Consider the following 57,671-nt stretch of genomic DNA (forward strand, 5'->3'; position numbering starts at 1 on the left):
AACATTCTCGATGTCATTTTCTCAAAAACCATTCCACAAATTTTTTTATGCCATTTTGGAAGTGGGTGTCTGGTTGGTAGCCGATTAAAGTTCTTGCTTTTGTAATATCGGCATTGGTTTTCTGGACATCTCCGGGTTGCAGGGGCAATATTTTTTTAGTGGTCGTTTTGTCAAGAGTATTTTCAATGGTAGATAGCATTTCAGATAAATTAATCACTTCGCTTTCCCCAAGATTAATAATTTCATACACATCGGAATGATTCTCTAAATAACCGATAGATTTGGTAATTCCGTCAATAATGTCATCAATGTAAGTATAGTCTCGTGCTGTAGTTCCATCCCCATAAAAAGGGATTTCCTTATTTTCAGCGATAAGCTTTGTAAACTTATGTATTGCTAAATCCGGCCTTTGTCTTGGTCCGTAAACGGTAAAAAATCTAAGCTGGATCATATCCACATTATACAACTGATGATAAACATGGCCAAGAATTTCTCCGCATTTTTTTGTTGCGGCATAGGGAGAGATCGGATGATCTACATTATCGGTTTCAGCAAAAGGAATCTTTTCATTGTTTCCATAAACGCTTGAAGATGAAGCGCAAATAAATTTTTTAATACCATGTTCCTTACATAATTCCCAGAGATTCATAGTTCCCCGGATATTCACTTCCTCATATTCCAGAGGCCTTTCAATGGAGGGACGAACGCCTGCAAGAGCTGCCAAATGGATAACCAGATCAATTTTATGGTTTGTAAAAATTTTATCCATTCCTTTTTTATCCCGGATATCCTGATAATAAAGGGTATAATTGCTGGATTTGGAAATAAAAATAAGCTTTTCAATGTCCGTTTCCTTATCTGAGAATTCAAAGTCAGAGGGCCTTCCGACGGATTCTAAAGTATTTTTAATTTTTATCTGGTAACTGTAAAAATCATCAAAATTGTCAATGTTTATGACAGAATGTCCATTTTTCAATAATTGCTCTACTAAGTGGGAACCAATGAAGCCGCTTCCGCCGGTTACAAGATAATTCATTTGTTGATTTTTAATGGACAAATTTATTAAAATACTTGGATGCTGTTTTTATACTTTTGTGATAAATTTAAATTAAAATGATCAATTTCCAAAAACTGGTTGCATTGCCTAGAGAAGAAGAGGAAGAATTTACCTTCCGAGAAATAGAGGAAGGAATCTATTTCAGAGGGCATAATCTGTGGCTTTTGGTAATATCTATGGGTATTGCCTGTATTGGATTAAATATTAACAGTTCCGCAGCTGTCATTGGAGCGATGCTTATTTCACCACTTATGGGACCGGTAGTAGGAATCGCATTTGGACTTTCAACAGGAAACAGAAGATTGATAAGACTCGGTATTTTCAATTGGCTGCTGATGGTTGTGGTAGCTATTTGCTCATCGTTCCTTTATTTTCTTATTTCTCCGTTTCATTCAGAGACTTCATAATTGGAAAGTTTTAAAACGGCTACTATTTTTGATTGTTTTCTGGCTTTGCTTGGTGGTTTAGCCTGGTTTTTAGGAATTGTAAGAAAAGAAGCGATAAAAGTTATTGCCGGAGTTGCCGTTTCTACGGCATGCATTCCACCTCTTTGTACAGCAGGGTTTGGGATCGCAAATGGAAATTGGGAGTATTTTTGGGGCGGTTTTTACTTTTACCTGATCAATTGTTTTTTTATCGGAATAGGGGCCTGGATATTAAGCCTTGCATTGGGTTACCAAAGATATTATATGGAGAAAAACACTGTAGGCAACCGTAAAATGTCAGTGTTAATAAGCTTACTTTCCATTATTATATTACTTCCAAGTGTATGGCTCACTAAAAAGAAATGGGACAAAGAGAAATTAAAAGAACGATCAGAAAACTATATTAACATCATTAAAGAAAGTCATCCTGAACTGGCGATTATCAATTATGAGTCGTTTAAAGAAAAAGGACAGGACTTTTTAAGAATCACACTTTTGAATGACAGTGTTACTATAAGCAAAAAAAGATTAGATGAACATAATGATTTAATAAAGGATATTCATTTGATATGGAAGTATTCACCACAGTCACAAAATGTGAATAATCCTGAATTACAAAAACTTCAGAGCCAGATTACAGCCCTGAAAGAAGAGTTGGATCATCTTAAGTCTGAGAACAAGATCAAATAAATTTAAATTTCTATATTTACTATAAACATAATAATTATGCAGTTTCAAGGGCAAATTTTAAAAATGACCAGCTATGATGCTCAACCGATTCAATATTACCTTAATCTTTCCGGTGATCTGATCCATATGAACGAGCTATTCGGAAAGGAATTAACGATAAAACACACAGGATTTCAATGTGTGAATTGTGGAGAGAGTAAACCTGTTTACCGGATGGGATTCTGCAAAAGCTGTTTTTTCGAAAGCCCTTATGCCAGTGATACCATTATTCGCCCGGAACTTTCCACGGCCCATTTAGGTGTTGCGGAACGCGACCTGGAGATTGAAAAGGAAATACAGCTACAACCTCATACCGTTTATTTAGCTTATACCGGAGAGGTGAAAGTAGGGGTGACCCGTAATACACAGATCCCGACAAGATGGATTGATCAGGGGGCCACTTTTGCTCTCCCCATTGCAAGAACGGAGAACCGGTATGAAGCAGGAATGATAGAAGTTGCACTAAAGCAGCATGTTCCGGATAAAACAAGCTGGAAGAAAATGCTGCAGGATGATCTTGAAGATGAAATAGATTTAGCTGATTTTCAACAAAAAATAAAACAATATTTTCCGGAGGATTTCCAGAAATTCTACAGTGAGGGAGAAAATTTGTGGAAATTCGATTATCCTTTTGAAAAACCTGCAAAAGTAAATTCTTTCACACTGGATAAAAAACCTGAGTTTACGGGTAGATTAACGGGCATAAAGGGACAGTATCTGGGATTTGAAGGCGGAGATTTCATCAATGTGAGAGGACATGAAGGATATGTAGTTAGTTTGGATGTAAAAAATTAATCAATGTGTAGATTTTTGCTTTTATTTATTCTGCTTTCATGTTCTGGAAATTCACAAAAAATAGCTGGAAAAGATATTGATTATTTTGAGGCAGATGAAGAAACAGGATGGATACGCGTACTTAATAAGCAAAAAAAATGGGGATTTATAGATAAAGACAGTATTATACAGATCCCATTCGAGTATGATTTTATTAATCCCTTTGAAGCAGAGTTAGCATATGCTAAAATAGATGGAAAAGAAGTTTTTATTACGAAGAAGAATGTAAGAATAAAAGGAGGTTTTGAAGCAATAAATGTTTTTTCTGAAGGACTTGCAGCTGTTAAAAAAAATGGAAAATGGGGATTTATAGATAATGCAGGTAATATTGTAATACAAGTGCAGTATGATGAGGTTGATTATTTTAGGCCCAATGGATTATGTGCAGTAACCAAAAACAAAAAGTCCGGATTTATTAATAAGTCTGGAATGGAAATTATTCCGGTAGTTTATGATGACGCCTATCAAGAAATGAGAGATCAAAATGTAATTGTTAAAAAAAATAATAAATGGGCTGTTTTTAATAATTCAGGAAAGCAGCTTTCAGATTTTATTTATGATAGCTTCAAAAGGGCATCTATTTCCGATTTTTCTAAAGATATTTTTACTAGAGATGAATCTACACTATTCGAAAATGGAGCAGCCTTAGTTGAAATCAATGGGAGGTATGAATTTATAAACACTCAAGCAAAAGCTGCTTTTCCCAACAATAAATTTGACTCGGCAAGCGTATTTGATACTTTCAAAAATGCCATTGTCAAAAGAAATGGCAAATATGGGATTATAAAACCAGACGGGACCTTTAAAGTTCCTTTAGAATATGATTTCATCGATTATTTTGAATCAAATCATGCTTTTTCAGAATATTACAATGCGAGGAAAGGAAAAATTTATTATCTTTTTAATAAAGATTTGAAAAAAATAGGAGAATCCTATGAACCTATTTATAATGATTTTTCAAATTCTGTTCCGACTCTTATTTATCAGAACTTAAATAGGAAGTACGGTGTTATTGACTGGCAGGGAAAAACACTGGTTCCCTTCGAATATGATAACTTACAAAAAATTGAAAAAACTCCTTTTTTACAGGCAAGAAAAGGTAATTTATATGGACTGATTTCTGAGCAAGGACAAATTAAAATACCAATACAATATAAAGAGATACTTTCCATCTATGATAAATTCGATGGTGCTGAAAACGGTGGCAAGCTTTTGTTTATTGCAGATGGAAAAGTGATTGATATAAATAATAATATAGTTATTAAAGGATACCATTCAATAGAGCCTGTTTTTTATAATCATAATAAGCTGATAGTTTCCAGAAATAAGAAATTTGGAATTATTGATATTAATAAAAAAACTCTTTTACCTTTAGAACATGATGAGATTTCAAATTGGGTAGAGTATGGTCCGGAGAATAGGCACTTTATTGTTAGGAATGGCAAATACGGATTAATAGAATATGAAACATTTAAAATAATTATTCCTCCTGTTTATGACATGTTTTGGCAAAGAGAGAACCTGATCTTTGCAAAAAAAGATGGGAAGGCAGGAATTTTAGATATTAATAATAAAGAAATATGTCCTTTTATTTATGAAGAAGTGAAACCTGACTACTATGGTTTCGGAATGAGAAGTAAGGAGAACAAAGTATATGCTAAAAAAGCAGATAATTTTTTCCAAATCGATTTGAAAGGAAACATTATAAAAAAGATTTCTGAAAAAGAGTACAAATCTGCTACAAAGCCACATTAAAAAAGAAATACCTCGGATTTGAAGGCGGAGATTTCATCAACGTAAGAGGACATGAAGGATATGTAGTTAGTTTGGATGTAAAAAATTAATTATATATTTAAAATGTAAATCACTAAATCACAAATTATGAAGAAATGGGTAAAAAAGTTATTAATAGGATTGGGGGTTTTGTTAATAATTTTCTTATTAGCGAATTTCGGATTAAATATTTGGCTCAAAACCCGGCTGCCCAATTACATCAAAAACAATACGGAGTATAAAGTTTCCTATAAAACACTGGATGTAGATCTCGGAACAGGAAATATTATTTCCACAGGGATCACGGTAAATAGCAAAAACCCTCAGAATATCAATGTGATCGGTCTTCAAGGGACTATTGATACTTTAAAGATCAGCCGTTTCGGAATATATGATGCCATTTTCAATAAGCAAATCAATTCTTCGGATTTATTACTCACAAGTCCTAATCTAAATGTAGTCCTTGCCAAACCCATTGATCATAAAACCGGGAAAAAAAGAAATCCTGTATTATTTGAAAATATTAGGATTAACAACGGAAGCATCCATATTTTCAGGCATACCAAACAAAAATTTCTATCGGTAGAACAACTGGATTTATTTGTTGAAAATCTGCAGATGACAGAAGAGTCGGTAGAAAATAAATTGCCGGTTATTTTCGATAAATACGATATAAAAGGAAAAAGGTTCTTCTTTCGTCCGGATAATGTATATGCATTGAAAATTGATAAAATTACCACGTCTAATGGTCAGATGTCAGTGGAGAATTTTCGCTTGGTGCCTTTGCTGACCTTTGCTCAATTCAAAAGATTTTATCCGCAAAAACCCAAATTATTTCAGTTTGATATCCAAAAAATGGATTTTAAGGATGTGGTGTTGAAGAAAAACAGGGTTTCTTTAGCAAACGCAGACTTCCAGAATCCTGTTCTTTCCGTTTATACCACCAATGCTGTTATTAAAAAGTCGGATAAGCCATTGGCTTATGAAGTGAATCTGGATGATATAAAATTGAATAATGCCACAGTTCAGGTCGTGAAACCGGACGGAAATAAATTATTTTTTGCCAGAAACTTGAATGTAAACGTCAATCAGTTAAAGCTCGATAAAGAAACATTGGACAATGTTATTCCGGTGGGGTATAAAGATTTCAGGTTTTCAGGAAAAGACATTCATTATTCAAATCACCAGAATTTTAATGTGGAAAGAATTGCTTTAAATCCGAGAAGCGGAGAAATGACAAATATTTCAATTGCTCCTAATGGATCAGTTCCGGAGAAGACATCCATGAATCTGACTGCGACACATATTGCTTTTACTATTAATAAATGGGAATTTGTTGATAAAAAACTGAATCTGGATGTTAAAGACGTTTTGGTAAATAATGTAAACGGAACCGTTAAGGCAGGGGAGAGAAAAGTTGCGAAAAAAATAGATTTAAAGGGAATTCAGTTTCCGATCATCATAAGAAAGGTGACATTGAAAAATTCAAATATTGTATATGATAAAGGAGCACAACCTTTGGCATTTAATGATTTGAATGCCACAATAAATACTATTGAACTGCAAGAGAAAGCCAATAAAGAAGGGATTGATCTGAAAATAAAGGATTATTTCCTTACCACCAGGAACTTTGCCTATAAAACGAAGTTTTATCACATGAGTGTGGGGCTTTTAAAGCTGAATAAAAATAAAGTCCAGGTCAATAATTTTGCCATGAAGCCTCTTGTTTCGAGAGCCCAGTTTATCAAAATGATACCGGTAGAAAAAGATTTGTATGATCTGAAAGCCAATCAGGTAACGGCAGACGGAACCTGGGACCTGTTTTCTCAGAATAAATTTATTAAGGCGTCCAATGTCACTGTTCAGGGCGCGGATGCGGTTATTTTCAGGAGTAAAATCCCGAAAGATGATCCAAAAGAAAAGCCGTTATATTCAAGAATGCTTCGTTCCATAAAGTTTCCGGTAACGATCAATACTCTGGATCTGAAGAATTCCCGGTTGGTTTACGAGGAAGATACTCCCGAAAGTGCAGGTCCGGGAAAACTGACGTTCAGCAACTTCAATATGAATGTTAAAAACCTTAATTCGGCCAAAACCAAGGGGAATCCAACCCGGGTAGATATTAAAATCAATTGTTCTTTCATGAATCTGGCTCCGTTATCTGTAAACTGGAATTTCGATGTGGCAGATCAAAGAGATGCCTTTCATATTTCAGGAAGAACGCTTAATCTTCCTGCTCAGGGAATTAATCCTTTTATCCGCCCTTACCTTCACGTGACGGCAACCGGGACTATTCAGGAGATGTTATTTAATTTCAGAGGGAATCCTTCAGGACTGAACGGAAACTTTAATCTTCGACACAAAGATCTGAAGGTAGCCATTCTGGATAAAAACAACCGCGAAAAGAAAGGGGTGCTTACTGCTATTGCCAATCTGGTGGTACGGTCCAATTCGGGAAGGCTTCCTGAAGATGTGAAAGTTGAAAATATTCCCCGTGACCCAACGAAATCTTTCTTTAACTTATTCTGGAAGGGCATAGAAAACGGTCTCAAAAAGACGCTTATAGGAAAGAATGTTGATAAAACGGAGGAATCTGTTAAAAATACGGTTTCCGCTGTGAAGGATATGAAGCAGTCTGTAAAAGAGCTGAAAGAGGAGGTGAAAAGTAAAAAGGAATCTACTCCGCCAGCGCAGGAAGAGAAAAAGAAAAAAGGATTATTTAAAGGGATATTCAATAAAAAAGAAAAACCCGAAACAAAGTAATTTCGGGTTTTAGTATATCTTAAAAGTTGAATTCATCACTCTCCTGAATGGGAATGTCCCGTAAAAAGGCATCAAATTCATGTCCGGGATAATTGCTGTCCGCCCCATAAGAATCTATAATCATTCCTATATTTCCCTCGGTATCTTTAACGATATAAAGGACGGCACTATCATCCGGGTTACTATCTCCCTCAAAACGATATGTTTTAAGAATGTTCAGATCGGAGGGCTGATAATCTTTTCCTGAATTTTCAAACTTCATCTTTCCGGATTCAGTCATTCTAAATTCTCTTGTTATTCCTCTTTGCGATAACTTTTCCATTACTTGACTAAGAGTAGTCATTTTTTCAGAACTTTCCATTGGATTATTTTTAGTCAGATTACTACAATAATTAAACCATTAATAGGCGGATTTTGTGAAAGACGATAAATTGTATTTTCCCTAAAAAAAAGGGTCAATGTTAACAAAATTTATAATTACGAAAGATAGGATAGGTATGCTTTTTGCAATAGCCTTATCAATAAATCGGACAAAATATGAAAAAAGAAGTTGGAGTATTACTGGCAGGAGGAGTTGGTCTTTTGGCAGTACTAAGTTTTTTCGGAATAAAAAAAATGTTACACAGAAAAGATAAAAAATACAGTGATAGCTATTCAGACTATCATAGACACTTTGATGGAAAAAATTATGAAGATGAATATCATGGTGTGGAATTTTATGCGCTGAAGTAGTAAGAAAATATATTTAATTTATGGACATCCAACGCTTTTGAAAGGGTTGGATTTTTTTGTGGAAAACTTTAGTGTTAAAACTCATTATTTTCAAAATATTCCATTCTAATTTTACATCAGAAATGCAGAACGAAAATTTCATAAAAGGACAAGGTGCACAGCGAAATGTGGTCAATCGTTTCGACAGGTATACCTATGAGCCTGAAGATGAAGATTTCGAAACGGTAAAGACGTCTTTTACCGAAGTGTTTCCGAAAACCATTGTCAATCAGGTGAAAAGCGAAGATTTGCCAATGGAGTATTCCATGAATCCTTATCAGGGATGTGAGCATGGCTGTTCCTATTGTTTTGCCAGGCCCACACATGAATATTGGGGATACAGTGCCGGAATTGATTTTGAAAGGAAGATCATGGTAAAGAAAAATGCTCCGGAACTTTTGGAGAAATTTTTTCAGAAAAGAGCATATAAACCTGCCCCCATTTTACTCTCCGGAAATACAGATTGTTATCAGCCGGCAGAAAGGCAATTTGAAATCACAAGGAAAATATTACAGGTATGTCTTGATTACAGGCATCCTGTGAATGTATTGACAAAAAATGCCCTGGTTTTGAGAGATCTTGATATTTTACAGCCGATGGCTGAGCAAAACCTGGTTTCTGTTTCTTTAAGTATTCCTACCATTAATGAAGAGCTGAGGAGGAAAATGGAACCCAGGACAAGCTCTGCGAAAAATAAATTAAAAGCGGTGGAAATTCTCTCTGAACATAAAATCCCTGTGAATGTAATGGTAGCTCCCATTATTCCCGGATTGAACAGCGATGAGCCCTTAGCGATTCTAAAAGCTATTTCTGATGCCGGAGCTCAAAGCTTCGGCTATACATTGGTAAGGCTGAATGATACGGTGGAGCCTGTTTTTGTACAATGGATTGAAACTTTTTTTCCGGACCGTGCTCAAAAAGTTTTGAACCTGATCCGCTCTACGAGAGGAGGGAAGCTGGGAGAGAAAAGGTATTTTGACCGCCAGAAAGGGGAAGGAAATATCGCAGAAATGATCCATAATACATTCAAAATCGGAAGAAAGAAATATTTTGAAGGTAAGGAGTTTCCTAAGCTCTCTACGGGTAATTTTACAGGGACAAAAGATCAACAGCTTAGATTATTTGATTAAAATATTTTTCCCACAGATTACTCAGGTTTTCGCAGGTGATGGTGCAAATTACATAATAGTAAAAATTAAAGTTTTTCGATCTGTAAAAGCCTCTGTGAGGTTTAACACATTAAGGAAAAAAGAAAACCGCTCCTAAAAGGAACGGCTTTTATAATGTTCAGATTAATATCAATCTACATCGTGTCATCCGGACATGTAAAATTATCACTGCAGGTTGCACAAATCACAACCCCATTGCAGTAGTACATACAGAAATCTTCTGGCGGTAATGTAAGCCCTGCACCGGAGATACTTTTTAACTGGCCTTTACTTAGTTTTTTTAAATTTTTCATATTGTTTTAATTTAAAATGTGATACAAAAGTAAAGATATGATTAAAATTTGATAATAATAAATGCTTTGTGATTATTTTTTTATCAATCCCAATTCTATTAATCTTTCATGTAAGAATTCTCCGGCTGTTGTGTCCGGATATAATTTAGGGTGGTTTTCATCTACGCAATTCTCAAGGGCATTGAGTGACATTTCACTCACAGGATGCATAAAGAATGGGATAGAATATCTTGAAGTCCCCCACAATTCTCTTGGCGGATTTACCACCCTGTGAATGGTAGATTTCAATTTGTTGTTGGTGTGCCTTGATAGCATATCCCCTACATTGATCATGAGCTCATCAGGCTCAGCAATGGCATCAATCCACTCCCCTTTATGATTTTGTACCTGAAGGCCTTTCCCCTGTGCACCCATTAAAAGTGTAATAAGGTTGATGTCTCCGTGCGCTGCCGCTCTTACAGCATCATCCGGTTCTTCCGTAATCGGGGGGTAATGGATAGGTCTTAAAATAGAATTTCCTTCTGCGATTTTATCATCAAAGTAAAATTCATCTAAACCAAGATATAAGGCCAAAGCTCTTAAAACATACTGTCCTGTTTTTTCAAGCATCTGGTATGCTTCTTTGCCTACTTCATTGAATTTTGGAAGTTCTTCAACGATTACATTATCAGGATATTCCGACTTGTATTTGGAGTTACCGGACAGGTATTGCCCGAAATGCCAAAATTCTTTTAAGTCTCCTTTTTTGAAGCCTTTTGCGGTTTCTTTGCCAAATCCGACATAGCCCCTTTGCCCTCCTATTCCGGGAATCTCATACTTTTGTTTCGTTTCCACGGGAAGTTCAAAAAAGTTCTTTACCTCTCCATACAATTCGTCTACTAATTGGTTATCAAGAAAATGGCCTTTTAAAGCAACAAAACCAATTTCTTCATAAGCTTTTCCGATTTCATTTACAAATTTCTGTTTGCGTTCCGGGTCACCCGAAAGGAAATCACGCAGGTCTACACTAGGTATTTTATCCATTTTTAGAAATTTAACGTACTGCTAAAATACATTTTTTTTGGATTAAATGATTTTACAATTAAGTATTTATAAACTAAATTTGCTGCATGAAAAAATATTCTTCTAAGAGAAGTATTCAGATACTTGCCCATCTTCTTCAGCAGTACGGAATTTCAGATATTGTTATTTCACCGGGATCCAGAAATGCTCCTTTGGCAATCCATTTTTCCGAGGTTGACAGTTTCAACTGTTACAGTATAGTAGATGAAAGAAGCGCGGCTTTTGTGGGGATGGGAATGGCAAAAAGTGAAAAGAAACCAGTGGCAATTACTTGTACCAGTGGTTCTGCAGCAGCCAATTATTACCCTGCCGTTACCGAAGCTTTTTATCAGAATGTGCCTCTTTTAATATTAACAGCTGACAGACCAACCGATTATGTTGATATTTTTGACGGGCAAACTATCCGGCAGAATAATCTTTTCCATCAGCATTCATATGGGGATTTTCAACTCTTAGAAGATAGTAAGGAGGATGCAGAAGATATTAATTTTGATACCATCAAAAAAGCCATCGAGCTTTGTTTTGAAAAGCAGGGGCCGGTTCATATCAATATTCCTTTAGAAGAACCACTGTATGAATTGGTTTCTGAATTGCCTACTTTCCCGACGGTTGAAAAAACAATTAAGCAGAAAGAATACGAAATTCCATCCAACCTTATTGCGGAATGGAATACTTCCCAAAGGATTATGCTTTTGGTGGGAACCAGAGATTACAGTCCTGAATTGGAAAGCCAGCTTACCCAGCTTGTTAAAAATCATTCCGTTGTAGTTTTGAGTGAAGCCAACTCTAATTTGTATCACGAGAAATTCTTCAAGAATATTGACCGCTATATTTTCAATTTTACGGAAGAAGATTATAAAAAATATGCTCCGGATTTATTGATCACTATCGGACAAAATGTGGTTTCCAAAAAAGTAAAACAGTTTTTAAGAAGTGCCCGTCCGAAACAACATTGGCATCTGGATGAGGTTTGGCAGCCGGATACCTATTTTTCTTTAACCGAAAAGATAGAGTTGAAGCCGGAAGTTTTCTTTTCTAAATTATTGAAGTTTATTAATCTTGAGCCAAGACCTTATTTCAATCTTTGGGATGTATTGAGGGATAAAAAAGATGCCAGGCATCAGCAGTTCCTGAATCTTGTTGAGTTTTCTGATTTTTATTTCTTTAACAAAGCATCGCAGACCATTCCGGAAAACTATAATATCCACTTCAGCAACAGCTCGGCAATCAGATATGCCCAATTGTTTGATTTCGGCAGGAGGAAAATCTACTGTAACAGAGGGACGAGTGGCATTGATGGTTCTACTTCAACTGCGATGGGATTTGCTATTAAAAATGCCAATCCGACCCTGTTGATCACGGGAGACCTGAGCTTCTTTTATGATATCAACGGTCTGTGGAACCAATATATTCCTCCTTTTGTAAGAATCATCATTTTTAATAACGGAGAGGGAAATATTTTCAAAATCATTCCGGGGCCAGGAAATGCCAATCCTAATACACTGGACGAGTTTATTGCTACAAAGCATCATAAAAATGCAGAGCATCTGGCCAAACACTTCGGGTTCTCCTATACCAAAGTTGAAGATGAACCCACTTTGGACCGGGTTCTGGATAACTTCTTTAAACCGGATGCCCAACCCAAGATCCTTGAAGTAAATACTTATGGTAAGAATAGTGCAGATGTGCTGAAGGCTTATTTTAATTTTATGAAGGAAAATTAGAGATCCAGATATTCTTCATTTCCTGGTAAATTAATAATTCTGTCGATAGGATAAATAAACATATCGTCAAAATCATTTAACGCGTTAATGATTTGAAAATGTGAGAATTCTTTAATGTTTTGTAAAGTGATTTCTGCTTCTTTTATCTTTTTATGTTTTAAAAGGTTTTGTCGCTGAACACCATTCAGAAGATAGGTTTTAGGAGTAAACCAATCTTTTCCTTTTAAGAATAAAAGATTGGAAAAGGAAGTATCTGTAATATGATTATTCTTCACAATGATGATCTCTTCAGCCTTGGACCTTGTTTTCATTTTATCCAACTCCTTACGGTCTTCAAACTTAAAGGAATAATCGAAGCTATTGTTTTCAACCAGCTGAAAGTCCTGTATTTCGGGAATGGCATAAGGAAGCATTTGCGTTCTGATTCTTTTATCCAGATCATACACAATTCTTAGTTTGAAAAGCCCATCTTCATCGTGTTCAAGGCTTTTGAAAACTTTGGACAAGTCAATGGTTGTTTCTTTCCCAAAGTGGGCGAAAGTCTGGTCTACCCGTTTTTGATGAAAATCCAGCAGGAAAATTTCCTGATCTTCTACTTTAATGCTTTCAATGAATTGGTACATAAATTTTATTTTTCATTTCCTGATATTCGTCTTCCAGTTTACTCATGTGGGTAATCCCGCCACCGCTTTTGAAATACAGCGTATTATTTTCTTTTTCAATAAAACGGATCATTACGCAGCTGTCAAGGTTTTTGCCATCAAACCAGCCACATACACCGGTATAATATCCCCTGTCATATCCTTCTGCATCGAGAATGATTTCCAAAGTCTTTGGTTTTGGCGCTCCTAAAATAGAACCCGCAGGAAGAAGCTTCTTCATAAGGCTTCCGATTTTACCTTCAAACTCAGGTTTTATATTTCCTGAGATTTCAGAGCTCATGGCAAATAGGTCTTTTTGTTGTGTTTTGATGAAATCAATATGTTGAAATTGATCCACCTTCACCTCATTTGCTACCATGCTGAGATCATTCCTGAGCAAATCTACCACCGTATAATGTTCGGCTTTTTCTTTTTTGTCGTTTTTTAAAATTTCCGCTGCATTTTCTAAAGAGGCATCAATAGTGCCTTTCATGGGATAAGTAAAAATTTTACCATCAATAATTTTTACAAATGTTTCAGGAGAAAAAAATACAAAAAAATCTTTATAAAAAACTTTATACTTTGCCTGAGAGTGATAAAAAATTTCTTCAAGCGTTAAATTGGTCTCAATTCTGGTTTTTCTGGTATAATTGACCAGATATGAATTTCCTAACCGAATATTTTTCTGAACCTTGTCAAATCCGGACTTAAATCTTTCCAGTGTTTCCGGATATGATTTCCATGCAACTTCTTTGTTTAATGCTTGTTGGTTTTTTGATGTTGAAAATTCCTGAAAATCAATTAATAAACCTGATTTTTCAATTTCATTTTCCTTATATATTTCTATATTCTCCGCAAGAAAGTCAATGATGAAAAAATAGGGCACTTTCTGAAGGGAAAGTTCATCCATTTCTATAAATTTTGTATGATTCACTAAAAACATTCGACAAAAATAGATATTGATGTTTACTTTTGCACAAAGTTTTTTTGATGCAGAATAAATATCCTCAGAAACCCGGAATAGATTTTATATTGAAGCAGGCCTTTTTCTATTGGAATAAAACATTGGTTTTCCAGCTGATATTTTCCATTATGTATTTCGGAATCCTTCTTACCGTATTTTTTTTCTTTGCAGAAAAATATGGAATCTGGGAACAGAACCAGGAATTAGTGGAAGCCATGAAGCAGGGAAGTACAACCTATATGGAAAAGCTCGTGGAAATTTCTGCCAATGAAAATACCCAGAAAATGTCATTGGCCATGATGCTGACAACGACTTTTCTGTATCCGCTGAATTTAGGGTTTTTCCAGATTTTCAGAAAAATAGACCTGAATGAGAAATTAGAATTAGGAGATCTTTTAGTGGGATATAACGGGTTAAATTTCTTTAGATATATCGGATATTATGTTTTTTGGTTCTTCATTTTCAGATTTACTGTTCCAACGATATTCTTAGCGGTTATCTGGGTAGGTGTGACGTTATTTGTAGCTCCATTGATGTTTTTTATGGATAAGAGGATATTTGAAGCGATATCTCTCAACTTCAAAGCACTGAAAGTATATTATATAGAAATATTGGTTTGTGTACTTGTTGCATTTTTCTTTAAATATCTTGGTTTTGCTTTATTTCTTATAGGGGGATTGTTTACGTTTCCTTTTTGGAATGCTATGATTTATTCTCTTTACAAGACTGTTTTTTCAGAGAAAAATTAAATTTAGACTTTGTTTAATGCTTTTTTTGCCAAAAAAAATTAAATTTGGTAATACATTAAAAAAATAAACACCATGTCTGAATTTAACGAATTTGATCAACAGGGTTCTGTCCCCGAGAAAAATACCGGATCAATCATCTCACATGCCTTTGAAATGTATAAGGGGGTATTTCTCTATGCCATTGTTGCTATGATCATCTATATGATAGGAGACTTCTTTCTTCAGTCCGTTACGGGGTTTAGTTCCTGGAACAGCTTTAAGGAAATGAAAGATTATGACGGAGATTATTCCGGTTTCAGATATTGGAACTCTCCGGGACTGGGATTGTATTATTCTTTATCCAATGTACTGATAATCCTTCTTTCCCCTCTGTTTGTAGGATTGATCTATATGGTTAATAAATACAATACGAAAAATGCAATCGAGTTTTCAGACCTGTTTATAGGGTATCGACAGAATTTTGTAAATATTCTAATCTATAGTATAATTTCCAGTATTATTTTAGGGATTTCACTTATGTTGTGCGTATTGCCTTTCATTTTTGTATTTCCTTTCTTTCTTATTGGTTATCCTATTCTTCTTTTTGAAAATGCTTCGGCAATCGATGCTCTCACAAAGTCTTTTAATGTGGCAAAAGAAAATTACGGAACCTTTTTGGGAGCTTCCTTTTTAGGAGGTTTGCTTAGTGTCTGTGGCTTTTTAGCCTGTTGTATAGGAATTATCATTACGGCACCTTTCATCATGGCCGTGATGTACTCTGCCTATTGTGCATTTTTAGGAAAACCAAGACAAATAACGTTCACAAATGATAAATAAAGACAAACAAATAAGCAGTATTGCTATAAAACAGGTATTTCTCCTTGCTATTATTCTGATATTGGCAGGATTGATCTGTTTTAACCTAGCTCTTTTTATTCCATCGGTTCTGGGCGCAATCACCATTTATGTGGTTTGCCGGAAGTATAATTTTTACCTGCAGGAAGAAAAAAAATGGAAACCCTGGCTTTCCTCTCTTTTGCTTATGCTAGCCAGTTTGATAATTCTTATTCTGCCGATCTATTTTATAGGCGATCTATTGATTGAAAAATTGGGAAATGCACAGGCTTATATGACTAAATTCAATGTATTTCTTGAGAAGATACATTCGTATATTTATTCAAAAACAAGCTTTGATATATTGAGCAAAGAGAATATGGCCAAGCTTAAAGATTCTGTAGGCAAATTTTCGACAACAGCACTTAGCAGTACATTCAATACACTTACGGTAGTGATGTCTATGTACTTTATCTTATATTTCATGCTTGAAAAACCGAGACTTTTTGAAAGAATTCTTACTTCATCCGCTCCTTTGAAAAGAGCCAATGTTTCTCTGATAGGAGAAAAGATGCGAAAACTGATCATGGCCAATGCGATCGGAATTCCGGTTGTGGCGATAGGACAAGGTATTGTTGCTTTGATTGGATATTTCATTTTTGGAGCTCCGAGCCCGGTATTGCTCTTTGCTTTAACGGCAGCTGCGTCTATGATCCCGGTTGTTGGTGCGGCTATAGTATATATTCCGGTATGTATTTTTATGATTGCGGAAGGAAATACCGGAAGCGGAATAGGTTTGGGGATATATTGTATCGTTGTGGTTGGATTGACAGATAATCTGTTACGTTTTACATTGCTGAAAAAATTAGAAGATATTCATCCTTTAAATACGGTTTTCGGGATTATTATGGGGATGAATTTATTTGGATTTATGGGACTGATCTTCGGTCCGATCCTTATTTCTCTTACCCTTCTTCTTATTCAGGTATACGGAAATGAATTTTCTGATGACGATACTCCTGATCTTCAACTTCCGGGTAGCAATGATGAGCCGGAACAAAAAATTGATTTAATAGTATAAAATGATAGAAGGAATAAACCCTGAAATATTAAAAGAAATTTGTGTCGTTACAATGCCTTTCGGTAAATACGAAGGGACTGTTCTTGCGGATTTACCTGTAAGCTACCTTGAATGGTTTTATCGTAAAGGAATGCCCAAAGGAAAATTGGGAATGCAGCTTTCTACCATTTACGAAATCAAGCTCAACGGGTTGATGGATCTTTTGATACCGATTCGGGGGGCCGTAAGCTATGAGAAAACTAAGAATAAAACATATAAATTTTAAAGTTTCGGCGGCATCGAAGATGCCGCCGAAACTACTTTATCAAGATTAAATGGATCAAATACTTAGAGGAGGGATATTTTATACATTATTTTGTGCCTTTATTTCTGATAAAAGCTCTCTTTTAACTTTTCAACATCTCTATTTCATCTCTCAGTTTTGCCGCTTTAATAAAATCAAGGTTTTTGGCCGCTGCTTCCATTTCCTTTTGTTTTTGTTCGATCATTTTGTCAATATCTTCTCCGCTGTAGCTTGCTTTGGCTTCTGCAACTTTTTGAAGGATTTCCTTTTGGGTGTATTTTTCATCCGGGAAGTCTTTGCTTCTGCCTACTAGACTCTCTGAAATCTTCTTATTTAAAGCTTGTGGAACCAAACCATGATCCTCATTATATTTTATTTGTTTCGCACGGCGGTATTCCGTCTCGTCTAATGTAGCCTGCATGGATTTTGTGATCTTGTCGGCGTACATGATCGCTTTCCCATTGATGTTCCTTGCTGCACGCCCAACCGTTTGAATCATTGATCTTCTGCTTCTTAGCATCCCTTCTTTATCGGCATCTAAGATAGCAACTAACGATACTTCAGGTAAATCAAGCCCTTCCCTTAATAAATTGACTCCAATTAAAACATCAAAAAGGCCTAAACGCAGATCCTGCATGATCTGAATACGCTCCAGGGTTTCCACATCAGAATGGATATATCGTGTTCTGATTCCGAATTTTGTGAAATATTTCGTTAACTCTTCTGCCATTTTCTTTGTCAGTGTAGTCACCAGAACCCTTTCATCAACATCCGATCTTTTCTGAATTTCCTCCATTAAATCGTCTATCTGATTAAGCGTAGGCCTTATTTCAATAACCGGGTCTAAAAGACCTGTAGGACGGATGATCTGTTCAATATAAGCTCCTCCTGTTTTCTCAAGCTCATAATCGGCCGGAGTAGCAGAAACATAAATAACCTGGTTCTGCATCGCTTCAAACTCGTCGAATTTCAATGGCCTGTTGTCCATGGCGGCAGGAAGCCTGAATCCATATTCAACGAGAGCTTCTTTTCTGCTTCGGTCACCACCGTACATAGCATGAACCTGAGGTACCGTTACGTGGCTTTCGTCAATAACCATTAAAAAGTCCTTCGGGAAATAATCGATCAGGCAGAAAGGTCTTGATCCCGGCAATCTTCCGTCCAGGTATCTTGAATAATTTTCAATTCCTGAACAGTACCCGAGCTCTTTAATCATTTCAAGATCAAGCTCTGTTCTTTCCTGCAATCTCTTGGCTTCCAGTGGTTTTTCAATAGAATTGAAAAAGTCGACCTGCTTTACCAAATCATCCTGAATGCTTCTGATGGCACCATTTAACGTTTCCTTTGAAGTTACAAAAAGATTGGCAGGATAGATCTGAATCTGTTCAAAATTGGAGGTCACATTTCCCGAAACGGGATCAAAGCTTTGGATTTTTTCGATTTCATCACCGAAAAATTGAATTCGGACTGCGTTATCAGCATAAGCCGGAAATACATCAATAACATCTCCCTTCACTCTGAATGTACCTCTTTGAAACTCGTTTAAAGTTCTGGAATATAGGGCGTTAACCAAAGAGTGCAATAAGGCGGTTCTTGTGATTTTCTCACCTATTCCTACGGAAATTAATGACTTATGGAACTCCGTAGGGTTTCCTATACCGTAAATACAGGATACGGAGGCAACGATCAGTACATCTCTTCTCCCTGAAAGTAAACTTGCTGTTGCGGAAAGACGTAGCTTTTCAACTTCTTCATTAATACTCAGGTCTTTTTCAATATACGTTCCTGTAGTGGCAATGTAAGCTTCAGGCTGGTAATAGTCATAATAACTTACAAAATATTCAACTGCATTTTCAGGGAAGAATTCTTTGAATTCCATGAAAAGCTGTGCCGCCAATGTTTTATTATGAGCCAGAACCAAAGTCGGTTTTTGAACATTTTGAACAACATTCGCAACGGTAAAAGTTTTCCCGGATCCGGTAACTCCCAATAAAGTCTGGTATTTTTCACCGATCTCTATACCTTCTGTAAGCTTTTTAATAGCTTGAGGCTGATCTCCGGTAGGTTTATATTCTGATTGAAGGTTGAAATTCATATCTCAAATTTACAAAATAAAAAAGAGTCCTGAAGAGAACTCTTGCTATAAAATATTCTTAAAATCTTATCGAAAATTTCAATTTTTGATGCTATCCATTAAAAATATTCTCCCAATCTTAAAATTCTGAAAACTTAAGAGTCGGATTGTAATTCATTGAACCGGAAATCATCATTTTTGTAAATCCTGAATATAAAGTTCCGTTTCAAATCTTTTTAAGGTCTTGTTATTGGCAATAAAACTTTGGCTACGGTTAAAGTTTACCTGAGGAACCGAAGTTTTGAATACATGTCCTGTGATGAGATAAAGCGCTTTCGAAAGAGCAGGATCTGTGGGATTCCCAAACTCTTTGATATTGCCGAAGTTATCATAATTATTAATTGGATAATCAGGAATAAAGCCTTTGGCAGGATGAGGATCATTATTTGAATTGAAATAGGCAAACGTTATAGGCTGCATGGCCCAATTATGTCCTTTATTTCTTGCACTATAGGATATAAAATCCTGGTTAGGGGAATCAAATAGGGTAATAGATCCAACAAATTTCCCGTAGGTTTCCGCACCTACCGTAACAACGTTAATATAAGGTGACAGCGAATCAATGGTTAATTCACTTGCGGAAGCCGTTCCTCCGGAGGTAAGGATATATACGTTGTTGAAATTAAGACTGTTAATGCTTTGTTCTCCTGCTTGTTGTGTACTTCCGTTAACGGATGAATATAATTTAACTTTATTTGAAAAACTTTCTGTCTTGTCAAATTGATTATGCTTATCGTTGAAGTCCGTCCTTACATAGGGACTTCCGATAAATTGTCCGGTAATCATCTGCCCTAATGCGATAGCGGTTTCCACAGATCCTCCTCCGTTATACCTTAAATCTAATATCAGGTCTGTAATTTGATCCTGCTTCATTAGTGCGAAAGCAGCGTTTAATTCATCATTGTAATTTGATTTAAAGCCATTGTATACCAGATAACCTATCGTTTTGCCATTGTGGGAGAAGGTTTTATAGAAAGCTACCGGATTTTCTTCAATAACAGCTGTTGTGATAGAAGCAGTTTTGGATATTCCTGATGTAGTCACTCCATTTCCGGATACTGAAACATTCTGTGCAATGGATAATGAAAACTGATCACTGAGCAATTGACGGTAATTATTAATATTCAGATCTGCGCCATTTACGGCGACAATTACATCTCCTCTGGATAATCCTGCCTGGGAAGCCGGGGAATTAGGAACAATATAATTAATGATCCCTGCCACATTGTAATTACCATTGTCTTTGTAGTATAATGTAAAATCAATCCCTGAGCTTTTTGAAATTCCGTTAAAACTTTGTAACAGTGCATCTACATCATCTACAATCCAGGAATATCGGTCTTTATTAGGATAATCATATAATAGACTGTAAAAAAGATTGTCAGGGGATTTATCCCTCAGAAAGCTTTTATAATCAGAAGCTGAAGAAAAAGCATTATCTGCCAACAAAGGAACATTGGGTTTCCAATAATACCAGGAATTAAGTCCTTTCCAAACGAAATCATTGATATCTGCAGTAGTGGCTTCATCATCATCTCTATGGCATGAAAATATCAAAAAAACACTTAAAACCATAAGGGATATTTTGCATAAAAATTTCATAGTTCCATATATTTGTTTAATAAATCAAAAATATGAAAGTCAGGAATATATACAATATTATTGTGTTATTTTTTTTATGGAGTGTCATCACTATATCTTGTCAGCATAATGTGCCTAAAGATTTTCCTGAAATTAATAATGCAGAATATTCAATTTACCATAATAAAGATGAAAAAGGGTATGATGTTTCATTTGTTTTATCAAACGAAAAATATCAGCCGGTAGCAGTTGTGATTAATAAAATAGAACAAAAGATTCTGCCTGAGGATAAAAAAGGAGTTCATTATCGCATAGATGTCAAGGCTGAATCCAGGATATTACACCATTTTACTCCCAAAGCCTCGGAAAATCCTAACGGAATATTATTTAGAACAAATTCAGGGGATTATTTTCAAAAAGTGAATTTTAAATTAAAATAAACTTTCACAAAAAACATTATGTGGGCGTAAAAATTAAATTGTAAACGACAAATATTATGGCATTATTTTTCCATTCATTGTAGATAACCAATAATCACAAGACTATGAGATTCAGCAATTTTTATATACCGACCCTAAGTATTTTTTTAATTCTGTCATCCTGTCAGAAAAATAATGCCCGTGCACAGCAAGTCATTAAAAATGGAAGCGTGGAGACTCAGAAACCTAATTCCGATTACCAACCGGTTTTTGAAGGGCAAACCAGAATTAAAGCCGTAAAAACAACAATACCCTATCAGGTAGAGGTATTGAATACAGATTTGGGAAGACCATGGGGAATTATCAATTTGCCCGATGGAAGATTTTTGATTACCGATAAAAGAGGACACATGAATGTTGTTTCCAATGATGGAAAACAGGTTTTTAAAATTTCCGGATTCCCAAAAGTTGATTCTAAAGGACAAGGCGGAATGTTGGATGTAGCTCTTGATCCGGATTTTAAAGCTAATAATATTATTTATTTTAGTTTTTCGGAGCCCTTTGGAGAGGGGAACTTAACGTCTGTAGCGAAAGGAAAACTTTCGGCTGACATGAAGAATATTACAGATGTAAAAGTTATTTTCCGGGCAGAGCCATCTTATGATGGGGATAAACATTACGGAAGCAGGCTGGCTTTTGATAAAGACGGATATTTGTTTGTAAGTACCGGAGAAAGGTCAGATAAGGTAACCAGGGCATACGCTCAAAAAACAGATAATTATTTAGGGAAAATACTTAAAATAACCAAAGACGGCAAGCCTGCTCCGGGAAATCCATTCATTGGTAAATCCGGCTATAAGCCTGAAATCTATGCTTATGGAGTAAGAAATCCGCAAGGAATGGCAATAGATGCTAACGGCAATCTTTGGGATGTTGAAATGGGCCCAAGAGGAGGTGATGAAATTAATCTCATTCAACCGGGGAAAAATTACGGATGGGGAGATGTCACCTACGGAATTGAATATTCAGGAGAAAAAGTAGGACAAGGAATTACACAGAAAGAAGGAACAGAACAGCCTGTTTATTATTGGGATCCGGTAATTTCTCCAAGCGGGGTTACATTTTATACCGGGAATATAGATGAATGGAAAGGAAACCTGTTTATCGGCTGTCTAAGTGGTGAGCATATTGCGAGGATTGTAATGAAAGACAATAAGGTGGTAGGCGAGGAACGTCTGCTTGCAGATCAGAAAGAAAGATTCAGGGATGTACTGGATGGAGTGGATGGCAATCTTTATGCGGTTACCGATAGTGGTAAACTCTACAAGATTTCAAAAAAATAAAATAAAAAGCTCCTGAAAAATTCAGGAGCTTTTTTAAAAATAATATTAAAATTTGAAATTGAGTCTTGCAAATGCCTGCCTTCCTGAGAAACCCATCTGTACAGGATCGAAGATCCCTCCTGATTCGGTATTTCCATCAGAGACATGGTTGACTTGTAATGTAGGATATCTATTGAATACATTTTTGCTTCCGATCGTCAGATTAAGGCTTTTCGAAAACTCATATCCGAAGGAAATATCTGTTGTTACTTTTGGGTTATAGATCTGGTAATCATCAGCTCCGCCATAGCCGATAAGAGTAACCTTATCAAACCTTACTAACTGAAGGTTCGCATTGAACTTATTGATTTTATAATTTAAGTTGAGATTGATTTTTGTTTTGGGAGCTGAAGCCAAAATGAAAGCACGCTCTCTCGGACTTAAATAAATTTCTTCTTTTCCGGCTAGTCTTTCGGAAGTGTGTACATCCGTAATTTCCATTTCATTATAGTTTCCGGCTAAAGTAGCTGTTAATTTCCCGCTTCCTAAATTGTCGCTGTAGCTTAGAATAACGTCTACACCTTTAGTTCGGGTGTCTATGGCATTGGAAAAGAATTGTGCCTGATCTATATAAGGATAAGCATCCTGAACGTTTTGAGGCAAATCTGATCTTGAGAAATTACCCGTTAACACAATTCTGTCTTTAACTTTAATATAATATCCGTCAACAGTTGCTGTAAATTTCCCGGTGTTAAATGTGAATCCGGCACTTCCGTTCAAAGAGGTTTCTTGTTTTAATTCTGGAATCCCCGTATCCTTTGCAAGATTACTATCGTTGGATGCCAATTGAATGGTTACCAAATCGCCGCCCTGGAAATTGGTAAATTGAAGACTGTAATATTTCTGCGCAAGCGAAGGTGCTCTGAATCCGGTAGAAACGGATCCTCTGAATGCAAACTGAGGCGTGATGGCATATCGTGTTGCAAACTTACCATTGATAGTACTTCCGAAATCATTGTAATTTTCAAATCTTCCGGCAATGCTGATCATCCATTGCTTGGTAATATCCAATTCGGTGTCAATATAGGCGGCAAAATTGTTCCTGCTTTTATTAACTTCCTGGGAATATCCGGGAAACCCTTGTGATCCTCCTGGTCTTACATCTCCGCTTAGAGGATTAAGAACCAAAAGACTCTGATCTGTGTCTGCTGTTACAACATTTCCGTTAACATCATACATGGCATAAGAGGCTTCTTCCCCTTTGATGATATTGAATTTTTCATATCTGAACTCGGAACCGAAAGCAATATTCAGTCCTTCCAGTACACTGAATTCTTTTGAGGCGTTAAAACCTGTCGTATTTTGTAATAATGAATGCCCGCCTGCATCAAAACTTCTTGGAGAATTTACTCCTAAAGTTGCATTAATTGTATTTTCAATCTGATAAGTAAATCGGTTACTTCCGAAAGCATTGTAAAAATCAACATCCCAATCGGCCACTTTAAATTTCAATCCATTGTCAAAAGTAAAATCCGTTATACTGGTATCCTGAATGGGATTAAAGCCATTAGGATAAACTTCAGGAACGTTTCCGTCTGCATCCGCACTTCTTGTCCATGCATAAGCATCCGTATTTCTTTGTGAAAACCCGGGATGGGAATAAAACTTTAAATTATCTGATAAAGGAACTTCAATATTTCCAAAGAAATAAAAATTCTGGGATTTTGCATCACCAAAGCGTTGTCTTGGAGCATCATACTTTTCCGGATTGGCATTTCTTATGGCAAAATCTTTATTGACGAATTCTGCAGTGAAATTTCCGAATCCTCCATTAGATCCTATCTTTGTTCCATAATTTCCGCTGAAATCAAAAGTAATTCCGTCTACTTTCTTATCTGAAACAATGTCATTGTCTCCCGGACTTTTGAAAAGATTCATTCCATAGAAAGCGTTTCCTTCAAAACCACTGTTCCGGTCATTTAAAACGACATTGATTACTCCTGCTATCGCGTCAGAACCATATTGTGCAGAAGCTCCGTCACGAAGAACTTCAATTCTTTTTATGGCACCGATAGGAATGGTATTCATATCAGAACCTGTATTTCCTCTTCCTTTGGTTCCGAAAAGATTGATTAGGGAAGATTGATGGTATCTTTTACCATTCAGTAAAAGCAATGTCTGATCCGGGCCCAATCCTCTTAATGTTGCCGGATCCACTGCATCCGCTCCGTCTGAACCCGATTGTTTATTAGAATTGAATGAGGGGGCTGAAAACTGAAGAAGCTGATTAACCTCTACCTGTCCGGTGGACTGACTGACCTGCTTAATATCAATCACATCAATAGGAACCGGAGTATTGACCACTGTTCTCTTTTTATTTCGGCTTCCGGTAATGGATACTTCGTCCAATTGAGATACTTTTGAAACCGTATCTTTCACTTCCTGTGAATATAGCATAGAAGCTGTACCCAGAAAAAAGGCGGCAATACATCTGTTTTTCATACCCGTTTGTATGTTTTCGGATTATTAATTATATCAAATGTATTAAATTTTGTTTTTAAATCAGTAAAAAAAATCACACTTCTTTGATAAAAAGTGTGAAATTTATATGTTTTGAATACGAATTGGAAAAATTTTAATATTTAATTCCGTTGTTTAGAATTTTTTAAACAGGAAATATTAAAAACTATTAATGATTCTGTTCAAGCCTTCTTTTAAGAGCTCCTGAGACGTCGAGAAGCATATTCTGACATGTCCTTCAGCTCCTTTTCCAAACCATCTTTCCGAACCGGGTACGATCGCTACTTTTCCTTCTTTCAATACATGCTGTGCAAAAGCATCGCTGGATAATCCATTCTGTATTTTCGGAAAAATGACAAAAGTAGCTTCAGGAAGGTTGGGTGCTAAAATCCCCGAATTAGCAAGCATGCTGTAAGCAAGATCGCGGTTATGCTGCAAATGAGTCAGAAAATCTTTAAACCAGGGCTTTGCCCTGTCAATGGCTACACTTGCCGCAATCTGGGATAAGGTGGAAACTCCTTCTATTGTTGAATTAAAATTGGATTTTTCCGTAAAATCATCCAATAGTTCCTGGTCATTGCATAAAACAGCCCCGATTCTTAATCCTGCAATTCCGAAAGATTTGGAAAAGCCGAAAACGGTGAAGCTTTTTCTTTTTGCTTCTTCAGAAACGGAAGAATAAGTATGGAGTTCAATATTATCATATACGATATCGCTCCATATTTCATCGCTCATCACCCACAAATCATGTGCTGCTGCAATTTCAGAGATCTTTGTTAAAATTTCTTTGGAATATACTCTTCCTACCGGATTGTGCGGATTGCAGATGCTGATAAGCTTGGTTTTAGGGGAAATGAGCGATACTAACATTTCGAAATCAATATCTCCAGTTTTAGAATCTACGGGGCAAAGTTTAATAGTTCCGCCAACTGCATCAACGGTCTTTTTGAAAAGAAAGTCAACAGGATCGAAAATAATGGCTTCATCTCCCGGCTGCAAAACGTATTTGGCAATTAAGAACATGCCTTGGGCAGCACTGTTTACGGCCAGTACATTATCTTGTGTAAATGTACCTTTCTTTTCAGAATTAAAATGCTCCGCAACACTTTTCTTAAACTCTGGAATCCCTGAAAAGGGGCCATAACTTAAATATCCGTCTTTGATGTATTCTATAATTCCCTTTTCTATTTCTTCAGACATTCTGAAGTCCGGATCTGCGGCTGTAAGAGGAATAATTCCATCTTCCAATGTTGCCCATCTTCCGTTATATGCTTTTCTTTTAAGGGCTTCGAAATTAATATCAGTATTTGTAAACATTTTTATTTATAAGAAATTGGTAAAGTATTTTTGGGCTGCTGGTCCAGGGGTAATAGGAATTGATCTAGTAAAGTTCTTCCATTTTTAATATGGGTTTCAATTTCAGGTTTTCTTTCGTTTTCATATTTGATGAAGGCATTCCGGATATTTTCTTCTTCCATCAAAAGATTCGTTAAAATATAGGAGTCTTTTAATGCGGAAGTAACACCCTGGCTGGTAAAAGGAATTAAAGGGTGTGCAGAATCGCCGATAAAAACCACATTGTTATGATGAAAAGGATTGAGCTTTTCAAGCTCATAAACTCTCCAAATATGAGCATTCTCGTAGCTTGATCCTTCTATGATGGAAGATACCAGCGGGTTCCAGTTTCCAAAGTGATCCAGCATGAATTGTCTGATGCAATCCGGTGTATAATCTTCATTGATGAAGAAACGGGTAATATCAAACTGGCAGTACCATAATATTTTTGTGGGGGATAATTTTAGAACCCCAAAGGTTAGTCCGCCGTCTTCGTGATGAAACTTCAAAAAATTACTTTCGATCTGGCCGGCAAGTTCTTCGTTTTCAATAATGTTAACTACTTCGTTTTCAAGCACCGCCTTCATAATTTCATCTTCGAATATGTTTCTTCTGATCCTGCTTCGCGAACCGTCAGAAGCTACAATAACATCGGCATCCAAAACAGAACGGTCATCAAATTCAATTTCTGCTTTGCCTTGCGAAAATCCCTGAAGATTAAGTGTTTTCTCGTATGTAATCTTATCTGCGGGAATATTCTTAGCTAAAATCTCTATCAAAGAACTTCTCGAAACCACAAAAACATCTTCAAGCTCTTTTTCTGAAATAATTTCTCCGGTATGATTGTAGTGGATATATTTTTTAAGAAAGCTCCCTCTTTCATAAAGCTCATTGATATCGATAATTTGAGAAAGATATTCAATACCCTCTTTAGGAAGAATAAAGCCGTGTCCTTTCAGATCATCTTTTTTTCTTCTTTCATAGAGATGGTAATCAATATTGTTCTTTTCCAGATAATTCGCCATGCTGAGTCCTGAAACTCCTGCACCGATTATTGCAACTTTATTCATCTTTAGTATGGAGGTTCTTATTTATTATGGTTATTCGAGATCCAAAGATCTCCGTTTTTTACTTTTTTACGAGCTATTTTATCATCATTCGTGAGATTTTGTAAAACTTCGAGTGCCTTTTCAAAAGAAATGTTAGAAAGTACAGCAAACTCCTGGGTAGTAAGAGTCGGATAAACGTCAAATAGCTTTTCCCATTCTGTAGAGTAGGTCTTTTTCTTTACTTCAGGATTAATTTTTTTAACTCTGTGCTCAAAATCTGCATAAGGCTTTGAACCATACAGAACATCAAGCATTTCATCATCCTTCACAAAGATCAGAGTAGGGAATCCTCTTACGCCTATTTGCCTCCCCAGGTCAAGGTCTTTTTTGAACTCAAGCTGAGCTGTAGATTCATAATCCTGTTTCCATTGATCTACATCTAATTTTGCCAAAGAAGCTGCTTTTTCAAGATGTTCGCTTTTGGTAATATTCAATTTGTCAAGGAAAACCATTTCACGGATAATTCTCAGAAATGTAACCGCTTTTTCTTTATCCTGCATTTGTGCAGCTTTAAAAGCAATAGAAGGAGGATAAGACGAATTAAGAGGATCTTCCATCCAGACACCGCCATCAATAGGCATTTTGTAATATGGGCTCACTTCTTCCCAATGATGAGCAACATCACTGGGTTTGCTGATTCCTCCGGAATTGTAAATATCCCAGGAAGGAAGCAATCCGCCCATACGGTAGTCAATATCTATATAGTCGCCATATTCAAGCTTTAGTTTTCTTAGCTGAGGTTCTATTCCCCAGCAAGAGGAACAAATAGGATCTGTGAAATATATGATGTGAATTTTATCAGCACTTAGGTCTTTTAATTGATCAGAAGACGTTTCCTGGGCAGGAGTTTCAAGAATTTCGCACACGCCTTTTTCATAATCGCAATTTAAAAGAGGATTCTTGTTCATTTTATTAGAATTATTGGGGTTGATTAAATTAAAAAATAAAGATAAGAATGTAATTAAGGTAATATCCAAAGTATAATGATTTTAAGTTAACATAATATTTTGAAAATATTAGATATACCGAATATTATAACGGCATGCATACAACTATTTATTCAGGAGCTTTGAATATATTATCATCCGAGTGGAATCCTGCTACGCCGCCGCTTACTGCAAATTTCATGGCGGAGGCGGCCGTCATCCCGACCACTGGTTTGATATTCTTTTCTTCGGTAATAATCACCCATCCGGAAATAGCATAGGAATGAGGCAGGTAAACCGCTACATAATTGTGTTTTTCAACGTCAGCCATTTCTTTTTGAGTCAAAAACCCAATCCTCCATATTTCGGGGTTTTCATTGGTTTTAACCCAGACAGGATCATTAAATTTCTTCTTATCTCCTACAAATGATGACATCACATCTTTGGTAGGAGTATAGATGTGTTTTACTCCCGGAGTTTTTTCCAGAAGACTGTCCATTGTATCGAAAAAGAACCGCCCGACCACAAATTTATTTCCTAAATATCCTAAAAGGGCGGTTATTAAGATAAGGGAAATAAAAACAAGTCCCGGAAGTTCTTTGGCAACAGAAGGAATAATATTATCAATAGAAGTAACAACATACCAAATGACAAAAACCGTAAGACCTATAGGGCCAATAATGACCAGCCCCTGAAAAAAATTTTTCAGGAAAAAATTGGCGATATTTTCAAAGGTCAGTTTCTTCAAGTTTTATCCGTGTATTGTTTGTTTATTTCCGTATGACTGGATGATTTGGGCTTCATATTCAAGCCATTCTTCCCAACGCTTATTTACCCTTTCAGGATCTCCCAACTGTCTTGCAAATCCGATAAAGGCAGTATAATGGTTGGCTTCTGAGATCATAAGTTCACGGTAGAAAGTTTTTAGCTCTTCGTCTTTGATATTCTCTGTAAGAACCTTAAACCTTTCGCAGCTTCTCGCTTCAATCATCGCGGCAAAAAGCATTTTGTCAACGATCAGATCTTCTCTGCTTCCCTGGATAACAAATTTGGCAAGCTCATTTACATAATCATCCTTTCTTGCTCTTCCAAAAGTATATCCCCTCTTTTTTATAATTTCATGCACCTGGTTGAAATGGTCCAGCTCTTCCTGCGCAATAGCAAGAAGTTCGGTGACGATTTCAGAATATTCAGGAAGCATTGTAATGAGAGTAATCGCATTAGTAGCTGCCTTCTGTTCGCACCAGGCGTGATCCGTCAAAATTTCTTCAATGTTTCCTTCAGCAATATTTGCCCACCTTGGATCGGTAGGAAGTTTCAACTTAAACATGTTGTAAATTTTCTGTAAATTTAAAATAAATTGTCATAAGTAAGAAGCAATATTAAGATTTGTGATCTGTAATGCTTTTTGAAATTTAATTGAATCCTTTAATAAGCTGGTATTTTTTTTGATATTAATATATTATATTAAAAAATTAAACAATGGAAACAATTGCACTTTTAAAAACTAAGGGTAATAAACTAATGGTTTATTTATTGACAGTATTCTTTTCTGCAATGGCATTTGCCCAGGAAAAAGTCGGAGAAGCACAAACCAGTGAAAATACGACATCTACAAAAACTACTACCACTACGGAATGGTATGCCAATCCTCTCTATCTTATTATAGGTGCGGCTGTACTTATTATTATTGTAGCTTTTTTAACAAGAGGAAGAAATAAAGAATAAAAAAACGGCTTTATAAAGCCGTTTTTTTTCGTAAATATTCCAAAACATTCCAGCCTAAGCTATCAACTTTCTTTAAGCCTTCTGCAATAATAAAGGCAAGGAGAACATTGGTGATATATATGAATATCATTAAAACCCACCATGGCATTTTTTCCTGAAGCGGGACAACTATAAAGTAAACCAGGGAAGAACTTATTCCTTGTGCAAAATAAAAAAATATGGCATTTTTTCCGATATGGGTGATCAGATTCTCCTTTGAAACTTTGAGCCTGTTGTATAAAACAAATAAAGTTACCAAAGAAAACAAGGTCCATATGATATAAGGGATCTTTGGTGGAAATTTATTTCTGTTGATCTTATAAAAAATGTCATTTCCATAGTACCAGAACATCCATATTATTGCTGCTGCAACTAATCCGTAAAGCAGAGGGATCACTTTGTCCGGAATTTTTTTACCACGCATTCGGTTGGCAATTAAAAATATGCCTAAATAAAAAGCTACATAGCCCACCTGCCCTGTGGGATAAAACCAAGGAAAAACATTGAAAATTAAAGTGAGGAGTAGACAAATGGCTATGAACCAATTGATATGCTTTGGGAAGAACTTCAAAATTAAAACTCCAAACACAGTCAGGATAAAATATACTTTTAAATACCAGAAACTGCCCATTACAACTGGGAAAGTATCTGCATTAGTGTATTGATGGAGATACCAATTACCCAGGTTTTGCCATTGGGGCTCTGTAGAAATATCTGTTGTGGTGTATTTAGAACCGAACGTTGAATAAAAATTCTGAAATGATTCCAAAGAGAAAAAGCTTAGCCCAAATACCTTGAAAAAATAATCCGCAAAAAACAAAAACGTTACAAAGATCATATAAGTGATCTGTAATTTCAATAATCTGTAAAATGTCTTTTCAATATCAGATCCTGATGTAATTCCGCTCAATGCATAAAATAAAGCGACGTCAAAAACCAAAGAGAAAACCCTTACCTCTGCCGGAATGTAGAATTGTCCCGACCAGAAAGCAGTATGGATGAATATAATGGATAATGTTGCTAATCCTTTAGCAAAGTCTATGTAGAGATCTCTGTTCATTATTTATATAAGATAATCAAAAGTAAATAAAGTTTATGAATAATATGAAAAAAGAGGTAAGCATATTGCTTACCTCTTTTTTGAAAATATGTTAATAATGAATGTTTATAGATTTTTAAACTCCTCTGCGGAGATTTCTCCGGTCTGGATTTTTCTCAGTTCTTCCATATATTGGCTCATGTATGTATCAATTTCAGGATTTCTTGTGTTTTTCCCCATTTTGTAAGTTCCATTAAGAACGCCTTGATAATAATAAAAGAAGTTGTAATCAAAATCAGAAGCGGAAAGGCTGTACTGGCCTAAAAGGAAACCTAAACGAACAGCTGATCTTCTTTGGGCAGGAGTTCCGTGATGTCCAGGGTCCGTTGTATAATAATCTCCGATACTTTGTGCAAACTCATATGCAGCTGCAATTTCGGAGAAATTGGTTTTGTTGTATCCGGCAGGTCTTCTCAGATAATAGCCGGCAAAACCATCTGCTTCAAGTTCATTAGGTCTTGCAGTAGATTCACTTACAGATGGGAGGTTGAAAATGTATTGCAACTGATGACCATACTCGTGAGCTAAAATCATTGCATTCACGATATCTCCGCCTTTGGATTTTGCATCATAATAGATAGCGTATCCATAATAAATTTTCCCGGTGGAATAAGAAATGGCATTGTAAGTAGAACCCGGATTGTTAGGATCGTCAACAAAACGTAAAGTGGGATTGCTTCTTCCCCAAAGACTGGCGATTTTTGTCATTTGCCCGGTCATGAAATTGGTGTCTGTTGTAGTTTTCAATGAAGTTTTTAAAACAGATGATGAGGTCCAATACTGATCTACATAGGCACAAATCTTTTCAAGATCTCCCGGTTGTTCAATTTTAGAGGTTTCCGTTTGGGATTCTGGCGAGACAGTGTCTTCCACCTGGTCGTCGTTACATGCTGTAAGTGAGAATACAGCCATAGCCCCTGCCAATAAGCAGAATTTAAAGTTGTTTTTCATATAATATTGGTTTGGTGAAAACGAAGTTATAAAATTATCTACTATGTATGAGCACTTTAGAATAAAAAATTATTCAAAACATAGTGAATTTTTTATTTATGAAAAAATATGGAATTGATTGTTAGTTAATTAGAAAATTATTATTATATTTGCACCTCGAAATAACTAAAAATTTATAAACAATGTTTGCAATTGTAGAAATAGCAGGGCTTCAATACAAAGTTGAGCAAGACCAGAAGTTGTTTGTAAACCGTTTAAAAGGAGAAAAAGGAGATTCAGTTTCTTTTGATAAAGTTCTTCTTACTGTAAACGGTACAATCACGGTAGGCGCCCCGGCTGTAAATGGTATTACTGTTAATGCTGAAATCTTAGATCACGTAAAAGCTGATAAAGTAATCGTTTTCAAAAAGAAAAGAAGAAAAGGTTACAAAGTGAAAAATGGTCACAGACAATCTTTAACTCAAATTCAAATCACTGGTATTACAGGTTTTGAAGGAGCTCCAAAGAAAGCTGCTAAAAAGGAAACAGCAAAAGCAGAAGCTAAAACTGAAGTTCTTTCAGACAGCGCAACAGTTAACTTCGGTGAAGATCACGAATTGAACTATCACTTGAAGAAGCACGGATTGTCTCAGTCTAAAGAAAACAGAGAAACTTTAATTACTTTAGGTAAAGCAGTTAAAGTTGAATTAGAAAAGACTGTTCTTACACACGAAGAAGTAGATGCTGCTATCGTAAAGAACATCGATACTTTTAAAGCACTTAATAAATAAAAATAATCCACTAATAAGATGGCACACAAGAAAGGAGTTGGTAGTTCCAAAAACGGTAGAGAATCTCACTCTAAAAGATTAGGTGTGAAGATTTTCGGAGGTCAAGAAGCTATTGCTGGAAATATTATTGTTAGACAAAGAGGTACTCAGCACCACCCAGGTTTAAACGTTGGGATCGGTAAAGACCACACTTTGTTTGCGTTAGTAGACGGTAAAGTAGTTTTCAGAAAAAAAGCAAACAACAGATCTTTCGTATCTGTAGAACCAAACGCATAATCAGCGTTTCATAAAATAAAAAGCTCCAACATTTGTTGGAGCTTTTTTTATTGAAAAAAATCATAAATATTCATTACGAAGTGAAATATTTTTTATATTTGTTTACCATCAAATAAATTGCGGGAGCCCAAAAGCATATAGAGTAGGCACAAATTAAAACAAAGTATTATGAAAAATCTAAAGAAACTTAACAAGAAAGAATTGAAGTCAATTGGCGGATCAGGTTCTTGCCCTCCATTGGCAAGCTGGTGTGCAGAATGGTGTACCTGGACTGAATGGCAAAAACAACATTGCTTAAATGCAGTTATAGATACTCCGTGTAACTGTTAATTATAAATAACTATTCATTGATAAACAAACAGTAGAATTTGTTTCATATCGGGCCTCAACAATTTGTTGGGGCTCGATTGTTTTATGCATGAAATACTATTTCTGATCATTAGCCGTTTAAATAATATAACATGATTGTAAATACTGTAGAAGCTTTCTAGGAAGCTCTTAGAACAATAAAAGGAGGGGTTAAATGTAAGAATATATCTTGCGACTGGTATTGTGGTTTGACGGCGGAAATTGCCGGTTGTCTTTTTCCACAAAACAGGAGTACCCAATTGCGGAGGATGTAGCAATATTTAAATGGTAAATAAAGAGAGCTCCCTGATAAGGAGCTCTTTTTCTTAAAATCCAAACTGGAAACCTGCTTTGATGCCGAATTTGGAAATATCCGGTCTGTCGAGATAATTTCCACGCCAGTTAAAGTCTACCCTGAAAATCCTTAGATTTCCAAAGCCTATATTTTCAATTCCGAAACCATATTCATAATAGATGTGCTCACTAGGGGCAGAATATTTGAATCCTTCTACGTTGATTTTCTTTGATTCATCGCTTAATGTTCCGTAAGCACCTCTGATGAAGGCAACCTCTCTTAATTTCAGTTTTTTAATCAAAGGAATAAAAGAAAGAATCTTACCGTTAAAATGATGCTCCAGGTGAAGGGTGGTATAAGTGTCTGCTACAAATTCATAATAATTCAGTTGAGCAAAAGTATTTGTGGCCAAGCTGTACGACTGGTTTCCGGGAATTACATTTTGTAATGCCAAAGGAACGGTGTTGAAGTTTTTACCGGCTTCAAAATTAATTAAAGTTTTACCCCAGCTTCCAATCAATACAGGCTTGTAGAACATAAACTGCAATTTATTATAATTAAAGTCAGCATTAAATAATCCTTCAATACCTCTTGTATACTTTAAAACAATGGTAGGAGCCAGCGTGCCGTGTTCGTATCTGTCAATTCCGGTTTGAGAGAATTTCGCTCCAGGTCTTGCGATTAAGCTGATGGTCACGTGGGAATCATTCACTGTTTTTCTTAAATCGTTATTTTTATAGTACATTAAATTAAAACCTGCAGGATTAGCCGATTTTATACTTTGCATCGTTCCGTCTACTCTGATCTGGAAGTTTTTCCAAGGCTCTATAGCAGCAAAAACATTAGTTTGATTCACAGAGCTCAATGAAGCGTTTTCCCCTCTGGCAAACACCGTAGACGAAGCAAATGAACGGGCCATGATGCCATCATCATTGGTAAGCTGCACTCCTAACTGCATAACGTCTCTTCTTGTTCCTGCGCCAATCATGAATCTGTTCACTCTGTTGAACATATACCTTGCTTCAACTCCATATTTAAACTGCTGATCTTTAAAACCGTACGCCGTGTAAAACTGAACTCTCCATGGATCGTTACGGGTGAAATACGTTCTGGCTCCTAATCTTATCCTGTCTCCTTCTACTTCATTTACACCATATATGGAAAAAATAGGGCCGAGGTCTATACCTTTTGTGATATTGTAATATCCTGAGCCAAGCGTTTCATACAGCTTTACTATTCTGTTGAATTTCGGGGTTTGCTGAAGTTTGTCCAGCATATCATAAACTCCCTGCTCGGTTTTAGAGAGGGAATCAGGTCTTGCCTTTAACCAGTAAGCGTCATCTTTTTCCACAAATTTGTCATCATATTCTTCCTCTTTCCTGATGAATACAGAAGCTTCAATAGGTTTGTTGAACTCGTATTCCGAATAGTCCACAGTTCTTTTGGCAACAATGCTTTTTGAGGTTTTCTTTTTGGAGAAAGGAGTCATTTCGATCTCGGTAATGAACTTTTTCGGTAAGAACGTATTCTCATCAGGATTATCATATTCGAGCTCTGTAGAAATAGCGTTAATAAAATTGACGTTGATTTTCTGTGTGGATTTCAAGGTAGCGCCTAAAACGGCATAATTATCTGTATCTATGTATAAATATCCCTGAAAGGCCAGAACTTCCGTCCTTCTGGGTTGATATTTTATTTTATAGGCGTTTTCCCCACGAACTGATATGGTGTCGATCAGATTATAGTCATAGGTGCTGAATCCATCGGTTCCAACCGGGCTTGGAAATCCAATATCAAAATAATTTAAAATATTGTCGTAAATATTAATATCCCGATACAGGTTTTTAGCGGTTAATGTAACCACCTGGTTGTCTTGGAATCCGGAAGTTTTTTGTGCTACTAAAAGCTTTTTTGTCTTTTTTCCCGGCTTATTTTCACCATAATTTTCGTAGACGGCTTCATTCAGGAAAATAGGGAGTGCCATTTTACCTCTTGCTGTTGAGTCTGCATAATCAAAAATAAAGTCTAGCTTATTAAAGATCTTTTTCTTCATAAATGCACTGTCCAGATTATTGGCATCAAACTGGATTTTTTCATATTCCTTATAAGTATAGGTGTCGAATTTGTCTAAGCCGTTATTTCTTTTTCTTTTCCATACTTCCTGCATGATCGCATAGGCAGGATTTTCCTTCTTATTCTTGTATTTGGGCCTTTCGTTGTGAATTACAACTTCATCAATGTTGCTTACTTTTGCCTGTGAAAGCTGTACGACCAGATTATTGGCGTTTTCGGGAGTAATATCCACGCTTTCCAGCGCATAGTTCTTTCTTATAAATTTCAATTTATAAATAATGGTATCGGACTGTACATTAAAGCTTCCGGCTGTAGTCGTTACATAAGGTTTATTGCTGTCATTGATAAAAATATCTACACCGCTGATTTCCTTATTGGTCATTTCATCCACAATTTTACCGGTTGCTGTATTTTGGGCACGGATAAGACCAGAGAGAACTATTAAAAAAAGTAAATAGTAGTATTTAGAATTATTATTTAACATCATTCGTTTCTTCAAGCATTTAGCATAAACAAAAAGTGTGCACTTATTTAAAATTATTAATAAAAATTTAATGACTTTATCATTTGAGTATAAAACTGCAAATGTAATGATTTAACGCGATGTATTTTATTATATTATAAATCAAATAATTAATAAGGGATAACGAAATAAAGCAGGATGAATATTTAACAAAAAAGAGTTACAAATTTTGTAACTCTTTTTCTGCTCCTCCTGCTGGGCTCGAACCAGCGACCCTCTGATTAACAGTCAGATGCTCTAACCAACTGAGCTAAGGAGGAATTTTCCCTTGTTTTAGTGCTGCAAATATAGAACGAAAAATATATATCAAGCAAATTTTATTGTCAAATTATAACAAAAAATGATCTCGAAATGGATTAAATAAAAAAAAGACTTACAGAAATGTAAGTCTTTTTTTTGCTCCTCCTGCTGGGCTCGAACCAGCGACCCTCTGATTAACAGTCAGATGCTCTAACCAACTGAGCTAAGGAGGAATGTCCTTTGTTTTAAGTGGTGCAAATATAGGACGAATATTTATATCGGGCAAATTTTTTAAATAAATTTTTTTGAAAAAATTATAAATTTCCCGTGATGGATTTTACAATGTCATTTCCGAAAATCAGTAACATCAAGCCTAGCAGGAAGATAACCCCAATCATCTGAGCATTTTCCAACACCTTCTGTGGTACAGGTTTTCCTGTAATCATCTCCCATAAAGTGAATAATACGTGTCCACCGTCTAATCCCGGGATAGGAATCAGGTTTAAAAAAGCCAACCAAACTGAGAACATTGCGGTAAAACTCCAGAATGCAGTCCAGTTAATGGAAATACTACCATCTTTTGCTTTATCTACAGGCATATTCTTCACAATAGCAATCGGTCCGCCTACTTTTTTATATCCCTGAACTTTTTTATTGAATATAAGTTTGAATTGTTTAACCTGATACGTTAAGCTTTCGATACTTCTTGTAAGACCTCTTCCGATAGACTGTCCTAATGTGAAGTGCTGTGTTTTGGCATATTTCTCCAATTGTTTATAAGAAGCAATACCAATCGCTCCTTCCTTTGAAACAGGAATGGTTAATGGCACTACAGCTCCGTTTCTTGAAACTTCTATGGCAAGATTCTTTCCTCCGTTTTTCTCAACAAGGCTTCGGAACTCATCATAATAATTGATTTTCTGACCGTTTACAGAAACAACCTGATCCCCCACTTTTAAACCCGCTGCAATTGTTGTCGGATTAAAAATAGAGTCGATTACAGGGGCGTATCTTGGAGTAAGGAATGCTTTAGGGTTTTCATCCTTGAAAGCAAGTGCTTTTCCGTCATCGTTCGTATTAAAAGTGACTTCCTGGCCATTTCTCAATACCGTAATCTGATCGCTCAAAAGAATATCTAATGATAATTTATCTAAGCTGTTTTGAACTTTCCCGTCTACTTTCAGGATCTTATCTCCATCCTGGAATCCCATCGCCTTTGCAATGTTGGTATAATGCATAGGGGCATCAACCTTTGTTGTGTCAAATGAAGTTTCTCCATTGAAATAAGAAAGGCATCCATAAATAAACCATGCTAAAAAGAAGTTAACCGTAACTCCACCAAGCATGATGATCAGTCTTTGCCAAGCCGGCTTAGATCTGAATTCCCAAGACTGAGCCGGTTTTTTCAATTGCTCGGTATCCATGCTTTCGTCTACCATCCCGGCAATTTTCACATAACCGCCCAAAGGAAGCCAGCCGATACCATATTTTGTCTGTTCAGGATGTTTTCTCCAGTCGTTATCAGGTAATTTGGATATATCTATAGCAACTTCTTTCTTTTCTCCGTTCACTTCAATGGTTTCTGTATCCGGAAGGTTTTTTGAGAAGAGTTTGTACTCCCATTTCCCATTGATTTTTTTCATGGAAAATAATGAGAACCAAGGATCAAAAAACAGGAAGAATTTTTCTGCTCTGGTTTTAAACCATTTGGCGGGTAAAAAATGCCCAAGTTCATGAAGAACTACTAAGATGGAGATGCTTAATATAAATTGAAAGATCTTAATTGCTAATTCCATTAATAAATTTAGATTTTAATTTGCAAAGGTAACAATTATAAAACTATGCCAAATGAAAAAGCTTCCCGAAAAGAGAAGCTTTGTCATATTATAGAATATTTTTATAAATTAAATGAAACTCCAAGACTGCCATTGTTTCCAACTTCCGCAAAAACTCCTATTTTATCATTGAAGAAATAACGGGCGCCAATATGGGCTCCTATTCCAAAATCTTTTCCAAGGACACCTAAGTCAACACCAGGATAAATGTCCCATTTTTCCGGAAGTTGTAAGGCTTCCTGAAGATGGAAGTTTAATCTTCCGAATACAAAAACCCTGTTGTCCTTATCATTATCCTTATAGCCGTCAAAATAAGCATTCAAGCCGGCTCCGATTGATAAAAGTTTGTTCAATCCATAATCATATGTTCCCGTAACACCTGTTCCGTATCCCCATGCATTGAGACCTAACTGAATTTTCTGATCCCCTTTTCCCGTCCATGCCTGTGCACTGGCAGTAGTTCCTAGAAAAACCACCATCAACATAAAAACTAATTTCTTCATAAATTTTAAATTTTTATTGTTACTATCCGAAAATAATGAGAAGCAAAAATGAAACCGAAATCAATTAAAAATCTTATTTTTATAGAGAATTTGAATGCGATTTATGAAAATTACAGGACTTAATCTGGACATTGTCTGGAAAAATAAAACGGAGAACTTTCAACAGATTGAAAAGGAGCTTGAAAATCAGGAAGCGGATATTTTTCTCCTTCCTGAAATGTTTTCAACGGGTTTTTGTATGGATGCTTCCGAAGTTTCAGATAGAAATCATGAGTCTCTGGAGTTTCTGAAAAAAATCTCAAAGGATAAAAATGCCGCTTTCTGTGGAAGTGTTCCTGTGGAACAGACTGGAAAATTTTACAACAGAATGTATTTTGTTCAGCCGGATGGTGAAGTTGCATATTATGATAAAAGACATTTATTCTCTTTTTCCGGGGAAGATCAGGTATATACTCCGGGGAAGGAAAAGGTAATAGTAGATTATAAAGGGATCAGATTTCTGCTGCAGGTTTGCTATGATTTACGTTTTCCGGTATTTGCCAGAAATAACGATGATTATGATGCTATTTTATATGTTGCCAATTGGCCTCAGAAAAGAGTCGGAGCCTGGGAACATCTTTTGAAAGCCCGGGCTATTGAAAATCTATCGTTTGTTTTTGGACTTAATAGAATAGGAACAGATGGTAATGATATTTTCTACCAGGAAAGCTCTCACTGCTTTTTTGCAGACGGAACAGAAATATCCCAAAAGAACGGAAATATTGTTTCAGCAGAGTTCAATATGGAAGAATTAAAAGATTTCAGAAATCACTTCCGGTTTTTAAATGACAGAGATCATTTTTCCATAAAATTATAAATAAAAAGACCTGCGAATTCACAGGTCTTTATTTTATGCATATTGTTTTAAAAGCTGGGTCAAGGTATTCACATCATGTACGCCGCTTTCTTTCCAAAGCAATTCTCCATTTTTGAAAATCGCTAATGTGGGGACTCCACGGACCCCGTATTGTGAGGCCAGGGTGGGATATTGATCAACATCCACCTTAATAATTCTTGCTCCTTCTCCAACATTTTCTTTTACTGTATTTAGAACAGAAGACTGAACTTTGCATGGTTGACACCAGGTTGCAAAAAAGTCTATTAAGACAGGTCTGTCGGAATTAATGATCTCTTGAAATTTTTGTGACATCGCTTTAATTTTTGCTTTAAAACTTTATTTTTGATCAGCAGATTTTTCTTCCTGGATAGCTTTTACATTTTTCCAGGTCGTGCCGTCGTAAACTTCCACTCCGTTTTTCTTTAAAATCTCTAAAGCCTGATCTGCCTGCATCCCTTTATTACAGAAAACAACCACTTTTTTACCCTTTAGAGTTTCAATATGATTTTGAATCTCAGCGAGAGGAATATTGATGGCATTTTTTGCTGTTCCTTCAGCATATTGCTCGGGAATTCTTACGTCTACCAGTGTCACATCGGAACTGTTGACAGCCTCTTTAATATTCCCTTTAGAAACTTCCGTAGTTTTTACTGTCTTACAGGCAGTCAGTACGAAGACCGATGCGAGAACAATTCCGGAGATTTTATTTTTCATTCTACAATGTTTTAGACTGGCAAACGAAATCTGTTGTCGGAAATTTTTCTGTCTTTTTTATCCCGTTGAAGCCACCTTCAATTTCAGTGAAATTTCTGATGCCGTGTGAATTAAGGATGCTTGCGGCGATCATACTTCTGTATCCTCCTGCACAATGTAAAAAGAAATGCTCGGAATCATCAATGGAGCTTACCCAATCACTGATGGTATCCAAAGGTTTGTTATAAGCGTTATCAATATGTTCCGCAGAGTATTCCGTGAGTTTTCTCACGTCTACGACTTTAGCGGTTTCAGTAAATTGTTCGGCAAATTCAGCCGGTGAAATTCTTTTAATTTCATCAATTTCTTTATTCGAATTTTTCCAAGCTTCAAAGCCACCTTGTAAATATCCTAACACATGATCAAATCCTACACGGCTTAATCTTGTGATGACTTCTTCCTCAGTGCCTTCATCGGCTACCAATAATATAGGGTGTTTTACATCTACGATTAAAGTTCCCACCCAGGGTGCGAAATCTCCTTTCAATCCTATATTAATAGAGTTTGGGATAAATCCTTTATGGAATTCAGCTGCACTTCTCGTATCCAGGATCAAAGCTCCCGTTTCTTCGGCATAGGCTTCAAAATCTTCTACCGGAATAGGGGTAAGACCTTTATCCATAACGACATCAAGGCTTTCATATCCTCCTTTATTCATGGCTACGTTCATTCCGAAATACTTGGGCGGAGCAGTAAGCCCGTCAAGTACTTCTCTGATGAAAGACTCTTTGTCCGGCTGATTTAATGCGTAGTTGGTTCTTTTCTGGTTTCCTAAAGTATCTACGGTTTCTTTTTGCATGTTTTTTCCACATGCAGAGCCCGCTCCGTGGGCCGGATAAACAATAATACTGTCATCCAACGGGATAATTTTACTCTGAAGACTGTCATATAAAATACCGGCTAAATCTTCTTGTGTTAAATTAGTTGCTTTTTGAGCAAGATCAGGTCTTCCCACATCGCCCAGGAATAAAGTGTCGCCTGTGAAAATTGCTTTTTCAATACCATTTTCATCAATCAAAAGATAAGTTGTGCTCTCCATGGTATGACCAGGCGTATGCAGTACTTTTATTTTTATCTTTCCGATATTGAAGATTTGATTGTCTTCAGCAATAATGGCTTCAAATTGAGGCTGGGCAGTGGGCCCATACACAATAGGTGCTCCTGTTTTTTGACTTAAATCCAAATGCCCCGAAACAAAATCGGCGTGAAAATGAGTTTCAAAAATATATTTTAAAGTTACATTGTCTTTTTCCAGACGGTCCAGATAGGGCTTTACCTCTCTTAGCGGATCTATAATTGCAGCTTCATTTTCTGATACAATATAATAGGCACCCTGAGCCAGGCAGCCTGTATATATTTGTTCAACTTTCATTGGCTCTATTTTAAAAATTTTAGATAAAGATACAAAGTATTACATGAAATGTAAATTAAATGTTAAATATCACTAATAGTTTCTGTCAATATCGCTATGTTTCATCTTGTGAAATTGACTTATAGACAGGTTGTTATCAAGATAAAAGGAGGTCTTTAAGAAGACTGAATGGATAGACTGTTTTTTATCATGTGTAATATGGTAAATAAATTTTGAACTGATCAGGCTTTTCGCAACTTGTTGGCAGAACTTTCAGATTGGTAGATTTTAGGTAGATTGTTCTAAGCATATTATGTAATATTAATAATTGAACTTACTCAAGATTATTACTTTGATGGCTAAATATTTTGCAAAAAATTTTATATTTATAGGTTAAAAATATCAAATGGCAGATAAAGCACAATTTATTGAAGAACTTAATGCAAGATATACTCCCAAAGGAGAGCATATTATTTTAGGAAAAGGAATGTTGGATGGAGAGGTTGTTTCCGAAGTAAATGTAACGATTCCGTTAAAAACAATCAACCGTCATGGCCTTATTGCCGGAGCTACCGGAACAGGAAAGACAAAAACACTGCAGGTTTTTGCCGAACAACTTTCTCATGCCGGAGTCCCTTCATTGGTTTTAGATATTAAAGGAGATTTTTCCGGGATTGCAGAAGCGGGAGAAATGAATTCCATTATTGAAGAAAGGTATTCAAAAACACAATTGCCTTACAATCCGCAGGCTTTTCCGGTAGAACTGATGAGTATTTCCGGTGGAAAAGGAGTTAAATTAAGGGCAACGGTTACTGAATTCGGGCCTGTTTTATTAAGTAAAATTTTAGAGCTGAATGATACCCAGCAGAGTATCATGTCTATTGTTTTCAAATATTGTGATGATAAAGGACTGCCGTTGATTGATCTTAATGATTTGAAGAAAGTTCTGCAATATGTTACGGACAACCCACAAGGAAAAGCTGAGCTAGCCGCCAATTATGGGTCAATTGCACCTGCTTCCCTGGGAGCTATTTTAAGGTCCATCGTAGCCTTGGAACAACAGGGAGCTGCCGGATTCTTTGGGGAATTAAGCTTTGATGTTCAGGATCTGCTTCAGGCCAGAGATGGCAAAGGGGTTGTAAATATTTTAAGGGTTGCAGACATTCAGAATAAGCCGCAGCTTTTTTCCACATTCATGCTGTCACTTTTTGCCGAGATTTATATGACTTTCCCTGAAGAAGGAGATAGCGGGAAACCAAAACTGGTATTGTTTATCGATGAGGCTCACCTGATCTTTAATGAATCTTCTAAGGCGCTACTTTCACAGATTGAAACAATGGTAAAGCTGATCCGTTCCAAAGGAGTGGGAATTTATTTTATTACTCAAATTCCCGGTGATGTTCCTGAAAATGTACTTTCTCAGCTGGGCTTGAAAATACAGCATGCCTTGAGGGGCTTTACCGCAAAAGATAAAAAAGAAATATCCAAAGCGGTAGAAAATTACCCGACTACAGAATTTTATGATGCTTCCGCTTTAATTCAAAATCTGGGAATCGGAGAAGCTTTTGTAACAGCTTTAGATGAAAAAGGGATTCCAACACCATTGGTTCATACTTATCTGATTTCTCCGGAATCCCGAATGGATGTCCTCAATGATGCCGAAGTTTCAGAATTAACAAGCCAATCTGCTATGGTTGCTAAATATGAGCAAGCAGTGGACAAAGAATCTGCGTATGAAATGTTGGTTAACAGAATGGAGCAGGCTGTTCAGAATTCTGCACCGACACAAAAAACAAAACCGGTAAAAGAAGAGCCCGGAATGTTTGAGCAGGTATTGCAAAGCAAAGCAGGAAGGACTTTTACCAGTACATTAATGAGAGAAGGAGCTAAGGCGATTTTAGGGATGTTCGGATTGGGCGGAAGAAGAAGATAATTTCAAACTAAAACATAATAACCATGAAAAAATTATCATCCTTCTATTTTGTGGGTTTGGCTGTCCTGAATTTAGTGATGGGCTGCATTAACGGAAACTTTAGTTTTTTTGATACAATTTTTTATTATATTAGCATTATTGCCTTTACTGATCAATAGGAAGTGGGTGCATCAGGTTTTCGGAGGGGGTATTTTTTTAATTAGTTCATTTGTTTTTGCAGCAGTTTTTATTTTTCAAGTAAAGCAAAACTATGAACATCTGAATCCTCTTTGGACATATGGCACAGGTTATGTATTTAGCTTGATAATGCTGTTCTTCGGACTTCTTATGACAGATATAATTGATATTAGTTACAAAAAAACGAGTTGCATAATAGAAAATTAGATGTATTCAATAATAGATATAGAAAGTAATGGTGCAGGTTATAGAAAAGAATGCATTATAGATATTGCTATTTACAAATATGATGGGCAGAAAATTGTTGATCAATTTATATCATTGGTCAATCCTGAGAGTGATATCACTCCTTTTGTGCAGAAATTAACCAATATTACGCCGAAAATGGTTAAAACTGCACCTAAATTCCATGAAATTGCCCGTAGAATAATTGAAATCACAGAGAATACCACTTTGGTAGGACACAATATTGATTTTGATTACAGAATGCTGCGTCAATCTTTCAAAAGACTAGGCTATGATTATAAAATCAATACTTTAGATACAATTCCTTTAGCTCAAAAGCTCATTCCGGATGAGGTGAGCTATTCTTTGGGGAAACTGGTTAAGTCCTTGGGAATTCCATTGACCAATCACCATAGGGCGGAAGGAGATGCAAGAGCCACCTTGGAGTTATTCAAGCTTCTGATTTCAAAAGATACTGCGAACGAAATTATCCAGAAACAGCATGAGGAAACCAATGCTAAATCTTATATCAATAAGATCAAAGAGCTGACTCAGGATCTGCCTAATGAGAAAGGGTTTGTTTATTTTCAGGATGAAGCGGGGAAAATTGTTTTTACGGATCACGTTCAGGATATTAACAAGTTTTCCAAAAAGGCTTTCAATTCTAAGTCTAAAAAATGGGAACAGATTCAAAAAAGTACGGAACAGATCAATTTTGAACTCACCGGCACCGATATCATTGCCAAACTTATGCTGAATTCTAAGAATATAAAGAAGAGAGAATCCTTTCCTTTTGGCCTATATTTCAGAAACAGCAAGTATATTGTTGAAAAGAATAAACTGAATAAAACTGAAAAGCCCATCTTAAAATTCAGGTCTTTTACACAGGGATCTAAAGCAATCCAATTTATCAATACACAGGATGACTTAAAGGAAATCAATTCATTCAAGAAAAAAATAGATTTCAAAAAAAGGAATGAGCTTTGGTTGGGACAGGGAAGGAAATTGGGGGAAAAATTATTTTTAATCATTGAAAACGGGAAAGTGAATTCTTACGGATTTTATGAGCTTTTTACACAAATACAGACATTAAGCAAGCTTTCCAAATTAAAAATAGATCTTCCTTTATCATCAACAGATTTAAACAATGAATTGCAATTGGCATTGATTCGTGGTGATTTTGAGACACTGCCATTGCCAAAATAATTATATTTCCCAACTACGTTAAAGTATCCAAAAATATTGGATAGGGATAAGTTAACAAGCCTGATTACTGTTCTTATTGCAATTGATTGAATTGGGAATTGTTTAAATAGTCAAAATAAAAAGCTTTTCAAAATACCATCAAAAGTATATTATTCTGTTAAAACCAAATTAAAAGAATAATCTTCTATGTTATTGATTTTAAATTATAAACAATTTCTCACTACCTTTGCACTTTCTTATTAACAAAAAAGAAGTTTACTTATTAATTATGAATTCAAAAGATTTGTTACAGATTGCCAATGAATATGGCACGCCGGTGTATGTTTACGACGCTGAATCTATTAAAACTCAATACGAGAAACTTACATCTTCTTTTTTAAAACACACGAAGTTCTTTTATGCTGCAAAAGCATTAACCAACATAAACATCTTAAAGTATGTCAAGAGCTTGGGTGCTTCTTTGGATTGTGTATCAATTAATGAAGTTAAACTTGGCCTGAAGGCAGGATTTCCTAAAGAAAAAATATTGTTTACTCCTAATTGTGTTGATCTGGCTGAGATAGAAGAAGCCATGCAGCATGGTGTACATATTAATATTGATAATATCTCTATTCTTGAACAATTTGGGAATAAGTACGGAAATACATACCCTATTTTTGTAAGAATCAATCCGCATATTTTTGCAGGAGGTAACTATAAAATCTCTACGGGGCATATAGACAGTAAATTTGGGATTTCTATTCACCAGCTTCGTCATATTGAAAGAATTATGAAGACCACCAATCTGAATGTTGAAGGCCTTCATATGCATACCGGAAGTGAAATTAAAGATCCGGAAGTTTTTATTCAGGCATTGGATATTATGCTTGAGCTTTCCGAACATTTCCCGAATCTGAAGTATCTTGATATGGGAAGTGGTTTCAAGATTGCTTACCAGGATAGTGAAATGGAAACCGACGTTAAAACGTTAGGGAAAAAAGTGGAAAAAGTGCTTTCCGAATTTGCCAAAACAACCGGAAGGAAATTTGAATTGTGGTTTGAGCCGGGTAAATTCCTGGTAGGAAAAAGCGGGTATCTTTTAGTTAAAGCCAATGTGATCAAACAAACGACGGCCACTGTTTTTGTAGGCGTGAATTCCGGGTTTAACCATTTGATCCGTCCGATGTTCTACGATTCTTATCATGTTATTGAAAACTTATCTAATCCAAAAGGGGCTGAGAGAATTTATACGGTTGTAGGAAACATTTGTGAAACAGATACTTTTGCATGGGATAGGAAACTGAATGAAGTAAGAGAAGGAGATATTTTGGCATTCCACAATGCCGGGGCTTATGGATTTGAAATGAGTTCCAACTTTAACTCGAGATTGAAGCCTGCAGAGGTTTTATTCCTCGATGGAAAAGCTCATTTGATCCGTAAAAGAGATGAGTTTGAAGATCTATTGAAAAATCAGATTGAGGTCTTATAATTAAAATTTTAAAAATCTAATCAAGATAAAAGAAAACTTCACAGATGGCTGTGGAGTTTTTCTTTTTGTAAATTGTAATTTTGCAATGTAATCACAAATAACACACGTATGAAAGCACTAGCATTAATTATAGGACTTTTCATGGCAGGTTTTTCATTTGCCCAGGATCTTGAAGACAGAGATGATTCCTTCATTATGGAAAATAATAAGAATATTTTAAAAATAGATATTAAAGAGCCTTTTATGCAGGTGGGTATAAAAAGCTGTAATGATTTTAAGCCGGCAAGTTTTGAAGGAGGTACAGCTGCATATAAAGAGATTCTTAAAAAATATATGTATACTTATTTAAATTCGGATTTCTATACATTAAACGGAGAATTTACTTTTACCCTTACCATTGATGCTACTGGCAAAGTAGTCGATGTCGAGGGTGATCCAAAAGTTCTGAACAGTGAAATTTTCTTTGACGATATGCAATATGTGGTGCGAAGAATCAAGAAAAACTGGTCACCGGCAATGTGCAACGGACAACCGGTAAAATCTGAAATGAAACTGAAAATGAGCTTTTCTTCGCTTTCTGCGGATATGTAAACTTATGAAAAAATATCTTTTAGGATTGTCCTTACTGCTTATTGGTTTTAAAGGAATTGCTCAGGAATCTCAAAGTCAGACTGAAAATATAACGTCCTCGCAAAATGCAGAATTCCCGGGTGGCGATTCAGCTTTTACACAAGAATTTTTAAAAATGATTCATGCATATATCGATTTGAATAAGTATGCTGTGAATGGGCAATTCGTATTCGTTTTTGATGTGGGAACAGATGGTAAAATAAGTCAGTTAGATGTTTTGCCAAAAGTGAAAAACAGTGAACTGTTTATAGAAGATATGCAGTTTGCCATTAAGAAAGTAAAGAAAAAATGGAAACCGGCTACGAAAAATGGAGCGCCAATAGTTTCTAAAAAAATAATTAAAATTAATTTTACCACAGACCATTTTGATCATGATTAAGAATTTATTTCTGTTAATATTATTTGTCTCATTTAATACACTTCAGGCACAACAAGAGGTTTTAGAAAGATATCCTTATGGACAAAGTCCTTATGAAGGAGGTACAGATGCGTTAATACTTGAAATGATCCAAGTCATTAAAAAAAACGAGTTTTCTCCATGTCCTAGTACTGAGAAATATATGCTGCCTATTCTTGTTAATGCAGATGCATCCATTAATTTTGTTAAGGATCCTGATACGGTAAGTGTTTTCAAGAATAAATGTGCTTTTGAATTCAGTAGAAAACTAATTTCATATCTTAAAAAGTGGAAACCAGCAGTTGAAAATGGTAAGCCCGTTGGTGCCATTGCAGAAATACAAATTGAGCCCTTTTATCTTTATTACTCTAAGGAGAACCCAAAGTTGAATGAATATAAAAAACCGAAATTTAAAAATGGGATGAAGGTTTTTGGAGGCCATGTAAAGAATATCATTGAAAAGAATCTTAGCACTAATGAAGATAAAAAGCTATATCTTTCTTTCGTTGTGAGTGAAAAAGGTGTAGCTGAGAATTTTCAAATTGATGGAAACTATACGGCTGCAGAAAAAGCAAATATGGCCAACGAATTGAAAAAAATAAAAGGAGAATGGGAGCCTGCTACTTTTAATGGAATACCGATGAAATTCAAATTTTATAATGAATTTAACCAGGAATTCAGTTTTGACTATGAGAGATCTAAATATGAAAACGCGGGATGGTAACGAATATAAATTTTATGTGGCATAAGAATTTTCTTACGTTATTATTTTTTGTAATTATATCCTTGTGTAATGCACAAGTTTTAGATAGATATCCTATAGACTCTCAGTTTTACCAGGGAGGAAGAACTAATTTTTATAAAGAGTTTCATCAATTGCTTTTAGATAAAAAAATACCACAGTGCAGCAATAAAAATGAATATCTTAATTTAAAACTTGTTGTATATCCGGATTCTACTATAAAACTTGTAAAACAAGATAGTGCATTAATTACAAAAGCAAAATGCACTTACGATGCTTCAAGAGAGGTGTTAAGATATATGAAAAATTGGATTCCTGCTGAAATTAACGGAGAAAAACATCCGGCTATAGTTACAGTACAAATCTATATGGATGATCTTTATGAAAAATATACAGACTCTTATCTACCGGAGAATTATACAACACAAGCTGAATTTAAAGATGGAATTATGGGTTTTAGAAAAGAAGTTGCCAATGCTATAGATGTGAACAGATTTCAGACGAACTCGGCCGTTATATTTAGTCTCGAAGTAAACTTTGAAATAGACCAAGAAGGGAAAATGCAGAATGTTGAGTTGGCAAGGGAGACTGATAATAAAGATTTTAATAATATGATTTTACAATCAATAAGATCCATAAAAAAGAAGTGGAAACCTGCCATGTTTCATAATATCCCGATTAAATCCCATTTCAGATTACCTTTAAGTTTTAACTTTGAATAACACTGCCATTCTGTCACAATATTTTGTATCTTTGCAAACTAAACTGTTTTAGAATGAGTATCATCTCTTTCTAAAATGTAAGATCTACAAAAGTGCAGGAAAAATATATAGACGAAACAAAACAGGGAGAAGCTTTTGCTATTGCAGAGAAGGAAGGAAATTCCAAGAAACTATTCTTGGAAAGCTATGGCTGTCAGATGAATTTCTCTGATTCCGAAATTGTTGCATCCATCCTTAATGAACAGGGATATAATACTACACTGAAAGCAGAAGAAGCCGACCTCATCCTTTTAAATACATGCTCCATCCGTGAGAAAGCCGAGCAAACGGTGAGAATGCGTCTTTCCCAGTTCAAAAATCTTAAAAAAGAGAAACCAAACATGACGGTTGGCGTTCTCGGATGTATGGCGGAGAGATTGAAAACCAAGTTTTTAGAAGAAGAACAATTGGTGGATCTGGTTGTAGGTCCCGATGCATACAGAGACTTACCTAATCTTTTAAAAGAGACCGAGGACGGAAGAGATGCAATCAATGTTATTCTTTCCAAAGAAGAAACATATGCAGACATCAACCCTGTACGTTTAGGCGGAAACGGAGTTACAGCTTTCGTGACTATTACCAGAGGTTGCGATAATATGTGTACATTCTGTGTGGTACCATTTACAAGAGGTAGGGAAAGAAGCCGTGATCCGCATTCCATTATTCAAGAATGTAAAGATTTGTTCAATAACGGATATAAGGAAATTACCTTATTAGGGCAAAACGTTGATTCTTACCTTTGGTACGGAGGCGGTCCTAAAAAAGATTTCGTAAAAGCTTCTGAGATGCAGAAAGCCACAGCCGTAAATTTTGCTCAGTTATTAGATTTAGTAGCTAAAGCAGTTCCTGAAATGAGAATAAGATTCTCCACATCCAATCCTCAGGATATGAGCCTGGATGTATTCAGAATGATTGCAAAGCATGATAATATCTGCAAATATGTTCACCTTCCTGTTCAGAGCGGGAGCGATCATATGCTGCAGTTGATGAACAGGCAGCATACCCGTCAGGAATACCTTGATTTGATAAGAGAAGCGAAAGCTATTGTTCCGGATATTGCCTTTTCACAGGATATGATCGTGGGCTTCTGCAATGAAACAGAGCAAGATCATCAGGATACGTTAAGTTTAATGAAAGAAGTGGAATATGACTACGGTTATATGTTTGCCTATTCGGAAAGACCAGGAACACCGGCTCATAAAAAACTGGAAGACAATATTCCTGCAGATGTTAAACAAAGACGTTTGGCGGAAGTAATTGCCTTGCAGGGAGAGCTTTCCAGAAAGCGTATGAAATCCTATGTAGGAAGAGTACATCAGATTCTGATCGAAGGAACATCCAAAAAGAATGAAAACCAGTGGAAAGGAAGAAATTCCCAGAATGCAGTTTGCGTATTTGATAAGCTGGAAGGGCAGAAAATTGGTGACATTGTGGACGTTTTTGTTTTCGATAATACACAAGGCACACTTTTAGGGGAAACAGTAGAACATAAATAACCTTTACAGGAATTATAAATTAACAAATTATCAACACCTTTTAATATTAGCTCAGACAATGGAAAAATTTCAGAAATATTGCCTTAGTGTTTTATTGGTGATAATTTGTGGAAATATTTCGGCACAGATCATCAATGGTTCAATAGGACCTAATGAATACAAAAAGCTGTGCGAAATATATACTCAGCTGTTAGACTGTCAAAATTCAGAGAATACACAAGAATCGTGTTCTGCAAAGAAGACGAAGTATTATCATACCATACACCATAAGCAAAATGTAATTGCGGTTATCGGAAAATCAGTATCCGAAAAGCAATTCGGAAAAATTTATCAGGATGCCGGTTTTTGCTTTGGAAATGAAAGGGAGGATGTCGTTCTTGAAAATTTTGAGAGCCGTAATAAAAAGAGTTCTTTAGGAACGTTATATTTTAAGACTAAAGTTTCGAAAATCAGAAACAAGGATTATTTGAATTTATTAGGTTAATAATTAAAAAAATCATTCAAATTTTTAAAATTAACCGGAATTCTACGTCAGCAATAAAGTAGAATTTAATTAAATAATAATCTATCATTTACTTATGAGCAACGAGTTACAAAATATAAAAAACCGTTTCGGAATTATCGGAAATTTTCCAGCTTTAAACCGTGCCCTGGAAAAAGCAATCCAGGTGGCACCAACAGATATTTCCGTGTTGGTTATCGGAGAAAGTGGTGTAGGGAAAGAGTTTATCCCGAAAATTATCCATGCAGAGTCTAAAAGAAAGCATCAGCCTTATATTGTAGTCAACTGTGGCGCTATTCCGGAAGGAACCATTGATTCCGAATTATTCGGACATGAGAAAGGCGCCTTTACCGGAGCTACAGCCACAAGAAAAGGATATTTTGAAGTAGCAGACGGAGGAACGATCTTCCTTGATGAAGTGGGAGAATTACCTTTGCAGACACAGGTCCGCCTGTTAAGAGTATTAGAAAGCGGAGAATTTATGAAGGTGGGTTCTTCGCAGGTACAGAAAACCAATGTGAGAATTGTTGCGGCCACCAACGTAAACATGATGAAGGCCATCCATGACGGAAGATTCCGTGAAGACTTATTCTATCGTCTGAATACAGTTCAGATTGATATGCCGCCTTTAAGGGAAAGAAAGGGAGACATTCATTTGCTGTTCAGGAAATTCGCTATTGATTTTGCAGAGAAATACAGAATGCCGGAACTGGAGCTTGATCCGAGTGCCGTTCATTATATAGAAAATTATACCTTTCCGGGGAATGTCCGTCAGTTGAGAAACCTGGTGGAACAAATGACCGTAGTGGAAAGGAATAGAAATATTACCGTAGAAAAACTGGCGGAATATATCCCGATGGAAACCCATCTTCCAATGGTGGTCAATAACCCGAATACTCCAAAACAAAACGATTTTGCAAGCGAAAGAGAGATTATGTATAAAATCCTCTTTGATATGCGAAGCGATATTAATGATTTAAAATCCTTAACTTCGGAACTGATAAAGAATAGAGGAGCAGCAGATTTAAGTCATCAGGAGAAAAATCTGATCAACAGAATTTATACTCCGGAATCCCAACAGACTGTCAATTCGAATTCATTATTGTATTTTGAAAATAACAATCCGGTTCAGACCCCAACTATTATCTCGAACTCCGAAGATCATTATGAAGATGTGGAAGATATTGAAGTGGAAGAAAACCAGCCGGAATCCTTATCCTTGCAAAACAATGAAAAAGATTTGATTATCAAAGCTTTGGAGAAGCATAAAGGACGCAGGAACAAAGCGGCGGATGAATTGGGCATATCACAAAGAACATTATATAGAAAAATAAAACAATATAACCTCGAAGAGTAAACGTAAACAATGAAAGCTACAGCAAGACCAATTGATTTTAAATTCAATGATTACCTGAACAAAGGATATGAACTTTTGAAAAAAGACTTTGGGAATTTTTTCCTGGCCTTTATTTTTTGTATGGTTTTATCCATTATTCCATTTTGCGGACTTATGGCTGCAGGAAACTTCTATAAGTATTGCAGAAAAGTAAATAATGGCATACCGGCAAATCCTTCGGAGATTTTCAACTTCGATGATTTTTCATCCTATATTATCTATCAGCTAATTATTATTGGAATTGTGTTTGCCATTTATATTCCTATGTTTTTTGTGCTTCCTTTCATGGGACATAATGAAGAGCCATCACCTGTTTTCGGTCTGTTTTTCATGTTTTACGTTTTTTTAATCATGATTGTTATTATCTTTTTAGCATTGAAAGCGTTTTATATTCCGGCACTGATCTCTCTGGGAGGAGTAAAAGACATCAAAACAGCATGGAATATGTCTAAAATAATGACCAAAAACAACCTGTTATCCATCTTTTTATTTAGTATTGTGATAAGCTTTCTTTCTCAACTGGGAATATTGCTTTGCGGAATTGGGATACTTATAACAATGCCATATTTATACACCACTCATTATTTTGCCTTTGAAGATGCTATTCAGCAGATTGAATATGATGAGATTAAAGAAATAGGACATAAAAATGAATATTAAAAACAAGATTATTCTTATAAAACAGCCTTTAGTGGTTGGGATTTTGCTTCTTTGTCTGGGAGTTTTACATTCCTGCTATAGCTTCACCGGATCATCCCTGACCGATGAAAAAACAGTGCAGATCAATGAATTTCCTAATAATGCAGCATATGTAAACCCAACATTATCACAGCAGTTTTCAACGGATATTCAAAACAGGTTCCTGCAAAGAACCACACTGAAAGGAACCAAAGAAAACCCGGATATTCTGATCGAAGGAGAGATTACGGATTATTCCATATCACCTACGACTATCAGTTCCAATACCCAAACTACCAATACGGGGGGAATCATCCAGGATTCACAGAATAAACTTACGATTACGGTAAAAGTTCATTATGAAAATAAGCTTCACCCTGATTCAAGTTTTGACAGAACTTATTCTGATGAGGCGGTTTTTAACAGCAATTTGTCGCAAAGTGATATTGAAGCCTCTCAGGTGAAGATAGTAACAGATAGAATCATTAATAAAATATTTAACGATATTGTAGCGAATTGGTAACATGAATCCAAGAGTTTTAGAATTATTAAAAAACCCGAAAAATATTCAGTCAGAAGACCTCGGACTTCTGAAAGAGGAAATCAGTTCTTTTCCCTACATCCAAAATATCAGGGCGCTGCATTTATATGGAGTCCATCTTTATGACAAAGAAAACTATCAAAAAGAACTTTCTGTTACAGCAGCCTATACAACGGATAAAAAAATTCTGTATCAATTAATTAATGGTAAGGTTCAGCAATCGAAGCCTGAGATCATTGAAAAAAGTAAAGAAGAGACCCTTGTGTCTCCTCAGGAAACGGAGGTTCTTCATCCTGCAGAGCCAATTATTGAAGATAAAATGCCTTCTGGGAAAAGTCAGTTTGAAGAGGCAGCTTGTTTATTGGGCAAACCACAGCCGGAAGTTAAGCATATCTATGTGAATGGGGAAAGAAACAGGATTTTATTCGAAGGAGAAGAAAATTTCCTTGAAGATAAAAACCTGGATACGATCGATCTGGAATCAACATTAGAATCCGGGGTTATCGTTACCCATAAGCAGGAGAAGAAAGAGGATATCAATGAGCAGGAACCTGTGGAGCCTTCAAATGAAGGTACTTCCGATGAACAAACAGGAGAAATAGATACATTCACCCCTGAGATTATTATTGAAGAAGAAACAATTTCCTCAGAAGAAGAAAAACGGGAAATCAGTGATGAAGCAGAATTAAGTTTCCATGAAACAGAATCTTTCCTGCCTGAAGTTACTATTCAGGTGAATACAGAAGAGATAAAGGATAAGCAGGAAGACGTGAATAAACCGGAAGGAGTTGCTGAATTTACTCCTGAAAAGATCATCAATGAAGAAGAAATTACTTCAGAACAAGAAAAAAGCTCAGTTCGTGATGAGGAAGAATTAAGTTTCCACGGATTACAGCCATTCCTGCCCGAAGTTACCATACAGCCTGCTCCTTCAGCAGAAACAATAAAACAAAATGCTCCTCAGTCAGGGATTAATAAATATGAAGAGGAAATGAGACGTTTGATTGAGGAAGTAGAGAAAAAAATGAAGGCTAAAAAAGAAGCCTCTCCTGAAAAAGAAGAAGCGGAGCCTGAAATTCAAAGTCATGATATTAATTTTGCAGAAACCCAAAGTTTTGAGATTGTTTCAGAACAGAAGGAGGAGATAAAAGCGGAAGAAAAAAAATCTGAACAAGTGCAACAGGAAGTAAAGCCGGAAATTCCTCAGAATACGGTTCCTGTGATTAAAGCTGAAAAGTATGAAGCTGAGGTTGAAACAAAAGTAGAAACGAAAGCATCATGGAAGCCCATGAGTTTTGAATCTCATGTTCCGGATTCATTGATCAATACACCTCAACCTGTTCCAATGGCTGAACCGGAAGTTGAAAAAGCTGTTGAATCTCCAAAACAGGAAAAAGTTCTTCCTTCCATAGAAGATCTGCCGGAATTGGTAGAAGACCACTCAGAGAAGTTTGATACGGTCACAGAAGAGCTTAAAGAAGATAAAGAGGCCCCGAAAACTGAAAATGAAGAGAAGAAACAGGAAGAGGCTCCGGTCATGAATGTTTCATTCTTTAGTTCAAACTGGTCCATGAATGAGCCTCAAAGAAAACAGAAAGAGGAAATTACAGAAGAATCTCAAAAAGAATCTAAAGTTTCTGATGTAGATGAAAGCAATGTTCCCGGATTTATCAATACATGGCAAAATTGGTTGAAAATTGACAGGACACAGGAAGAAATCCAAAAGCCGAAAGTTGAAGATAAAATCAAAGTCATTGATTCCTTCATTGAGAACAATCCGAAAATCACCCAACTCAAAGAAGAAAGCAATTTTGTTATAAAAGAAAAAGGGGATGATATTTCCCACTTAATGACGGAAACACTGGCCAAGCTGTATTTTGAACAAAAACTGTATACCAAAGCGATTAATGCATTTCAGATACTCGCAAACAAGCACCCTGAAAAGAAAGAGTATTTCGAATCAAAAATTCAGGAAATAAAAGATATACGTGGGAAAAATTAATTGTCATTCACTGCGTCTAAAATAAAATCCCGGCCATGAATGGCCGGGATTTTTTATGTATGATCAATAACATCTTTGCTACTCCGCAGTTTTCGCCACGCTTTTCGTCCGACGAAAATAACTACTATTACCAAAACAACTGCAAAGATCGCTGCTATTACCGGAGCGGCCATTGCCAGAACAGACATAATTCCTGCTCCTGCAGTTTCTGTAGTAGCTACTACGGAATTTCCGAGTCCGCCAGTAGTGGCTGTAGAAGCGGCCCTTGTTCCTGCAAACCCCGAGCTGATCGCTGCAGCAGTTCCTCCACCCGCAATCAAAGCTAGAGCCCATTGAGGAAAAGTACCCAGATCGGCAAACTGACTTGCAAATAAAACAGAACCGGCAACGGTAGCCAGCGGAACAGAAAGGGTATCAAGCAAATGGTCGATATAAGGAATGTAATAGGCTAAAACCTCAACGATAGTTGCGATTCCTGTAGTAATAAGCGTAGGAAGCCCGGAAAGCCATTGAAAATGCTCATTCATCGGGATCCAGCCCATATAGGAAGCTAAACTTACGGCAAACATAGGGAGGAATACCCTGAAACCGGAGGCGGCAGCCAGACCGATTCCAATAAAAGCACTGATTACGTAAGGCACATAGGGAACATTATCTAACATTTTAATTTCAGTATTTGTTTTCCCTAAAGTTACAAAAAGTATGCAAGATTTATAATATTTGTTAAAATCCAATCAATAATCATCCATAGACTTCACAAATTTGTACATATAATTACACCTATTTAATCAAAAAAATCTGCGAACCTGCTCAATCAGCGAGAGAAAAAATATTAAATTTTCTTTTGAGCCTGACACAACTTTATAAACTGAGCCTCCACATCCTGAAACTTCTCAGGCATTTCGGAAGAAACCCAAAACATCATCGCAATAGTTTTCTCTCCAAAAGCTTCTTTAAATACATCTTTATGTAAACGATAGCATTCTCTCAAAAGTCTTTTGATACGATTCCTGTGAACCGCTCTTTTGAAATATCTTTTAGAAACAGAAACCCCGAATTTTATGCCTTCAACAGGATGATTAGGCTTATCCTTAAGAATAATGATCCTCAGATTTCCACAGGTCCTCCATTTACCTTTTTCGAAAAGCAAAGTAATTTCGCTGTTTTTTTTGAGTTTTTCTTCTCTGGGATATTTGAAGTTCTGCATCAGTCTTTTTTCACTAAAAAATTAATTACTTCTGCCGCTGCATAAAGACCAAAAACAGCAGGAATAAAGCTTATAGTTCCATAGAACGATTTTTTGAAATTACTTCCGTCAGTCATCTTTAAACTCTCCTCTTTCTGAATCTCATTCGAGAAAACACATCGGAAGCCTTTGT

The 57,671-nt window shown here is 36.1% G+C and carries 55 protein-coding genes, 2 tRNA genes and 1 pseudogene (1 of these 58 only partly in view); 31 read left to right on the top strand and 27 right to left on the bottom strand.

Going from position 1 to position 57,671, the window contains the following annotated elements; all coding sequences use genetic code 11:
- Positions 1 to 13: 13 nt before the first annotated feature.
- Complete coding sequence (locus tag BCF58_RS15320) at positions 14 to 1,036, bottom strand: GDP-mannose 4,6-dehydratase (RefSeq protein WP_121462673.1); 1,023 nt, start codon at positions 1,034 to 1,036, stop codon at positions 14 to 16.
- A 254-nt stretch (positions 1,037 to 1,290) separates the two neighbouring features.
- On the opposite strand from BCF58_RS15320, the pseudogene BCF58_RS15330 reads away from it, so the two are divergent.
- The 4 genes and pseudogenes from BCF58_RS15330 (at position 1,291) to BCF58_RS15345 (ending at position 7,581) form a co-directional block, all read left to right on the top strand.
- A pseudogene (locus BCF58_RS15330) lies at positions 1,291 to 2,172 on the top strand (DUF389 domain-containing protein).
- 36 nt (positions 2,173 to 2,208) lie between these two features.
- On the top strand, positions 2,209 to 3,006 hold the full coding sequence (locus tag BCF58_RS15335) for a DUF2797 domain-containing protein (RefSeq protein ID WP_121462676.1): 798 nt from the start codon (positions 2,209 to 2,211) through the stop codon (positions 3,004 to 3,006).
- Between the two features lie 3 nt (positions 3,007 to 3,009).
- Positions 3,010 to 4,800 (top strand): WG repeat-containing protein, encoded by a 1,791-nt coding sequence (locus BCF58_RS15340; protein ID WP_121462677.1) that lies wholly within the window; start codon positions 3,010 to 3,012, stop codon positions 4,798 to 4,800.
- 126 nt (positions 4,801 to 4,926) lie between these two features.
- Entirely contained in the window at positions 4,927 to 7,581 is a 2,655-nt protein-coding gene (locus BCF58_RS15345; RefSeq protein ID WP_121462678.1) for a DUF748 domain-containing protein, read from the top strand.
- A 19-nt stretch (positions 7,582 to 7,600) separates the two neighbouring features.
- Here BCF58_RS15345 and BCF58_RS15350 read toward each other — a convergent pair whose 3' ends face one another.
- The gene (locus tag BCF58_RS15350; RefSeq protein WP_121462679.1) at positions 7,601 to 7,942 is read right to left on the bottom strand and encodes a hypothetical protein; all 342 of its coding nucleotides are present in this window, start codon (positions 7,940 to 7,942) and stop codon (positions 7,601 to 7,603) included.
- 176 nt (positions 7,943 to 8,118) lie between these two features.
- Here BCF58_RS15350 and BCF58_RS15355 point away from each other — a divergent pair, with 176 nt between their 5' ends.
- Positions 8,119 to 8,313 (top strand): hypothetical protein, encoded by a 195-nt coding sequence (locus BCF58_RS15355; protein WP_121462680.1) that lies wholly within the window; start codon positions 8,119 to 8,121, stop codon positions 8,311 to 8,313.
- A 122-nt stretch (positions 8,314 to 8,435) separates the two neighbouring features.
- Complete coding sequence (locus tag BCF58_RS15360; protein WP_121462681.1) at positions 8,436 to 9,482, top strand: PA0069 family radical SAM protein; 1,047 nt, start codon at positions 8,436 to 8,438, stop codon at positions 9,480 to 9,482.
- Positions 9,483 to 9,655: 173 nt separating this feature from the next.
- Here BCF58_RS15360 and BCF58_RS17725 read toward each other — a convergent pair whose 3' ends face one another.
- Both BCF58_RS17725 and BCF58_RS15365 read right to left on the bottom strand, forming a co-directional pair.
- Complete coding sequence (locus tag BCF58_RS17725; RefSeq protein ID WP_449384895.1) at positions 9,656 to 9,814, bottom strand: bacteriocin-like protein; 159 nt, start codon at positions 9,812 to 9,814, stop codon at positions 9,656 to 9,658.
- 72 nt (positions 9,815 to 9,886) lie between these two features.
- Positions 9,887 to 10,837: an isopenicillin N synthase family dioxygenase gene (locus BCF58_RS15365; RefSeq protein ID WP_121462682.1), complete on the bottom strand. Its 951-nt coding sequence runs from the start codon at positions 10,835 to 10,837 to the stop codon at positions 9,887 to 9,889.
- A gap of 86 nt (positions 10,838 to 10,923) precedes the next feature.
- On the opposite strand from BCF58_RS15365, the gene menD reads away from it, so the two are divergent.
- Complete coding sequence (gene menD, locus BCF58_RS15370; RefSeq protein WP_121462683.1) at positions 10,924 to 12,600, top strand: 2-succinyl-5-enolpyruvyl-6-hydroxy-3-cyclohexene-1-carboxylic-acid synthase; 1,677 nt, start codon at positions 10,924 to 10,926, stop codon at positions 12,598 to 12,600.
- Here menD and BCF58_RS15375 read toward each other — a convergent pair.
- A complete protein-coding gene (locus tag BCF58_RS15375; RefSeq protein WP_121462684.1) occupies positions 12,597 to 13,223 on the bottom strand; it encodes an aminotransferase class IV in 627 nt (208 codons plus the stop codon). The two genes, menD and BCF58_RS15375, sit on opposite strands and share 4 nt — an antisense overlap.
- A complete protein-coding gene (locus tag BCF58_RS15380) occupies positions 13,207 to 14,151 on the bottom strand; it encodes an aminodeoxychorismate synthase component I (protein ID WP_394337675.1) in 945 nt (314 codons plus the stop codon). The genes BCF58_RS15375 and BCF58_RS15380 overlap by 17 nt, the downstream gene beginning before the upstream one ends.
- A gap of 80 nt (positions 14,152 to 14,231) precedes the next feature.
- Between BCF58_RS15380 and BCF58_RS15385 the strand changes: the two genes are divergently transcribed.
- The 4 genes from BCF58_RS15385 to BCF58_RS15400 all read left to right on the top strand — a co-directional run bounded on the left by BCF58_RS15385 (position 14,232) and on the right by BCF58_RS15400 (position 17,113).
- Positions 14,232 to 14,954 (top strand): hypothetical protein, encoded by a 723-nt coding sequence (locus BCF58_RS15385; RefSeq protein ID WP_121462686.1) that lies wholly within the window; start codon positions 14,232 to 14,234, stop codon positions 14,952 to 14,954.
- Positions 14,955 to 15,026: 72 nt separating this feature from the next.
- Positions 15,027 to 15,770, top strand: coding sequence for a beta-carotene 15,15'-monooxygenase (locus BCF58_RS15390; protein ID WP_121462687.1), 744 nt, complete (start codon positions 15,027 to 15,029; stop codon positions 15,768 to 15,770).
- Positions 15,760 to 16,848: an AI-2E family transporter gene (locus tag BCF58_RS15395; protein WP_121462688.1), complete on the top strand. Its 1,089-nt coding sequence runs from the start codon at positions 15,760 to 15,762 to the stop codon at positions 16,846 to 16,848. The genes BCF58_RS15390 and BCF58_RS15395 overlap by 11 nt, the downstream gene beginning before the upstream one ends.
- 13 nt (positions 16,849 to 16,861) lie before the next feature.
- The gene (locus BCF58_RS15400; RefSeq protein WP_121462921.1) at positions 16,862 to 17,113 is read left to right on the top strand and encodes a DUF3820 family protein; all 252 of its coding nucleotides are present in this window, start codon (positions 16,862 to 16,864) and stop codon (positions 17,111 to 17,113) included.
- Between the two features lie 121 nt (positions 17,114 to 17,234).
- On the opposite strand, the gene uvrB is transcribed toward BCF58_RS15400, so the two are convergent.
- Positions 17,235 to 19,226 carry an excinuclease ABC subunit UvrB gene (gene uvrB / locus BCF58_RS15405; RefSeq protein WP_121462689.1) on the bottom strand — a complete coding sequence of 664 codons (1,992 nt, stop codon included), beginning with the start codon at positions 19,224 to 19,226 and terminating at the stop codon, positions 17,235 to 17,237.
- 171 nt (positions 19,227 to 19,397) lie between these two features.
- Positions 19,398 to 20,840 carry a S41 family peptidase gene (locus BCF58_RS15410; protein ID WP_228434818.1) on the bottom strand — a complete coding sequence of 481 codons (1,443 nt, stop codon included), beginning with the start codon at positions 20,838 to 20,840 and terminating at the stop codon, positions 19,398 to 19,400.
- 59 nt (positions 20,841 to 20,899) lie between these two features.
- On the opposite strand from BCF58_RS15410, the gene BCF58_RS15415 reads away from it, so the two are divergent.
- Together BCF58_RS15415 and BCF58_RS15420 are read left to right on the top strand one after the other, a co-directional pair.
- Positions 20,900 to 21,286 (top strand): hypothetical protein, encoded by a 387-nt coding sequence (locus BCF58_RS15415; RefSeq protein WP_121462691.1) that lies wholly within the window; start codon positions 20,900 to 20,902, stop codon positions 21,284 to 21,286.
- A 104-nt stretch (positions 21,287 to 21,390) separates the two neighbouring features.
- On the top strand, positions 21,391 to 22,608 hold the full coding sequence (locus BCF58_RS15420) for a PQQ-dependent sugar dehydrogenase (protein ID WP_121462692.1): 1,218 nt from the start codon (positions 21,391 to 21,393) through the stop codon (positions 22,606 to 22,608).
- Positions 22,609 to 22,653: 45 nt separating this feature from the next.
- Here BCF58_RS15420 and BCF58_RS15425 read toward each other — a convergent pair whose 3' ends face one another.
- The 6 genes from BCF58_RS15425 to miaE all read right to left on the bottom strand — a co-directional run bounded on the left by BCF58_RS15425 (position 22,654) and on the right by miaE (position 29,807).
- Entirely contained in the window at positions 22,654 to 25,089 is a 2,436-nt protein-coding gene (locus BCF58_RS15425) for a TonB-dependent receptor plug domain-containing protein (RefSeq protein WP_121462693.1), read from the bottom strand.
- 177 nt (positions 25,090 to 25,266) lie between these two features.
- A complete protein-coding gene (locus BCF58_RS15430) occupies positions 25,267 to 26,424 on the bottom strand; it encodes a pyridoxal phosphate-dependent aminotransferase (protein WP_121462694.1) in 1,158 nt (385 codons plus the stop codon).
- Positions 26,425 to 26,426: 2 nt separating this feature from the next.
- The gene (locus tag BCF58_RS15435; RefSeq protein WP_121462695.1) at positions 26,427 to 27,512 is read right to left on the bottom strand and encodes an FAD-dependent oxidoreductase; all 1,086 of its coding nucleotides are present in this window, start codon (positions 27,510 to 27,512) and stop codon (positions 26,427 to 26,429) included.
- A gap of 17 nt (positions 27,513 to 27,529) precedes the next feature.
- Positions 27,530 to 28,459, bottom strand: a complete 930-nt coding sequence (locus BCF58_RS15440) for a DsbA family protein (protein WP_121462922.1) — start codon at positions 28,457 to 28,459, stop codon at positions 27,530 to 27,532.
- 148 nt (positions 28,460 to 28,607) lie between these two features.
- Complete coding sequence (locus BCF58_RS15445; RefSeq protein WP_121462696.1) at positions 28,608 to 29,225, bottom strand: DUF502 domain-containing protein; 618 nt, start codon at positions 29,223 to 29,225, stop codon at positions 28,608 to 28,610.
- 3 nt (positions 29,226 to 29,228) lie between these two features.
- Positions 29,229 to 29,807, bottom strand: coding sequence for a tRNA-(ms[2]io[6]A)-hydroxylase (gene miaE / locus BCF58_RS15450; RefSeq protein ID WP_121462697.1), 579 nt, complete (start codon positions 29,805 to 29,807; stop codon positions 29,229 to 29,231).
- 152 nt (positions 29,808 to 29,959) lie between these two features.
- On the opposite strand from miaE, the gene BCF58_RS15455 reads away from it, so the two are divergent.
- Positions 29,960 to 30,205 carry a hypothetical protein gene (locus tag BCF58_RS15455; RefSeq protein WP_121462698.1) on the top strand — a complete coding sequence of 82 codons (246 nt, stop codon included), beginning with the start codon at positions 29,960 to 29,962 and terminating at the stop codon, positions 30,203 to 30,205.
- A 10-nt stretch (positions 30,206 to 30,215) separates the two neighbouring features.
- Here BCF58_RS15455 and BCF58_RS15460 read toward each other — a convergent pair whose 3' ends face one another.
- The gene (locus BCF58_RS15460) at positions 30,216 to 31,304 is read right to left on the bottom strand and encodes an acyltransferase family protein (RefSeq protein WP_121462699.1); all 1,089 of its coding nucleotides are present in this window, start codon (positions 31,302 to 31,304) and stop codon (positions 30,216 to 30,218) included.
- Between the two features lie 105 nt (positions 31,305 to 31,409).
- A complete protein-coding gene (locus BCF58_RS15465) occupies positions 31,410 to 32,294 on the bottom strand; it encodes a neutral zinc metallopeptidase (RefSeq protein WP_121462700.1) in 885 nt (294 codons plus the stop codon).
- Between the two features lie 182 nt (positions 32,295 to 32,476).
- On the opposite strand from BCF58_RS15465, the gene rplU reads away from it, so the two are divergent.
- The 3 genes from rplU to BCF58_RS17495 all read left to right on the top strand — a co-directional run bounded on the left by rplU (position 32,477) and on the right by BCF58_RS17495 (position 33,670).
- Positions 32,477 to 33,064, top strand: a complete 588-nt coding sequence (gene rplU / locus BCF58_RS15470; protein ID WP_121462701.1) for a 50S ribosomal protein L21 — start codon at positions 32,477 to 32,479, stop codon at positions 33,062 to 33,064.
- An 18-nt stretch (positions 33,065 to 33,082) separates the two neighbouring features.
- Positions 33,083 to 33,340 carry a 50S ribosomal protein L27 gene (rpmA, locus tag BCF58_RS15475; RefSeq protein ID WP_121462702.1) on the top strand — a complete coding sequence of 86 codons (258 nt, stop codon included), beginning with the start codon at positions 33,083 to 33,085 and terminating at the stop codon, positions 33,338 to 33,340.
- A 168-nt stretch (positions 33,341 to 33,508) separates the two neighbouring features.
- The gene (locus BCF58_RS17495; RefSeq protein WP_170149038.1) at positions 33,509 to 33,670 is read left to right on the top strand and encodes a bacteriocin-like protein; all 162 of its coding nucleotides are present in this window, start codon (positions 33,509 to 33,511) and stop codon (positions 33,668 to 33,670) included.
- A gap of 344 nt (positions 33,671 to 34,014) precedes the next feature.
- Here BCF58_RS17495 and BCF58_RS15480 read toward each other — a convergent pair whose 3' ends face one another.
- The 5 genes from BCF58_RS15480 to BCF58_RS15500 form a co-directional block, all read right to left on the bottom strand.
- On the bottom strand, positions 34,015 to 36,543 hold the full coding sequence (locus BCF58_RS15480) for a DUF5686 family protein (protein WP_228434820.1): 2,529 nt from the start codon (positions 36,541 to 36,543) through the stop codon (positions 34,015 to 34,017).
- 222 nt (positions 36,544 to 36,765) lie between these two features.
- A tRNA-Asn gene (locus tag BCF58_RS15485) sits at positions 36,766 to 36,839 on the bottom strand.
- Positions 36,840 to 36,978: 139 nt separating this feature from the next.
- A tRNA-Asn gene (locus tag BCF58_RS15490) sits at positions 36,979 to 37,052 on the bottom strand.
- A gap of 81 nt (positions 37,053 to 37,133) precedes the next feature.
- A complete protein-coding gene (gene rseP, locus BCF58_RS15495) occupies positions 37,134 to 38,615 on the bottom strand; it encodes an RIP metalloprotease RseP (RefSeq protein WP_121462704.1) in 1,482 nt (493 codons plus the stop codon).
- Positions 38,616 to 38,716: 101 nt separating this feature from the next.
- Positions 38,717 to 39,157 (bottom strand): DUF6646 family protein, encoded by a 441-nt coding sequence (locus tag BCF58_RS15500; protein WP_121462705.1) that lies wholly within the window; start codon positions 39,155 to 39,157, stop codon positions 38,717 to 38,719.
- A 103-nt stretch (positions 39,158 to 39,260) separates the two neighbouring features.
- Here BCF58_RS15500 and BCF58_RS15505 point away from each other — a divergent pair, with 103 nt between their 5' ends.
- Entirely contained in the window at positions 39,261 to 40,013 is a 753-nt protein-coding gene (locus BCF58_RS15505; protein ID WP_121462706.1) for a nitrilase-related carbon-nitrogen hydrolase, read from the top strand.
- 33 nt (positions 40,014 to 40,046) lie between these two features.
- On the opposite strand, the gene BCF58_RS15510 is transcribed toward BCF58_RS15505, so the two are convergent.
- Genes BCF58_RS15510 through BCF58_RS15520 form a run of 3 tightly spaced genes read right to left on the bottom strand, consistent with a single transcriptional unit; the run spans position 40,047 to position 42,159 of the window.
- Entirely contained in the window at positions 40,047 to 40,346 is a 300-nt protein-coding gene (locus tag BCF58_RS15510) for a thioredoxin family protein (protein ID WP_121462707.1), read from the bottom strand.
- Between the two features lie 24 nt (positions 40,347 to 40,370).
- Positions 40,371 to 40,748 (bottom strand): rhodanese-like domain-containing protein, encoded by a 378-nt coding sequence (locus BCF58_RS15515; RefSeq protein WP_121462708.1) that lies wholly within the window; start codon positions 40,746 to 40,748, stop codon positions 40,371 to 40,373.
- 1 nt (position 40,749) lies between these two features.
- A complete protein-coding gene (locus tag BCF58_RS15520) occupies positions 40,750 to 42,159 on the bottom strand; it encodes an MBL fold metallo-hydrolase (protein WP_121462709.1) in 1,410 nt (469 codons plus the stop codon).
- A gap of 385 nt (positions 42,160 to 42,544) precedes the next feature.
- Here BCF58_RS15520 and BCF58_RS15525 point away from each other — a divergent pair, with 385 nt between their 5' ends.
- From BCF58_RS15525 to BCF58_RS15590, 13 genes are all read left to right on the top strand, one after another.
- A complete protein-coding gene (locus tag BCF58_RS15525) occupies positions 42,545 to 44,071 on the top strand; it encodes a helicase HerA-like domain-containing protein (protein WP_121462710.1) in 1,527 nt (508 codons plus the stop codon).
- 384 nt (positions 44,072 to 44,455) lie between these two features.
- The gene (locus tag BCF58_RS15535) at positions 44,456 to 45,679 is read left to right on the top strand and encodes a 3'-5' exonuclease (RefSeq protein ID WP_121462712.1); all 1,224 of its coding nucleotides are present in this window, start codon (positions 44,456 to 44,458) and stop codon (positions 45,677 to 45,679) included.
- Between the two features lie 268 nt (positions 45,680 to 45,947).
- Complete coding sequence (gene lysA / locus BCF58_RS15540; RefSeq protein ID WP_185144848.1) at positions 45,948 to 47,147, top strand: diaminopimelate decarboxylase; 1,200 nt, start codon at positions 45,948 to 45,950, stop codon at positions 47,145 to 47,147.
- 108 nt (positions 47,148 to 47,255) lie between these two features.
- Entirely contained in the window at positions 47,256 to 47,738 is a 483-nt protein-coding gene (locus tag BCF58_RS15545; protein ID WP_121462713.1) for an energy transducer TonB, read from the top strand.
- 4 nt (positions 47,739 to 47,742) lie between these two features.
- Positions 47,743 to 48,156, top strand: a complete 414-nt coding sequence (locus BCF58_RS15550) for a hypothetical protein (protein ID WP_121462714.1) — start codon at positions 47,743 to 47,745, stop codon at positions 48,154 to 48,156.
- On the top strand, positions 48,149 to 48,898 hold the full coding sequence (locus BCF58_RS15555) for a hypothetical protein (RefSeq protein WP_121462715.1): 750 nt from the start codon (positions 48,149 to 48,151) through the stop codon (positions 48,896 to 48,898). The genes BCF58_RS15550 and BCF58_RS15555 overlap by 8 nt, the downstream gene beginning before the upstream one ends.
- Positions 48,892 to 49,638: an energy transducer TonB gene (locus BCF58_RS15560; RefSeq protein WP_121462716.1), complete on the top strand. Its 747-nt coding sequence runs from the start codon at positions 48,892 to 48,894 to the stop codon at positions 49,636 to 49,638. The genes BCF58_RS15555 and BCF58_RS15560 overlap by 7 nt, the downstream gene beginning before the upstream one ends.
- A gap of 92 nt (positions 49,639 to 49,730) precedes the next feature.
- Positions 49,731 to 51,173 carry a tRNA (N6-isopentenyl adenosine(37)-C2)-methylthiotransferase MiaB gene (gene miaB, locus BCF58_RS15565; protein WP_121462717.1) on the top strand — a complete coding sequence of 481 codons (1,443 nt, stop codon included), beginning with the start codon at positions 49,731 to 49,733 and terminating at the stop codon, positions 51,171 to 51,173.
- 58 nt (positions 51,174 to 51,231) lie between these two features.
- Entirely contained in the window at positions 51,232 to 51,657 is a 426-nt protein-coding gene (locus BCF58_RS15570; RefSeq protein WP_121462718.1) for a hypothetical protein, read from the top strand.
- 94 nt (positions 51,658 to 51,751) lie between these two features.
- Positions 51,752 to 53,032 carry a sigma-54 interaction domain-containing protein gene (locus tag BCF58_RS15575; protein WP_121462719.1) on the top strand — a complete coding sequence of 427 codons (1,281 nt, stop codon included), beginning with the start codon at positions 51,752 to 51,754 and terminating at the stop codon, positions 53,030 to 53,032.
- A gap of 9 nt (positions 53,033 to 53,041) precedes the next feature.
- Positions 53,042 to 53,731, top strand: coding sequence for a hypothetical protein (locus BCF58_RS15580; protein WP_121462720.1), 690 nt, complete (start codon positions 53,042 to 53,044; stop codon positions 53,729 to 53,731).
- Positions 53,721 to 54,272 (top strand): LptE family protein, encoded by a 552-nt coding sequence (locus BCF58_RS15585; RefSeq protein ID WP_121462721.1) that lies wholly within the window; start codon positions 53,721 to 53,723, stop codon positions 54,270 to 54,272. Before BCF58_RS15580 ends, BCF58_RS15585 begins: the two co-directional genes overlap by 11 nt.
- Before the next feature lies 1 nt (position 54,273).
- Positions 54,274 to 56,292 carry a hypothetical protein gene (locus BCF58_RS15590; RefSeq protein ID WP_121462722.1) on the top strand — a complete coding sequence of 673 codons (2,019 nt, stop codon included), beginning with the start codon at positions 54,274 to 54,276 and terminating at the stop codon, positions 56,290 to 56,292.
- Between the two features lie 53 nt (positions 56,293 to 56,345).
- On the opposite strand, the gene BCF58_RS15595 is transcribed toward BCF58_RS15590, so the two are convergent.
- The 3 genes from BCF58_RS15595 to BCF58_RS15605 form a co-directional block, all read right to left on the bottom strand.
- Positions 56,346 to 56,954: a DUF4126 domain-containing protein gene (locus BCF58_RS15595; RefSeq protein WP_121462723.1), complete on the bottom strand. Its 609-nt coding sequence runs from the start codon at positions 56,952 to 56,954 to the stop codon at positions 56,346 to 56,348.
- Positions 56,955 to 57,124: 170 nt separating this feature from the next.
- Positions 57,125 to 57,499, bottom strand: coding sequence for a ribonuclease P protein component (rnpA, locus tag BCF58_RS15600; RefSeq protein ID WP_121462724.1), 375 nt, complete (start codon positions 57,497 to 57,499; stop codon positions 57,125 to 57,127).
- Positions 57,499 to 57,671, bottom strand: the 3' end of a protein-coding gene (locus BCF58_RS15605) for a tRNA threonylcarbamoyladenosine dehydratase (protein ID WP_121462725.1). It continues 553 nt past the right edge of the window; 173 of the gene's 726 nt are visible here — the last part of the coding sequence; its start codon lies off the right edge, out of view; it ends in the stop codon at positions 57,499 to 57,501. Before BCF58_RS15605 ends, rnpA begins: the two co-directional genes overlap by 1 nt.

The organism is Chryseobacterium defluvii, assembly GCF_003634775.1.
Classification (GTDB): Bacteria; Bacteroidota; Bacteroidia; order Flavobacteriales; family Weeksellaceae; genus Chryseobacterium; species Chryseobacterium defluvii.

Excerpts from the sequence above, each read along its gene's own strand:
- BCF58_RS15505 (WP_121462706.1), top strand. The coding sequence starts at position 39,261 with ATGAAAATTACAGGACTTAATCTGGACATTGTCTGGAAAAATAAAACG.
- BCF58_RS15340 (WP_121462677.1), top strand. The coding sequence starts at position 3,010 with ATGTGTAGATTTTTGCTTTTATTTATTCTGCTTTCATGTTCTGGAAAT.
- BCF58_RS15575 (WP_121462719.1), top strand. The coding sequence starts at position 51,752 with ATGAGCAACGAGTTACAAAATATAAAAAACCGTTTCGGAATTATCGGA.
- BCF58_RS15390 (WP_121462687.1), top strand. The coding sequence starts at position 15,027 with ATGTCTGAATTTAACGAATTTGATCAACAGGGTTCTGTCCCCGAGAAA.
- BCF58_RS15510 (WP_121462707.1), bottom strand. The coding sequence starts at position 40,346 with ATGTCACAAAAATTTCAAGAGATCATTAATTCCGACAGACCTGTCTTA.
- BCF58_RS15480 (WP_228434820.1), bottom strand. The coding sequence starts at position 36,543 with ATGATGTTAAATAATAATTCTAAATACTACTATTTACTTTTTTTAATA.
- BCF58_RS15580 (WP_121462720.1), top strand. The coding sequence starts at position 53,042 with ATGAAAGCTACAGCAAGACCAATTGATTTTAAATTCAATGATTACCTG.
- BCF58_RS15460 (WP_121462699.1), bottom strand. The coding sequence starts at position 31,304 with ATGAACAGAGATCTCTACATAGACTTTGCTAAAGGATTAGCAACATTA.
- rnpA (WP_121462724.1), bottom strand. The coding sequence starts at position 57,499 with ATGCAGAACTTCAAATATCCCAGAGAAGAAAAACTCAAAAAAAACAGC.
- BCF58_RS15415 (WP_121462691.1), top strand. The coding sequence starts at position 20,900 with ATGAAAGTCAGGAATATATACAATATTATTGTGTTATTTTTTTTATGG.
- BCF58_RS15425 (WP_121462693.1), bottom strand. The coding sequence starts at position 25,089 with ATGAAAAACAGATGTATTGCCGCCTTTTTTCTGGGTACAGCTTCTATG.
- lysA (WP_185144848.1), top strand. The coding sequence starts at position 45,948 with ATGAATTCAAAAGATTTGTTACAGATTGCCAATGAATATGGCACGCCG.
- BCF58_RS15345 (WP_121462678.1), top strand. The coding sequence starts at position 4,927 with ATGAAGAAATGGGTAAAAAAGTTATTAATAGGATTGGGGGTTTTGTTA.
- BCF58_RS15320 (WP_121462673.1), bottom strand. The coding sequence starts at position 1,036 with ATGAATTATCTTGTAACCGGCGGAAGCGGCTTCATTGGTTCCCACTTA.
- BCF58_RS15410 (WP_228434818.1), bottom strand. The coding sequence starts at position 20,840 with ATGGTTTTAAGTGTTTTTTTGATATTTTCATGCCATAGAGATGATGAT.
- BCF58_RS15455 (WP_121462698.1), top strand. The coding sequence starts at position 29,960 with ATGGAAACAATTGCACTTTTAAAAACTAAGGGTAATAAACTAATGGTT.
- BCF58_RS15555 (WP_121462715.1), top strand. The coding sequence starts at position 48,149 with ATGATTAAGAATTTATTTCTGTTAATATTATTTGTCTCATTTAATACA.
- BCF58_RS15385 (WP_121462686.1), top strand. The coding sequence starts at position 14,232 with ATGCAGAATAAATATCCTCAGAAACCCGGAATAGATTTTATATTGAAG.
- BCF58_RS15350 (WP_121462679.1), bottom strand. The coding sequence starts at position 7,942 with ATGGAAAGTTCTGAAAAAATGACTACTCTTAGTCAAGTAATGGAAAAG.
- uvrB (WP_121462689.1), bottom strand. The coding sequence starts at position 19,226 with ATGAATTTCAACCTTCAATCAGAATATAAACCTACCGGAGATCAGCCT.
- BCF58_RS15430 (WP_121462694.1), bottom strand. The coding sequence starts at position 26,424 with ATGTTTACAAATACTGATATTAATTTCGAAGCCCTTAAAAGAAAAGCA.
- BCF58_RS15365 (WP_121462682.1), bottom strand. The coding sequence starts at position 10,837 with ATGGATAAAATACCTAGTGTAGACCTGCGTGATTTCCTTTCGGGTGAC.
- BCF58_RS17495 (WP_170149038.1), top strand. The coding sequence starts at position 33,509 with ATGAAAAATCTAAAGAAACTTAACAAGAAAGAATTGAAGTCAATTGGC.
- BCF58_RS15550 (WP_121462714.1), top strand. The coding sequence starts at position 47,743 with ATGAAAAAATATCTTTTAGGATTGTCCTTACTGCTTATTGGTTTTAAA.
- BCF58_RS15585 (WP_121462721.1), top strand. The coding sequence starts at position 53,721 with ATGAATATTAAAAACAAGATTATTCTTATAAAACAGCCTTTAGTGGTT.
- BCF58_RS15335 (WP_121462676.1), top strand. The coding sequence starts at position 2,209 with ATGCAGTTTCAAGGGCAAATTTTAAAAATGACCAGCTATGATGCTCAA.
- menD (WP_121462683.1), top strand. The coding sequence starts at position 10,924 with ATGAAAAAATATTCTTCTAAGAGAAGTATTCAGATACTTGCCCATCTT.
- rpmA (WP_121462702.1), top strand. The coding sequence starts at position 33,083 with ATGGCACACAAGAAAGGAGTTGGTAGTTCCAAAAACGGTAGAGAATCT.
- BCF58_RS15380 (WP_394337675.1), bottom strand. The coding sequence starts at position 14,151 with ATGGATGAACTTTCCCTTCAGAAAGTGCCCTATTTTTTCATCATTGAC.
- BCF58_RS15420 (WP_121462692.1), top strand. The coding sequence starts at position 21,391 with ATGAGATTCAGCAATTTTTATATACCGACCCTAAGTATTTTTTTAATT.
- BCF58_RS15570 (WP_121462718.1), top strand. The coding sequence starts at position 51,232 with ATGGAAAAATTTCAGAAATATTGCCTTAGTGTTTTATTGGTGATAATT.
- BCF58_RS15525 (WP_121462710.1), top strand. The coding sequence starts at position 42,545 with ATGGCAGATAAAGCACAATTTATTGAAGAACTTAATGCAAGATATACT.
- BCF58_RS15360 (WP_121462681.1), top strand. The coding sequence starts at position 8,436 with ATGCAGAACGAAAATTTCATAAAAGGACAAGGTGCACAGCGAAATGTG.
- BCF58_RS17725 (WP_449384895.1), bottom strand. The coding sequence starts at position 9,814 with ATGAAAAATTTAAAAAAACTAAGTAAAGGCCAGTTAAAAAGTATCTCC.
- BCF58_RS15545 (WP_121462713.1), top strand. The coding sequence starts at position 47,256 with ATGAAAGCACTAGCATTAATTATAGGACTTTTCATGGCAGGTTTTTCA.
- BCF58_RS15520 (WP_121462709.1), bottom strand. The coding sequence starts at position 42,159 with ATGAAAGTTGAACAAATATATACAGGCTGCCTGGCTCAGGGTGCCTAT.
- BCF58_RS15590 (WP_121462722.1), top strand. The coding sequence starts at position 54,274 with ATGAATCCAAGAGTTTTAGAATTATTAAAAAACCCGAAAAATATTCAG.
- BCF58_RS15395 (WP_121462688.1), top strand. The coding sequence starts at position 15,760 with ATGATAAATAAAGACAAACAAATAAGCAGTATTGCTATAAAACAGGTA.
- miaE (WP_121462697.1), bottom strand. The coding sequence starts at position 29,807 with ATGTTTAAGTTGAAACTTCCTACCGATCCAAGGTGGGCAAATATTGCT.
- BCF58_RS15465 (WP_121462700.1), bottom strand. The coding sequence starts at position 32,294 with ATGAAAAACAACTTTAAATTCTGCTTATTGGCAGGGGCTATGGCTGTA.
- BCF58_RS15375 (WP_121462684.1), bottom strand. The coding sequence starts at position 13,223 with ATGTACCAATTCATTGAAAGCATTAAAGTAGAAGATCAGGAAATTTTC.
- rseP (WP_121462704.1), bottom strand. The coding sequence starts at position 38,615 with ATGGAATTAGCAATTAAGATCTTTCAATTTATATTAAGCATCTCCATC.
- BCF58_RS15515 (WP_121462708.1), bottom strand. The coding sequence starts at position 40,748 with ATGAAAAATAAAATCTCCGGAATTGTTCTCGCATCGGTCTTCGTACTG.
- BCF58_RS15440 (WP_121462922.1), bottom strand. The coding sequence starts at position 28,459 with ATGAACAAGAATCCTCTTTTAAATTGCGATTATGAAAAAGGCGTGTGC.
- BCF58_RS15355 (WP_121462680.1), top strand. The coding sequence starts at position 8,119 with ATGAAAAAAGAAGTTGGAGTATTACTGGCAGGAGGAGTTGGTCTTTTG.
- BCF58_RS15595 (WP_121462723.1), bottom strand. The coding sequence starts at position 56,954 with ATGTTAGATAATGTTCCCTATGTGCCTTACGTAATCAGTGCTTTTATT.
- BCF58_RS15500 (WP_121462705.1), bottom strand. The coding sequence starts at position 39,157 with ATGAAGAAATTAGTTTTTATGTTGATGGTGGTTTTTCTAGGAACTACT.
- BCF58_RS15435 (WP_121462695.1), bottom strand. The coding sequence starts at position 27,512 with ATGAATAAAGTTGCAATAATCGGTGCAGGAGTTTCAGGACTCAGCATG.
- rplU (WP_121462701.1), top strand. The coding sequence starts at position 32,477 with ATGTTTGCAATTGTAGAAATAGCAGGGCTTCAATACAAAGTTGAGCAA.
- BCF58_RS15535 (WP_121462712.1), top strand. The coding sequence starts at position 44,456 with ATGTATTCAATAATAGATATAGAAAGTAATGGTGCAGGTTATAGAAAA.
- BCF58_RS15560 (WP_121462716.1), top strand. The coding sequence starts at position 48,892 with ATGGTAACGAATATAAATTTTATGTGGCATAAGAATTTTCTTACGTTA.